Origin of the sequence: Mesorhizobium sp. M0074 (assembly GCF_040322975.1) — a bacterium.
Lineage (GTDB): Bacteria > Pseudomonadota > Alphaproteobacteria > Rhizobiales > Rhizobiaceae > Mesorhizobium.
The window spans coordinates 1-53024 of sequence record NZ_JAMYUM010000015.1 but is presented as its reverse complement, the minus strand read 5'-3'; the positions used below and the strand labels follow the sequence as shown (position 1 = coordinate 53024).

Genomic DNA, 53024 nt, shown 5'->3' with positions numbered 1-53024 from the left:
GCGTGATCGGTGGCAATCTGTACCTGCCTGGTCAGCGCAAACATGTCCGGCGCCAGCCTCGCCGTCAGATACACCTGCGGATCGATCTTGCGATCAGCCGCATTTTGCTCGGCAATGTTCAGCACATTGGCTAGTGCCTTCAGCCTCGCCGAAAATACCGGCACGGATGCTTCATACATTGATATGGTCACAAGAAATCTCCACGCGGCCCGACTGCCCACGGCGAGAGGTAGCGCTTTCGCAGGCGATTGTTCAAGCGTCACCACGCCGCCGCAATCGATATGATAGGATTTTTCATCGAGTGGAGGTTCCCGATGAGACGCGCCTTGTTCGCAGCGACCGCTTTTTTCTCCCTTGCCGCTACCAGCCAACCGGTGCTCGCCGCCGACGCGCCTTACATAGACGACAGGTCGAATGCCGAAGCGGTCATCCGGTCGCTTTATAGTGCCATCAGCCGGCACGAATTCGCGCGCGCCTGGGACTATTTCGGCGACACCAAGCCGGCCAAGGATTTCAATTCCTTCGTCAAAGGCTATGACGGCACGGACACGGTCGAAGTCAAAACCGGTGGCGTATCCGAAGACGGGGCTGCCGGCAGCATCTACTACAGCGTTCCGGTCGCCATCCGGGCGACGGCCAAGGACGGCAGCGAGAATGTCTTTGCCGGCTGCTATACGCTGCGCCAGATCAACGCCTCGATCCAGGAACCGCCATTTCGCGCAATCTTCATCGACAAGGGTGCGCTGAAACCCTCAAAGGCCGATTTCGAAGATGCCGTGCCGGCAAGCTGCGGCGAAGGACCGCCGCCGCCGAAGAAGGACGCAGCGCTTGAGCAGGCCAACAAGGCGTTTGCCGCGACTTATGGCGACCAGTGCGACAAGGACATGCCCGGCGGCGATCCGCGAGGAGAGCCGGACGCCTACTCGCTCCGCTACAAGGATGCGGGGGCGGCCGAAAACGAGCCCGAACGCGAGACACGGCTGTTTCGCTTTTTCTGCTCGATGGCCGCCTACAATGAGAGCGCAGTCTATTACATCTACGACGACGTATCGGGCGTCCGGCAATTACAATTCGCGTCACCGGAACTCGATATTCGCTATGAGAACAACAATAGCGAAGGCAAGGTCGAGGGCATCAACATCATCGGCTTCCAGACTGACGACCAGTTGGTCAACTCCGAATATGACGAGGCCACCAAAACGATTTCATCCTTGAACAAGTGGCGCGGCGTCGGCGACGCCTCGTCGGCCGGCACCTACCTGTTTCGCCACGGCAATTTCTCGCTGGTGCAGTATGAGGTCGATGCCTCTTATGACGGCGAGATCAACCCGCAGACCGTGCTCGACTACAACACCGCGCCCTAAGGGACCTTCGATAACATCCAGTTGAGTGTGCCCCGCCAGTCGGTCATGCGGATCGGCGTGCCATGTGTGCCGGTCTCGAAGCGGACAAAGCGGGTCGGGTAGGCTTTCGATTTGCCCAGAATCGATCGGAAGAAGGCTTCCTGTTTCTCGATTGGAAACACCGGGTCCTTGCTGCCCTGGCCGAAGAAGACCGGCACACGGCGCTTGAATGCGGAGCTTGAGAAGAAACTCTCGTCCCACAGCGAGCCGAGCAGCAGCAGCCCGTCGATGCGCCCGCCGGAGTCCTTGCGGCCTGCCAGCTTCCAGCACAACGCGCCGCCCATAGAGCCGCAGGCGACGAAGATTTTTGCGCGCGGCGACTGTTCGGCATAGTGGCCGATCAATGCGGCGATCTGGGCGGCACCGGTGTCGCCGAAATCGGAAAAATCCGGCGACAGATAGAGGCCGCCATTACCGGCCATCAGGTTCTTGATACGGTTGAAATTGCCGCCGAAAGTGAAATCGTCAGCACCCTGCTTACGGCTGCCGCCCTGCCCGTGCAGATAAAGCACGATGATGCTGGCGCCCCCGGTCTTGCCGACGGCAATGTGGCGGACATCGCCTGCATCGGTCGGCAGCAATAGATCCTGCTGCACCTTACGCACGCCGGTGTCGGTGTATTGCGCGTGCACACGACGCTCAGGCACTTCGTCACGAGCGTTGATGTCGCGCAGCTCACGATAATCGACGACCGTATAGGCGCCGTTGCTCTCGGACGAGAGTGTGACCGGATAGGCGAACAGATCGTCCTTGAAGGGTTTGAGTTCGAGAGCGTTGGCGTAGGCGACACAAAAGAGCTGCAAAAGAATCGCCATGAGCAGGGCCGGGAGGCCAGAGGGGGGCAAGCGGAACCGGAAGCAGGAACGAAAGACCATCCCTCAGCCATGCGTTTTTCGGCTTCGGTTTGTCAATCCTGCAGCACGCCGCCGGCGCCTTCCAGCGCCTCGCGCGTGTCGACGTCGACGGCTGCCCCTTCGCCGATCTCGACATCGATGACGTCGAGCCCTTCGGCCTCGACCAGATGGCGGGCGCCGGTATCGCCTTCGAGGTGAGCGATCGCGGCAAACAGCGAACGCGGCAGCAGCACCGGATTGCCGCGCCGCCCATCGTGCGAGGCCCGCACCACTGATCGGCCTTCGGACCTGCGGAACGCCTCGATCAGCCTGTCGAGGTCGGCCGAGGCGACGCCGGGCATATCGCCGAGGACAATCATGGCGCCGGCGGCGTCGCCGGAAATCTTGGCGATGCCGGCCTTCAGCGACGAAGACAGACCCTCGGCGAAATCCGGATTGTCGGCGAAGGTCACATCGAGGCCAGACAGTGCACTGCGCACGCGCTCGCTCTGGTGGCCGGTGACGACGATGGTGGCCGCGGCTTTCGAACCGACCGCGCGTTCGGCGGTGCGGCGGACCAGGGGCTTGCCATCGAACAGTGCCAAGAGCTTGTTCGGCCCGCCCATGCGGCTGGAGCGGCCGGCGGCCAGAAGCACGATCTCGATCTTTGGTTCGGCTTTGGCCGGCAACGGCTCGCGCGGTTGCGGCCGCGTCTGAATTTCCATCAACAGCCCGCCGACACCCATGCCGGCAATATCCCTGGCGGTCACGTCGAGACCGGCGATCAGCCGGTCGAGCACCCAGTCGAAGCCGTTCTCCTTGGGACTGCGGGCGCAGCCCGGCGCACCGATGATGCGCTTGCCGCCGAGTGTGCCGAGCACCAATAGATTGCCGGGATCGACCGGCATACCGGCGCGGATGACAGTGCCGCCCGCCCTTTCGATCGCAGCAGGAACGACGTCGCCGAAATCGGCCATCGCCGAGGCGCCGAAGATAACCACCATATCGTTGTCGCGGATCAGCGAGGCCACAGCGTCGGCGACGGGGATAATTTCATGCGGGGTTCGACGCTCCGCCGTCAGCCTGCCGCCCGAACGCGCCAGGCGCGCTTCGGTGACGCGCAGCGTCTTGTCGAGCACGCTGGGTTTGATGCCGGGCAGCACCGTCTGGATGACGCCGACGCGCACCGGCTGATAGGCGTTGACCGCAAATATCTCGCCGCCGGCGCAGATCCTTGCCAGGGCATCGACCAAAGCGGAGGCGACCGCAAATGGGATGATCTTCACCGTTGCTACCATCTGACCTTTTTCGACCGGCGCATGCTGCGCGAGCGTGGCGATGGTGATCGTCGGATCGACGGCGTTGATGGCGTTGATCATCGCCGCGTCGACGGTGAACATGCCGGCAGCCTGCGCGTGGAGGTTGACCCTACCTGTCGCGGCGGGCTTCGCCTCGATGTTGCGATGGATCATGGATGCGGCGATCTTTTCGGCAGCGACGTCCTCGCTGAGATCATCGGGCGCCAACACCGCCGCTACGACCTCGGAAATGCCGGCGGCCTTCAACAGGGACACATCCCCGGCGCTTAGCCTGTGCGCCTTGCGGAAGCGGCGCTCTCCGACCTTGGTGGCGTGCGCAAGCACTGCCCCTTCGGCCGTATCGATCGCAACGGGACCAAATTTCACGCGACCGCGCCTTTGGATTCGAGGCCGCGGGAGCGAAAGGCGTGGATCGCTTGCGCCAACACCGCGACGGCGATCTCGGCCGGGCTGGCAGCCCCAATGTCGAGGCCGATCGGGGCATGAATGCGGGCGATCTGGTCGGCGGTCGCTCCCGAAGCCAGCAGGCGTTCCACACGTTTGGCGTGGGTCTTGCGGCTGCCGAGCGCGCCGACATAAAAGCAGCCGGCGTCGAGCGCCGCCTTCAGCGCGAAATCGTCGATCTTCGGATCGTGGGTGAGAGCAGCCAGCGCCGTATAGCTATCGAGCGGCTGACGCTTCAGCACATCCTCTGGCCATTCGGCATGCAGCGCGATGTCGGGAAAGCGGTCGGACGTGGCAAAGGCCGTTCGCGGGTCGATGATCTCTACGGGATAGCCGGCGATCCGGGCCATCGGTGCCAGCGCTTGGCTGATGTGGACGGCGCCGATCACTACCAGGCGCGGCTGCGGCAGATGTGCGTTGAGGAAGAAGGTCCGTCCCTCAGCTTCGACCGAACCGGAATTGCCCGTGCGAAATGCCTTGGCGATGGCCGCCCCGAGTTCGCCGGCTACCCGGTCGCCCTCGCGCACGACACGGTCGCGGCCGTCGCCGAGATCGGTGACCAGGATTGCCGCGCGGCGGGCGCGGCGTTCGGCGTTGAGTGTCTTCAGCGCATAGGGATCCATTCGAGATCAACCCAATCTTTCTACATAGACCTTGATGCGGCCGCCGCATGACAGGCCGACTTGCCAGGCGGTCTCGTCTGCGACGCCGAATTCGAGCATTTTGGCCGTGCCGCTATCGATAACATCGACCGCCTCGGTGACCACGGCGCCTTCGACGCAGCCGCCCGAGACGGAGCCGTGGAAATTGCCTTCGGCGTCGATCACCAGGTGGCTGCCGACCGGGCGCGGCGCCGAGCCCCAGGTCTCGACCACGGTGGCAATGGCGACATCCTTGCCGTCCTTCATCCAGCCCTCCGCTATGATCAGCGGATCGCGGGCCTCATCGAGATAGATACTGTGTTCCATGATTTTCTCCCTGGCAGACATGTGGTTATGCGACGCGCTTCACGCGAGCCTCGATCCACCGGCGCGGGTCGACCGAACGCATGAAAAACAGCACGGTTGCCAGCGACCGGTCCGCCACATAGTCCGCACGGGTCAACAGATCGAGCGCCTCGTCGATCATCCGCGGCGCCGGACGCGGTTTTCAACTCGGTCATTCTGTCTTCGCGGGCGCGGCCATCTGAAAGCCTCTACAAAGCGTGGTAGCCGCGGTTGTGATAGATCAGCGGCCGCAAATTATCGCCGATGCGCAAACCTGTAACCTTGCCAAAAAGCACACGGTGGGTGGCCAGATCCTTGGAGTCGATCAGTTCGCAGTCGAAGACGGCGAGCGCGCCCTTCAGCGTCGGCGCACCGGTCGAGATCACATCCCATTCGGCCAACGCGAAACGCTCCTCGACCGGCAGGCCGGTAATGCCGGAAAAGGCGATCGACAGCGGCTCCTGATCCGAAGCCAGCGTGTTCAGGGCAAATTTGCCGTTTTCCACGAACGGCTCGTTCTTGGGATTTTCACGATTGAGGCAAACCAGGATGGTTGGCGGCGTGTCCGACACCGAGCAGGCCGCGATCACCGTCGCGCCGCGCCTGCCGGCAGGGCCATCGGTGGTGACTACATGCACATGGCCAGCAAAATGGGCCATCGCGTCGCGGTAGGCCTGCGGCCCGATGTCATTCTTCTTCAGCACCGATGATTTTCCACTAGTCAGAACCAACCGTTATATATGGGGGGATATTGCAGGCCACAAGCGAAGTGCTTGACCTATATCCCGAATTCGCGTGTTGCGCCAAAGCTGGCCAGCCTTTAGGTCTTGACGGCATTGGCGCCGGCAACCACGCGACCGGCGTGGAGGAATTCTTCGCTCGCATGCGACCTTGGACAACCACGATAGCGGTGCTGGCCTGGCTCTCGGTCGCCTGCAGTGCAAATGCCGAGACGCTGCTGGTCGGCGTCGCGGCACCTTTGTCGGGGCCGTCGGCGATCCTCGGCAAACAGATCGAGGCCGGCGCGACAATGGCGGCTGAAGCGAACGATGCCGAAATCAAGACGATCGATGACGCCTGCACGGCCGACGGTGGCGCCGCCGCCGCGCGGGAGTTCACCGCGGCCAAGGTCAACGTCGTCATCGGGTTTTTGTGCACCGACGCAATCGAGGCGGCTCTGCCGATCCTCAAGGATGCCGGCATACCGGTGATCACCGTCGGCGTTCGCACGGAAAGCCTGACCGACCGGCGCGCCAAGACCGGATGGCCGATCTATCGTCTCGGGCCGCGCGGCGACGACGAGCGCAATGCCGTCGCTGCCATCCTCACCCGCCTATGGCAGACCGAGCTGTTCGCCATAGTCGACGACGGCACGATCTATGGCCGCGAAATGGCCGAGACGTTTCGGGCAGCCGCCGAGCAAGCGGCTCTGAAGCCGGTGTTCGTCGACACGTTCCGGCCGCAGCTCGACAACCAGATCGGCCTGATCGGCCGGCTGAAGAAAGCCGGCGCAACGCATGTCTTTGCCGGCGGCGACGGCGATGATGTCGCCATTATGGGCCGGGATGCTGGCCAGCTAAATACCGGCATGGTGTTTGCCGGCGGCGAAGCGTTGCGCGCGCCGCTCGGCGACGTGCCTTATGCCGTCGGCACGCTGATGATCGCGCCGCCCGAATGGGCCGATGTCGCCGACCCCAAGGTGTTGCAGAGCTTTGCCGGACAAAACATCGTGCCGGAAGGTTACACGCTTCCCGCCTATGCCGCGGTCGAGATCGCCAAGGCGGCTTCAGCATTGCCGCAAAGCTCCGGCGAGAGGCTAGCCAACGTGCTGACCGCGCATGACTTCACCACGGCGATCGGACCGATCCGCTTTGACGAAAAAGGTGACCTGACGCAAAATCCTTATCGAGCCTACCGTTTCGACGGCGGCCGTTTCGTGCCGGCGGAGAGCCAATGATGTCCAGCACAGGGATGTTCCATACGGGTCCGCGCAATCTCATCACGGACGTCGCCGGCCTGCGTGTCGGCAATGCGGCGAATGCCAAGCTGAAATCCGGTGTGACCACCGTCATCTGCGACGAGCCGGCCGTGGCCGGCGTGCAAATCCTGGGCGGTGCGCCGGGCACCCGCGAAACCGACCTGCTCGAGCCGCACAATTCGATCCACGCCATCCATGCCGTGGTGCTTTCGGGCGGTTCGGCCTTTGGCCTCGACGCCGCGTCGGGGGTGCAGGCGGCGTTGCGCGAAAGAGGCATCGGCGTCGAGGTTGGCGGCTTTCGCGTGCCGATCGTGCCGGCGGCGATCCTGTTCGATCTGCGCAATGGCGGCGACAAGGATTGGGGCCGGTATCCGCCTTACCGCGACCTCGGCTACGAAGCCGCGCAAGCCGCCGCGATCGACTTTGCGCTCGGCACCGCCGGCGCGGGTGCCGGCGCGCTGAGCTCCGGCCTGAAGGGCGGGCTCGGCTCGGCCTCGACGGTGCTGGACAGCGGGGTCACCATCGGCGCGCTCGCCGCCGTCAACCCGACCGGCTCGGTGACGGTCGCCGGGACCCGCCATTTCTGGGCGGCGCCGTTCGAGATCGGCGACGAGTTCGGCGGGTTAGGCTATCCCTACCCGATGCCTGACGATGCCAGAAAGGTCCTGCTGAAGTTCCGTGACAAGCATGCGGCAGAGCAGGCGGAAACCGGCGCCAACACGACCATCGCCGTGATCGCGACCGATGCGGTACTCACGAAGGCCGCCGCCAAACGCCTGGCGATATCGGCGCATGACGGCTTTGTCCGTGCCATTTGGCCGACGCACACGCCCGCAGACGGCGATCTGGTCTTCGCGCTGGCAACGGGCAAGAGCGGCATCGAGCTCGCACCCAACGATGCCGTCGATCTCTACGCCGCGGCCGGCGCCACGATGGCGCGCGCCATCAGCCGCGCCGTCTTTGCCGCGACGCCGGCCGAGGGCGATCTGTTCCCGGTCTGGTCGTCGCGCTGAACGCGCAACGCTCATTCGGGTGAGCCGTAATCAGACTGGATTATGATCAGGTGGGTTCGGATTTTTCTTCCTCGAACGTGACCGCAACATCCGAGTTTGCCGACAGCCGCACCTTCTGGCCCTCGACCTCGGCGACAAGGCTGAGAGGAATGAAGTGGTGATGGCCCCTGTGAGCGCCCTCGCCGCTGTCGCGCTTGGTCAGCTTTATGCGATCTCCGTCAACCTTGTCGACGGTACCGACATGGACGCCGTCGGCGCCGATCACTTCCATACGTTCGCGAATCTTGGCTGCATCTGTCATGGGGGTCTCCCTTAGAGCGCCGCGCGTCCTTTTGAACGCGCAAAGGACACTCTAAACATTTTGAATCAATGCACCGTGCCTTCCGAAAATCGATCCTGATTTTCGGAAGGCACGATGCGGTGAAGCTGCCGACAATAACAAACGACGGCCGGATTGGATGCATCGACTTTGTGTTTCAGTCAGCACGATCTTTTGACGGCATCGTGATAGGAATTTAACGGCGTCGACCACCGGAATGGAAAGCCCCATGCGAAATCTTGCCCTGTTTGCAGTCTGCCTGCTTGCCCCGCTTGCAACTTTGGCCGCCGCCTACGCAGGCGATGTCGCCGAGCTTGAGATCCTCGGCTTCAGCAGTGATGGCGGGATCTTTGCCTTCGAGGAATACGGCGTCCAGGACGGATCGGGATTTCCCTATGCGGCCCGCTATTATATCGAGACGGCCGACGACAGTTTCCTGAAGGGCTCGCCGATACGTGTCCGGCTCGACGACGAGAATGCCACGGTGGCCGCAGCGCGGCTGCAGGCCCGGCAAAGGGGCGAAGCGATCGTCAGTCAGGCGGAACTCACGGCAAATCGCGGCATCACCGCCGGCTTCAACCCGGTGACCGAGCTTTCTGCCGATCCCTCCGCATGGTGGTCAATCCGCGCCCGATCTTCTCGCCGGTCGACGATCCGCTCGAGTTCCGGCTCGACCAGATCGGTATGAATGACACCGAACGCTGCCAGAGCCAGGGCGAGATCAATGGCTTTCGCCTGCTGCGCATCGAGGCGAAGGATGGCGGCCAGACGAGGATCATTCACGAGGACAAATCGATCCCGCAAAGCAGAGGCTGTCTGAATGGCTACCAGATCGGCGCGGTTCAGACATTTTCGCTGGATAGCCTCAGCGCCTATGCCGTGCTGATCGCGGTGCGCCAATACGGCTTCGAAGGGCCGGACTATCGCTGGATCGCGGTAACCGGTCGCCTGTGACGTTCCCCGCCATGCGCTATCGCGCCCGGCATCGTCTCCGCCGCTCCTTGCCGCCGCTGCGCACGGCATTTGCCGGTGCCTTGTTGTGGGCCATGGCGATGGGCGCCAGCGCGCTGCTCAATCTGCTGTTGTACGATTGGGAGACCCCGGTAAAGATCCGCTTCGTCTCGCTGCTTTATGCTGCCGGCGGCGCGCTGGCCTTCCCGGTTGGGCTGTTTATGGCGCGGCTCGTCTTGCTCGGACGCCACTGGGAAATCGCCGTCGCCGCCGCCTTCGTCTGCCTTCTCGCCGCGACAATTACCTTCACCGGCGGCCTCTTTGGGCTGCAATACCGCTCCTACTACGTCCAATGGCATGCACCCGCGCTCACCATCACCTGGGTTTTCCAGTTCGTGTTCACGATGTTGACGGCACTCTATCAGTTCGTCGTCCTCGGCATCCGGCTGTATTTTCCGCTCGGTTTCGTTGCGCTCGCTGTCGCCAGCGTCTGGTTTGCGCGCCAGCAACGTTGAGCATTTCGCCTGCCTCTGTTAGGACGCGGGCAAATGCTCTCGCAAGTCAGGACCGACTGATGATCCCTCGCTACTCCCGGCCGGAAATGGTGGCCATCTGGTCGCCCGAAACCCGGTTCCGCATCTGGTTCGAGATCGAGGCCTACGCCTGCGACGCATTGGCCGAGCTCGGCGTCATCCCGAAGGAGGCCGCCAAGACCATCTGGGAGAAAGGCGGGGCGGCAAAATTCGATGTCGAAGCCATCGACGAGATCGAGCGGGTCACCAAGCATGACGTCATCGCCTTTCTCACCCATCTCGCCGAATTCGTCGGGCCGGATGCCCGCTTCATCCACCAGGGCATGACATCCTCCGACGTTCTCGACACCTGTTTTGCCGTGCAGCTCACCCGCGCCAGCGACATCCTGCTGGCCGACATTGACGGGCTGCTTGCGGCGCTCAAGCGCCGCGCCTTCGAGCACAAGGACACCATCACCATCGGCCGCAGCCACGGCATCCATGCCGAGCCGACCACCTTCGGCGTCAAGCTGGCGCAGGCCTATGCCGAATTCTCGCGTTGCCGCGAGAGGCTGGTGCATGCACGCGAGGACATCGCCACCTGCGCCATCTCCGGTGCGGTCGGCACCTTCGCCAATATCGACCCTTATGTCGAAGAATACGTGGCCAAGAAACTCGGACTGAAGCCGGAGCCGGTGTCGTCGCAGGTGATCCCGCGCGACCGCCACGCGATGTTCTTCGCCACGCTCGGTGTGATCGCCTCGTCGATCGAGCGGCTGGCGATCGAGGTGCGCCATCTGCAGCGCACCGAGGTACTCGAAGCAGAAGAGTACTTTTCACCTGGCCAGAAGGGTTCGTCGGCGATGCCGCACAAGCGCAACCCGGTGCTGACCGAGAACCTCACCGGCCTTGCCCGCATGGTGCGCTCCTTCGCATTGCCGGCAATGGAGAATGTGGCGCTCTGGCACGAGCGCGACATCTCGCATTCCTCGGTCGAGCGCATGATCGGGCCCGACGCGACGGTGACGCTCGATTTCGCGCTCTCACGCCTGACCAGCGTCGTCGACAAACTGCTCGTCTACCCCGACAACATGCTGAAGAACATGAACAAATTCCGCGGCCTCGTGCATTCGCAGCGCGTGCTGCTGGCGCTGACGCAAGCCGGCGTTTCGCGCGAGGACGCCTACCGGCTGGTGCAGCGCAACGCCATGAAGGTGTGGGAGCAAGGCGCTGATTTTCTTGAGGAACTTCTGGCCGACAAGGACGTTGTCGCAGCCTTGCCCGAGGCCGAGATCCGCGAGAAATTCGACTTGGGCTATCATACCAAGCACGTCGATACGATCTTTAGCCGAGTGTTCGGAGAAGCCTGATGATTTCGTCGGCCGGAGATTTCGATTTCCTTGCCCTGCCCGGGCGCGGCAATTCCGGGCCGGATCATTGGATGTCGCATTGGTGCCGGGTGTTCCCCAATTCGACCCGCGTGCTGCAGGCCGAGTGGGACCGGCCTAAGCCTGAAGACTGGATCGGCCAGTTGGATGCCGCGGTGGCCGCCGCACCGCGGCGCGTCGTGCTGCTTGCGCATTCGCTGGCGGTGGCGACGGCGGTGAAGTGGGCTGCCGGCGCCAGTCAAGGCCAACTCGACAAGGTCGCGGCGGCATTCCTGGTTGCCGCGACCAATGTCGAGGATGCCGATCCCTCATTCGACGCGGTGCGCCCATTCGCGCCGATGCCGCTGAAGCGCCTGCCCTTCCCGACATTGGTGGTGGCGAGCCGCAGCGACCCACGCGTCACCTTCGACAAGGCGACCGCTTTTGCCGCCGCCTGGGGCGCGGATATCGCCGATGCCGGCGATCTTGGCCATATGGGGAACGAGGCCGGCCTCGGCGTATGGCCAGCGGGCCTGCTCATGCTTGGCCGCTTGTTCGAAAAAGCAAACCTCTAACCTACGCCTTACCGGGAACCGTCCTTATCACCGTGCCCCACGGATCCTCGCGGGTGGTCTCGCTTGCGGCATTGTCCGAGCGCATCTCGACCCAGGCCAAGCCGGAGCGGGCGGGATCGCGGCGACCGGCGCCCGCGCTCTGCCACGCATTTGCGCCAATGTGGTGATGATAGCCGCCGGACGACAGGAACACCGCCGCGCCACCGTACTTTGCCACTGTGTCGAAACCGAACTCCTGATGCCACCATGCTTCGGCTTCTTCCGGCCTGCCGACCCGCAAATGGACGTGGCCGATAATGCTGTTTTCCGGCGCGCCCTGCCAGCCGGTGTCGCCGGCCGGCACCTCGGCAACGACCGACGGAATGTTCAGCCGCTCCGTCGCCATCGCTATCTTGTCACCGTTCCATTTCCAGTCCTGCGGACGGCGGTCGGCATAGATCTCGATGCCGTTGCCTTCGGGATCGGTCAAATAGAGCGCCTCGCTGACCAGGTGGTCGGATGCGCCCTCGATGCCGATCTTGTTGGCGATGGCATGGTTGATCCAGCGGCCGAGATCGGCCCGGCTGGGTAGCAGGAAGGCGGTGTGGAAAAGACCGGCGCTGCGCGGGTCATCGGGTTTCGCGGCCGGATCCGCTTCGATGTCGAGCAAAGGGCGATTGACTGCGCCGAGCGTAATGGTGCCGCCGGCGCGGCTCAGTTCCTGCAAACCGACGACTTTGCGATAGTAGGCAGCGAGATTGTCTGCATCGCGCGCCCGCAAGCCGACGCGGGCAACGCTGACCGGGGTCGTCGCGGCAAAAGGCAGTTCGCTCATCAAAGTGCTCCGTTCAGGCGGCGCTCGACAAGCTTCCAACAGAACAATCCGGCGCCATCAATCATTCTACGCCATGTCCGTGCCAAAATCTCGGAACAGCCATTCTTTCCTGGCGACAGATCGTTGATCGCGATCGTTCACACAAGAGCGCAAGAAGCGAACAGGGTGTTCACAATAGCGAGCAGAACCGGGCTCGTGAGCGGCCGTTTGCGTGTCGCTGTTGAGTTCATACCCGGTTGCACCCGACAGCGCCTCTCGCTACATGCGCGCCATGAAAGTCAGGGAAGCAGATATTCTCATCGTGCCGGGCTACACCAATTCCGGCCCCGATCATTGGCAGAGCCGCTGGCAGTCGAAACTATCGACAGCGCGCCGCGTCGAACAGGCGGAATGGTCGAAGCCGGTGCGCGAGGATTGGACGGCCGGTGTCGCCAAGGCGGTTAACGAGGCCGAGCGGCCGGTCGTCATCGTCGCCCATTCGCTTGGCGTCGCGGCGGTCATTCAAGCGTTGCCTCGGTTCGAGAGGCCGGTCGCCGGCGCTTTCTTCGTGGCGCCGCCCGATGTCGCCAATCCAGAGATAAAGCCGAGGCACCTGATGACCTTCGGCCCCTATCCGCGCGACCCGCTGCCGTTTCCGTCGGTGGTGATCGCCAGCCGCAACGACCCGTTCTGCGCCTTCGGCGTCGCCGAGGACATTGCCGGGGCGTGGGGCTCGCTGTTCATCGACGCCGGGGATGCCGGTCATCTCAACGCGGATTCCGGCTTCGGCCCCTGGCCTGAAGGCTCGATGACGTTCGCGAAATTCCTGACGGATCTCTAGAGCGGTTCACCGTTTCACGGAAACGGCGAACCGCTCTATCTCTTTGTTTTGACGCAATTCCGGACGGAAAACCGTTTCACACTTTTCCTGGAATTGCTCTAGGAACCGATCGAATCCCTGACGCTGTTCAGCAGGGTCTTTGCCCCAAGCGAAATCAGCGAATGCTCGGAACCCATCGCCAGCAGCCGGTAACCCATCGACACCACGCGACCGGCGATGGCCGGTTCCATCACATAGATCGCCGCATGCTTGCCGGCTTTGCGGGTGCGCTCGGCGATCGAGGCGACGGTCCCCATCATGCTCTCCAGCGTCGAACTGACGGTGGTGCCCTTCGACCAGGCGATCGAGAAATCCGACGGGCCGAGGAAGATGCCGTCAATGCCCGGCGTATCGAGGATGCCGTCGAGTGCATCAAGCGCGGCGCGCGTTTCGACCATGGCGAACGCCATGGTGCGCTGGTTGCTGTCGCGCAGCCAGTCGGCATAGTCGCCCTTGCCGTGGCGCGGAAAGGCATAGGTCGGGCCCCAGGAGCGCTCGCCGAGCGGCGGGTATTTCATGGCGGCGGCAAACAACTTTGCGTCCGCCGCTGAATTCACCATCGGCGCAATCACCGCCTCGGCGCCGAAGTCGAGCGCGCGGCTGGCCATGTCGAAGCGGCCGACCGGAATGCGCACCAAAGCCGGCTTGTTGGCGGCCAGCACCGGCATAAGTCCGCGCAGCACGCTGTCCTCGTGGTGGCCTCCGTGCTGCATGTCGAGCGTAACCGCGTCGAACCCTTGCCTGGCCAGTATCTCGACCGTCAGGGCATCCGGCACGCCGGACCATGCGGTGAACAGCGTTTCGTCGGCCGCAAGGCGTGACTTCAGGGACATCGGCGGCTTCCTCTTTGGTTACAGCAATTCAGCCGGAAACGGCTGCAAAGGCAAAGAAAAACCGCCCGGCTAGGCCGGGCGGTCGATTGGTCCAGCATTCGATCGGTATCGGTGGAAGGATCAGGTGTTCTTGATCTGCTCGATCGCCTGCGCCATCAATTCATCCATGGTGCGGCGGATCTGATGGTCCGACTGGTCGATGCCGGCCGCATCGAAATCCTTGCGTATCTTGCGGAAAACGTCGTGATCGCCGGCTTCCTCGATGTCGCTGACGACCACTTCCCTGGCATAAGCGTCGGCATCGGCGCCGGACTTGCCGAGCTTTTCGGCAGCCCACAGGCCGAGCGCTCTGTTGCGGCGTGCCGCAGCCTTGAACCGAAGTTCCTCGTCGAATGCGAATTTGCGCTCAAAGCCCTCTTCGCGGTCTTTCATGCTGCTCATGGCATCCCTCCGTGAAATCCGATTCGTTGTGCCAATATGTGTTGCCGGAGCACAAACCAAAAGGGCGCCGGCCGGTCAATATGCTACATTGCTTGCTGCGCTGCGGCATTTCGGTGCCCGAAAGCGGTTGATTGAAAGGATTTGCCGATTGAGCAAACAGTGCGATTGGGATAGACACCGGCATTGAACCCCACCGTCGCCATCTTATTTTAGGCAGACGGACAGGAACTGGTCGCTTGCCGCCTGCCCGCAAATCCAGAGAAAAATCAGATGAAAAATCGCCGCCGCATTTATGAAGGCAAGGCCAAGATCCTTTATGAGGGACCGGAGCCTGGCACGCTGATCCAGTTCTTCAAGGACGACGCTACCGCTTTCAACAAGAAGAAGCATGAAATCGTCGATGGCAAAGGCGTGCTCAACAACCGCATTTCCGAGCACATCTTCAATCATCTCAACCGGATGGGCATTCCGACCCACTTCATCCGCCGGCTCAACATGCGCGAGCAGTTGATCAAGGAAGTCGAGATCATCCCGCTCGAAGTGGTGGTGCGCAACGTCGCCGCCGGCTCGCTGGCCAAGCGCCTGGGCATCGAGGAAGGCACCGTGCTGCCGCGCTCGATCATCGAATTCTATTACAAGGCGGATGCGCTCGACGATCCGATGGTATCGGAAGAGCACATCACCGCCTTCGGCTGGGCGAGCCCACAGGAGATCGACGATGTCATGGCGCTGGCCATTCGCGTCAACGACTTCCTTTCCGGCCTGTTCATGGGCGTCGGCATCCAGCTGGTCGATTTCAAAATCGAATGCGGCCGCCTGTTCGAAGGCGATATGATGCGCATCGTCGTTGCCGATGAGATCTCGCCGGATTCCTGCCGGCTGTGGGACGTGGCGACGCAGGACAAGCTCGACAAGGACCGCTTCCGCCGCGACATGGGCGGGCTGGTCGAGGCTTATCAGGAAGTTGCCCGCCGTCTCGGCATCATGAACGAGAACGAGCCACCGCGTCCGGCCGGGCCGGTGCTCGTCGCATCGACCGACGGTGTCAAAGGTAAGCCGCACTGACGGCTTGCCCGCTCAACAGGTGAACAGGAGCATGTCCAGCGTGATCAAGGCCCGCATTACCGTAACCCTCAAGAACGGCGTGCTAGACCCACAAGGCAAGGCAATCGAGCACGCGCTGTCCGGAATGGGTTTCGGCGGCGTCGGCCAGGTGCGGCAAGGCAAGGTTTTCGACGTCGAATTGGCCGAGAGCGACAGCGCCAAGGCCGAGGCCGATCTGAAAGCCATGTGCGACAAGCTTCTGGCGAATACAGTGATTGAGAATTACGCGGTGGAGATCGCCTGAGGTGAAATCAGCCGTCGTCCTGCTCCCAGGCCTCAATCGCGACCGCGACATGATCGCGGCGCTGACCAAGATTTCCGGCACGCCGCCGGTCACCGTCTGGCAGACCGACACCGAAATTCCCGATGTCGACCTGATCGCCATTCCCGGCGGCTTTTCGTTCGGCGATTATCTGCGCTGCGGCGCCATTGCCGCGCGCATGCCAGTAATGCGGGCTGTGGCCGAAAAGGCGGCCAAGGGCGTCACGGTCATCGGCGTCTGCAACGGCTTCCAAATCCTGGTCGAGGCCGGCTTGCTGCCGGGCGCATTGATGCGCAATACCTCGCTGAAATTCGTCTGCCGTCAGGTGAAGCTGCAGATCGCCAATGCCAACACGATGTTCACCCGCCGCTACCAGCCGGGCCAGATCATCCGGGCGCCGGTGGCGCACCATGACGGCAATTATTTTGCCGATGCCGAAACGCTGGCCCGCCTCGAAGGCGAAGGCCAGGTGGTGTTCCGCTATGCCGAAGGCACCAATCCCAACGGCTCGATCAACGACATTGCCGGCATCGTCAACGGCCGCGGCAACGTGCTCGGCCTGATGCCGCATCCCGAGAACCTGATCGAAGCGGCGCATGGCGGCAGCGACGGCCGGGCGCTGTTCGAAAGCGCGCTGGGCATCGCTGCTTGATGCCTTCAATTTTCCTCCTGGAGCCACGGTCATGAAACTCTATTCGCGGCCGTTGTCGCCCTATTCGTCGATCGTGCGGGCGTTGGCCTACATCAAGAACGTGCCGCTCAAGCTCATTGCACCGCCGCCGGGGTTTCCCATCCCGGAGGCGTTTCGTGCCATCTCGCCGTTGAACCGGATTCCGGTGCTGATCACCGGCTCCGGCGAAACGATCGTCGAATCGGTGGTCATCGCCGAATATCTGGAGGAGCGCTTTCCCGAGCCGGCGCTGCTGCCGAGGGACTCGAAGGACCGGGCGCTGGTGCGCATGTTCGCCCGCATCACCGACCTCGACGTGCTCGCCCCGACGATGAAGCTGTTCGAGCTCCATTTCGTGCCGCAGCGCAACGAGGCGGAGATCAAGGCACAGTTCGCCCGATTGCATCACGGGCTTGCGGCAATCGAGGCCCGCATGGCGCATGGCCCGTTCGCGCTCGGCGACGACATCTCCTTTGCCGATGCGTGGTTGACGCCGACCCGCTTCGTCTTCAACAATTTCAGGACAACGATGGGCCGCCCCGATTTGCTTGACGCCTATCCGAAATTCGATGCCTACGAGCAAATAGCCTTGCAGCATCCGGCGCTGTCGCGCGTCTGGGGTGAGATGACAGACGGTCTGAAGATCTTTCTGTCCGAACTCGAGATGGGCGCCGCTTGAACATGAGACCGACGACCACGCGCCTCGCCGTCGCTACTGCCGCCGGGCTTGTACTCGCCTCCTGCCAGTCAGGCCCGAAGAGCGCGCCGGCGCCGGCGGGCAAGAGTGCGTCACTGCTTGCCATGGAGCAGGTGGCAATAGCTGCCCACAAATGCTGGATCGCCAGCAAGGACCCTGCCTTCAAATCTTACCAGATGGCCAACGAGCTGAATTCGTTCAGCGGCACGCCGCGCTTCCTGCTGGTGCCGGCCAAACATTATGGTGGAAAGCCGTTGCTGGTCGTGCAGGCGCAAGGCAATTCGAGCCGCGTCGACGTGTTCGGCCCATTGATGGCGGAACCGCTCGGCGCCCGCATCGGCTCGGACATTGCCCGCTGGCAGGCGGGCAATCCGGCCTGCGGCGCTGCTGCCTAGCCCAATGGGTCGCGTGCTGCAGATCACCGGTCTGGTTGTCGGCCTGGCCGGGCTCGTCCTGCAGCTCTGCATCACCGTCCCGGCATCAATGGAAGCCGGCCGCGGCTTTGCCGGCTCGCTGGTCTTCTATTTCAGCTTCTTCACCATCCTGACCAACATCGGCGCGGTGCTCGTCCATGCCTCGTTGCTGTCGTCGACGGGTTATGCCTGGTTTCCGGCCTTTTCCGCGCCACGGATGCGGGCGGGCGTAGCCGTCGCCATAACGCTGGTCCTCATCGTTTATGCAACGGTCCTGGCGCAGCTTTGGCAGCCGCAAGGGCTGTTCCTGCTCTGCGATGTGCTCCTGCACTATGTGACGCCGGTGTTGTTCGTGCTGTGGTGGCTTGTGGCAGGCGCCGACGGCTCGACGCGGTGGCGCGACATCTCCTGGTGGATGATCTATCCGATCGCCTATCTGGCCTACGCGCTGCTGCGGGCGCCGATTGCCGGTGAAGTGCCCTACCCGTTCCTCGATCTCGCCAAGAACGGCGCGACCAGCGTCGCCGTCTCGGCTCTGGCCATCACCGGGCTCTTTCTGATGCTGTGCATCGTGGCGGTGCTTGTGGACCACGGTGTCACGCGGATCAGGGCGGCGGGCGTTCATCCGCGATGATGCTCTCCCGCCGCGGCAGCCTTTAGCGTCTTGGCACGGTTCGCGCGGCGCCTGCACGGATCGCCGCAGCAGCTTCGCCAGCGATCCGTGACATGAACTTGCGCGTGAATTGGCCGAGCGGCTTGGTATCTTCGAGCGCCCAGCTCGTCGCGAGATCATCGGTGTTGAATTCGTCGACGATAACCCAGGCTGGGGTAAAGAGGGTGGCGCGGCGGGCCTCGGTCTCAGGAATCTCAACATGGTGCGCGCCAGGTCGTGGCGGCTGGCTCGTGATTGGAAAGAGCAGGGCCTGCTTGCGGCCATTCTTGCCGGCAACGATCAGCATAACGCAAGTCGGCCGCGCCTTGCGTCCGCTTTCCTCGCCCCGGTCATATTCCCTTGCCCACAAATAGGAATAGAGAATGATCTGTCCGTGGCCGGGTTCAGTCATCCCGAACATCATCTCGCGCGACTGCGTCGAGGCCGGTTAGAAGCCTGTCGCGTTCCTCGGCCGACAGATCCTCGACGCGGTGTGCCCGTTGCGCGCTGCGACTGGTGATGCGGTCGAACTGCTCTGCCGTCAGGAGAACGAACTTGCGCTTGCCGCGCTTGGTGATGTCAACAGGGCCGCGGAACGCGGCCTCAACAACCTCGCCGGATTTGTTGCCGAGATCTGTGAGGGTGAAACTTGCCACGGTCATCTCCTTCGTTATCCCCAAAATAAGGGAATTAGCTGTTTTCAGCAATACCGCTATTCACTGGAGACGTCGCGAGCGAATGCTGTGAGGGCACGAAGGAGGATGGTATCTCAGTGATGAAGAAGATCTCGTTGGTTCCGATGTCGATATTGACGCTCTCGTCTAACCGCCGATATGCCACGCGACGTTCGAGACGGAGCATCCGGCTGCTCTCAGTCCCAAAACGCCCTCAGCCCCTCACGATGGGCATCGCAACGCGAGATACCGATGTCCTTGAGCTGGTCGTCAGTCATCTCGAGCAGGACCAGCCGGCTGCGCCGGCGATCCATTAACCCGTCGATCCACCTCGCGAAGGATCTGAGCGTACGCACCAGCCGACTGACATAGGTTGGCCTGCCCGGCGGGCGCGCCACCTGCACCTGCAATTCAACTGCCGCGTAGCGGATTGTCTCTATTGTACCCATTTTCTTTCTGCCAAGATTGCAATTGTGCCCTTTTGTACAGCCCGCTTCATATGTATTGACTCTCATTTCGGTGCAATGTAAAAAATTGTCACCATGACAACTTGGCTTCCAGACCTTACAGCCGGCACTGGCCCGCTCTATCAGCGGCTTGCCGATTCCATCGAGACGGACATCGACCGCGGCCTGATCGGTGCAGGGGCAAAGCTGCCGCCGCAGCGCGATCTGGCATACGACATCGGCACGACTGTCGGCACGGTCGGCAGGGCCTATCAATTGCTGCGCGAGCGGGGATTGGTCAGCGGCGAGGTCGGCCGCGGAACCTATGTTATCGCTCAACAGTCGGAGAGCGCAAAGCCGGATTTCCTGGGGCCGGTCGAACAAGGCACGCGCTATATGGATGCGCCCGGCGACAAACTGCGCTTCGATAGCACGGCCGCACCGGATGTCGGCCAGGGTGCCATCGTCGCTGACGTGTTGACACGCACGGCGCAAGACCATCCGCATGAGATTTCAAGCTATACTCGTGATTTCCCGGACCGCTGGTTCGAAGCGGGCAGGCGCTGGCTGTCGCGAAATTCCTATCGCCCGGCGGCGGATGCAATCGTTCCCACGCTCGGCACCCACGCCGCAGTGATGGCAACCATTGCGGGGCTCACCGCCCCCGGCGACTATGTCGTCTTCGAGCACCTCACCTATTCGCAGATCTCGCGCAGTGCCGGCCTGATCGGTCGCCGGACCGCACTGGTGGCGACTGACGACGAGGGCATCGATCCCCAGGATTTCGAGCGCGTCTGCGCACAAAAGCACCCGAAGATGATGTTTTTGATGCCGACGGCCAAGAACCCGACGCTGACAACGCTGTCGGCATCGCGCCGCGAGGCAATCGCGCATGTCGCCCGTCAATATAACGTCGTCCTGATCGAGGACGATCTCTATGGCGGACTGACCGATGACCCAACGCCTTTAATGGCCGAATATGCTCCCGAACGGACCATCGTTGCCGGCGGCCTGTCGAAATCGGTTGCGGCGGGTGTTCGCGGCGGCTGGCTCGCTTGCCCGCCGGCCTATCGTCACCGCATCCGGGTTGCCCACAAGATGATGACGGGCGGCCTGCCCTTTCTGCTGGCGGAGGTGGGCAGCCGGCTGGTGCTGTCCGGTCAGGCCGCTGAGATGCGCAAACGCAGCATTGCCGAGATCGGTGCACGCATCGCGATCGTACGCGAGACACTCGACGGCTTCGAGTTCAAGGCGCTGGATAATGTGCCGTTCGTCTGGCTCACCTTGCCCGACCCATGGCTTTCCGGCACTTTCAAGCAGGCTTGCCTCGAACATGGCGTGCTCATCGACGACGAGGACGAGTTCAAGGCGGGACGTTCCGAACAGGCTTTTCACGGCGTGCGGTTTGGCATCTCGCAGCCGCGACAGCGGGACGATATTGCGCACGGCGTCGCAGTGATCCGGCGGCTTCTGGACGAAGGCCGCGCCGGCTACGACAGCTTTTCCTGAACCGGCTTGAAACCGGCGGGTCGAGTGGCGATCTCTCGCTACTTGCGGCCAGTTGTTGCTTTCCGTCGTTTTAGTCATCCGACGGGGTGTATCGGCTGCAAAGCTTGCGATAAGACGGGACTCGATCCCAAGGACATAAATTGCCGATCATGACCATTTCCAATTCCGTGCCGATCACTCCGGAACTCATTGCCGCGCACGGGCTGAAGCCCGACGAGTACCAGCGCATCCTCGACCTCGTCGGGCGCGAACCGAGCTTTACCGAACTCGGTATTTTTTCGGCGATGTGGAACGAGCATTGTTCCTACAAATCCTCGAAGAAGTGGCTGCGCACGCTGCCGACCACCGGGCCGCAAGTCATCCAGGGCCCGGGCGAGAATGCCGGCGTGGTCGATATCGGCGACGGCGACTGCGTCGTCTTCAAGATGGAGAGCCACAACCACCCCTCCTACATCGAGCCCTATCAGGGTGCCGCGACCGGCGTCGGCGGCATCCTGCGCGATGTCTTCACCATGGGCGCGCGACCGATCGCGGCGATGAACGCGCTGCGCTTCGGCGCGCCGGACCACCCCAAAACCAGGCATCTGGTTGCCGGCGTCGTTTCCGGCGTCGGCGGCTACGGCAATTCCTTCGGCGTGCCGACGGTCGGCGGCGAGGTCAATTTCGACGCCCGCTACAACGGCAATATCCTGGTCAATGCGTTTGCCGCGGGCCTCGCGAAGACGGACGCAATCTTTCTGTCCGAGGCCAAGGGCGTCGGCCTGCCGGTCGTCTATCTCGGCGCCAAGACCGGGCGCGACGGCGTCGGCGGCGCCACCATGGCCTCGGCAGAGTTCGACGACAAGATCGACGAGAAGCGGCCCACGGTCCAGGTTGGCGATCCCTTCACCGAAAAATGCCTGCTCGAAGCCTGCCTCGAACTGATGGCGTCCGGCGCCGTTATCGCCATCCAGGACATGGGTGCCGCTGGCCTCACCTGCTCGGCGGTCGAGATGGGCGCCAAGGGCGACCTCGGCATCGAGCTCGACCTCGACAAGGTGCCGGTGCGCGAAGAGCGCATGAGCGCCTATGAGATGATGCTGTCGGAGAGCCAGGAGCGCATGCTGATGGTGCTGCGCCCCGAAAAGGAAAAACAGGCCGAGGCGATCTTCCACAAATGGGGCCTCGACTTTGCCATCGTCGGCAAGACCACCGACGATCTGCGCTTTCGCGTGCTGCATCAGGGCGACGAGGTTGCCAATCTGCCGATCAAGGATCTCGGCGACCAGGCGCCGGAATATGACCGTCCCTGGGTCGAGCCGAAGAAGCCGGCGCCGCTGGCCGGCGATGCACCGCGAACCGATGTGGCCGACGCACTGCTCAAGCTGCTGGGCGGACCGGACCTTTCCTCGCGCCGCTGGGTGTGGGAGCAGTACGACACGCTGATCCAGGGCAATTCCCTGCAGCTTCCCGGCGGCGACGCCGGTGTCGTGCGCGTCGACGGTCATTCGACCAAGGCGCTCGCCTTCTCCTCCGACGTGACGCCGCGCTATTGCGAGGCCGACCCTTACGAGGGCGGCAAGCAGGCGGTTGCCGAATGCTGGCGCAATCTTACCGCCACCGGCGCTCTGCCGCTCGCGGCCACCGACAATCTCAATTTCGGCAATCCGGAACGGCCCGAGATCATGGGCCAGCTGGTTGGTGCTGTGAAAGGCATCGGCGATGCCTGCCGGGCGCTTGGCTTTCCGATCGTCTCCGGCAACGTCTCCCTCTATAATGAGACCAACGGACAGGGCATCCTGCCGACACCAACCATCGGCGGCGTCGGTCTGATTGCCGACTGGTCGAAAATGGTGCGCATCGGCTTTGCCGCCGAAGACCAGATGATCGTGCTGGTCGGCGCGCCGACGATATGGGGCTCGCATCTTGGCCAGTCGGTCTATATGCGCGACATCTTTGGCCGCGCCGACGGCCCGCCGCCGCCGGTCGATCTCGGCCACGAGAAGCGGGTCGGCGACCATGTGCGGGCACTGATCGCCTCCGGTGTTGTTACCGCGGCGCATGACGTTTCCGATGGCGGCATCGCGGTGGCGCTGGCCGAGATGGCGATGGCCTCCGGCATCGGCGCGACCATTCCCGGCCTGATCGGTGCAGATCCGATCCCGATCTGGTTCGGCGAGGACCAGGGCCGTTATCTGCTGACGCTGTCGATCGACCCGCAGAGCGAGCAATGGGACGCCATTCGCGAACAGCAAAACAAGCTCGGCGTTTTTGCGCCGTGGATCGGCTCGACCGGCGGCAGCGAACTGAAGCTGGGCGAGGCGCGTGCGATACCGGTCAGCGAATTGACCGCCGCCCACGAATCCTGGTTCCCTCGCTTCATGGCAAATGAGGTCGTGGACCCGTGATGTGATCGAGTGGGCCCCTTTCCCTGTGGTTCATCCGCCATTTCGACCATATCTATGAGATCACGACCTGAACAAGGAATCCTCACATGGCAATGGACGCCCACGACATCGAACGGCTGATCAAGGAAGGCATTCCGGACGCCAAGGTGACGATTCGCGACCTGGCCGGCGACGGCGACCATTATGCGGCTGAGGTTGTGGCCGAAAGCTTTCGCGGCAAAAGCCGCGTCCAGCAGCACCAGATGGTCTATGACGCGCTGAAGGGCAACATGGGCGGCGTACTGCACGCGCTTGCCCTGCAGACCAGCGTGCCGGACTGAGCTCTCTTGCAGTTACCGGCTCGCAAGCTTCTTACCGGTCACGGCAATGATCGGCCCCGCCGGATACTTTCCACCCACAATCATCCGCTCGCCGTTCGACAGCGCCGAAACGACCCCGTCGAAGAAAAGCGCGTTGGGACAATCGAGCGCATCCCGGAATAGCCGTGCGAAGCTGCCGAGGCTGACTTCAGAGCGTGAGATCGCCAGCACGACCGTATTTTCGTCACGCACGCCGACGCCATTGCGGATATAGCGTGATGTGCCGTTCTGCTCGAAGCGGGGATGAAGCCGGCCGTCTATCACCAGCATCGGGCCGGATTGCGTGGCAAACATCACGTCCAGTCTGGTCGCAGCATAGGCGCTTGTCTCCATGACCGCCGCCTTGCCGTCCTTGCGGACCAGGAATACGCCATTCGGTTTCAGGAAGAAATTGCCTCCGCTGCCGGCGACGTTGATCGGCGCCTTCTACCGGCCGTCTTCGACGAGAAGGCCGACTGGGGTCAGGTCTTGGTGATACATGCCGGCGTTCATGGCGAGCAGCACCGTCCGGCCCTGATCCGCCATCGCCTTGTCGAATTTGTCCAGTGAACCGAAAGCCTTGCCGTCGGGGCCTGTGTGGAACACACCGACGTCATAGCGGCGCAGATCGATTTCGCAGACGACATAGGCGACCGCCTCGAAGCTCGTATCGCGGCACGGCGCCGGTAATTCACCGCCGACGACGAGAGATGGCTGTCTCGGCGACCTGGCCCACCAGATCAAGGACAGTGCGGCGAACAGAACGGCGAGGAGGAACCCGGCGAGATATCGTCTTTTCATCGCGCCTCGGGAAAGATGGTGGCCAACGCTCTTGGCCCAAGATCAGACGTTCCTTTGCGCCATTTGCGTGGCAAGGCGGCAAACATCTTGTTTCGCGCAACCCATGGGTTTATTTGAAGGGTAATGTTCGAGCCTGACTCCCACAGGCATGAAAGGGTATTCCATGAGCGGCATCAACGACTACATCGACAATGAAGTGAAGGGCAACGACGTCGTTCTCTTCATGAAGGGCACGCCCGGCTTCCCGCAATGCGGATTTTCCGGCCAGGTCGTGCAGATCCTCGACTATATCGGCGCCGACTATAAGGGCGTCGACGTGCTGACGTCGGCCGAACTGCGGCAAGGCATCAAGGATTATTCCAACTGGCCGACCATCCCGCAGCTCTACGTCAAGGGCGAGTTCGTCGGCGGCTGCGACATCATCCGCGAGATGTTCCAGGCGGGCGAATTGCAGACCTTCCTCGTCGAAAAGGGCGTCAGCGTCAAAGGCGCCGCCTGACTTCTGTTTCTGCGTATGACCTTCCGCCTGCGATTTTCGGGGGTCATGCGCTAAGCGCCGGGGCAGCCCCCACCTTGGCAAAAAAGTTCTGCCCGCTACCGGGCAATCAACGAATGGATGCGTCGGCCAGCCGGCGCATTTTCGTTTGAGGATCGGACTGGCCGTGGATCAGCAAGCACAAGCGCAGCAAAAGGCAAGCACCTTGCCTATTCCGCGCTGGGAATTCATTGCGCTGTGCGCGGCGCTGATGGCGCTCAATTCGCTGGCCATCGACATTATTTTGCCGGCGCTGCAGCAGATCGGCGCTTCGCTTGGCATCGAAAATGAAAACCACCGGCAATATGTGGTCACCGCCTATATCCTTGGCTTTGGCGGCGGACAGCTGTTCTTCGGGCCGATCTCGGACCGCTTCGGGCGCCGCGCGCCGCTTGTCGCAGGGCTGGTGATCTACGTCCTGGCGGCCGGCGCTGCGGCAATCGCCCCGTCATTCACCACGCTTCTGCTATGCCGGGCCGTGCAAGGCATCGGCGCGGCGGCGACGCGCGTCATTGCCGTCTCGATCGTGCGCGATACGTTCGACGGAAGGCGCATGGCCGAAGTCATGTCCTTGATCTTCATGGTGTTCATGGCCATTCCGGTGGTGGCGCCCGGTATCGGCCAGTTCATCATGCTGTTTGCGACCTGGCATGTGATCTTCGTCACCATGGCAGCCGGCGCGCTGATCGTGTCCGCCTGGTCGCTGCTGCGCCTGCCCGAGACACTACACCCCGAATATCGCCGGCCGCTGACGCTGTCCTCCATCATCGGTGGCTTCCGCATCGTTCTCACCAACCGCATCGCGCTCTGTTATGCCTTCGCCAGCACCTTCATCTTCGGCGCCATGTTCGGCTTCATCGCCTCGGCCCAGCAGATCTATGTCAGCGTGTTCAATGTCGGCGAGATGTTCCCGGTCATCTTCGCGGGGGTTGCCGGCGTGCTTGCTTTTTCGAACTACCTCAACTCGCGCCTCGTCGGCCGCATCGGCATGCGCCGTCTGTCGCAAAGCGCGCTGCTGCTGTTTCTGGCCATCAGCCTTGCCTGGCTGGTCGTTTCCATCGAAATGAAGATGCCGCTCTGGCTCTTCATTACCTTCTTTGCCTGCGCCATGGTCCCCTTCGGCGCGCTGGGCGCGAACTTCAACGCGCTCGCCATGGAGCCACTGGGGCACCTGGCCGGCACTGCGTCGTCGATCCTCGGGTTCATGCAGACATTTCTTGGTGGCATTCTCGGCACGCTGATCGGCCAAGCCTTCAACGGCACGGTGACGCCGCTGGCCGCCGGGTTCTGCAGCGTGTCGGTGGCGGCGCTGCTGATGATCCTGCTGGCCGAGCGCGGCAGACTGTTCCAGCCGCATAACCCGCCGGTTTAATGCCCATTGCGCGTGCGCCTAGGATGCACCCTCACTGACCGCGGTGAAGCGAGGGAACAGCGTACGTCCTGCGATTGCTCCACCCATACTGTCCGAAACGGGCAGTGGAAGAGCCTTGTCGAGCGCCTCGAGGACGGAAGCCACGAAGGCCCGGTTGAGCGGACCATCGTCCCCTAGATGTGAGTAGGTGACGCGCGGCTTGCCGATAAGCGTGCCGTTTCGGCGAATTGAGAACTGCAGCGTCAGGGTCATGCCCGCGCTTCCGCGCGGCGGCTTCCAACAGGCGAAGATCGCGGAGAACATCTCGTCTATGGTGTCGACGGAGTCGGGACTGCGACATGCGCGTTCCCCAGCTCTTGCTTCATTGACACCGGCAACCAAGGCAAGGGCAAAGGCCGTTGCAACAATTGCGGACCGAGGTTTCATTCGAGATCTCCGGTTTCGCACAAGATTGGACAACTTTGGCAGCGAAGAGTTATTCCGCCCAGAGCTCGCGGCGCAGCTCCCGCCAGCTCTCCCGGTCCGGCGCGACCAGCAGGCCACCTCCGACATGCGACGGCAGATAGGCGCTGCCGTCGAAGCGCGCGGCATGGCCGCCCGCCTCCGCATGGATCAGCACGCCGGCCAGGTGGTCCCAAGGCATCAGCTTGTTGTAGACGACGAAATGGCCGTGGCCGCTGGCCAGCAGGCGGTATTCGTGGGCGGCGCAGCGATAGTTGAACTGCGACAGCGACTTGGTCTGGTTGCGCGCCAAACGTGAGCGGTCCGGCTCGGGCACATAGTGCCATGAGACCGCACCGGTCATTTCCGACATCGGCGCCGGTTTGGCGACATGGACCTTTTCCAGATTGCTATGGGCATGGCGGATATGGCTGCCGGCGCCACTAACGCCGATCAGCCAATCCTTGCCGACGGGATCGTGAATGATGCCGGCGACCGTCTCGCCCTTGATCACGACGCCAAGCATGACGCCGAACAGCGGCACGCCGGAGGCGAAGTTGAAGGTGCCGTCGACCGGGTCGATGACGAAGGCGAGTTCGGCATCGCCGAGACCGTCGAGCAGCGTCGGGTCGTCGGAGCAGGCCTCCTCGCCGACGATCATTGCGTGGGGATAACGCTGGCGCAGCCTGGCGGTGATGAGCCGTTCGGCATTGACGTCGGCCTCGGTGACGAGATCGGCGGCCGAGGTCTTGCGACGGACGTCGCCCTCGCTCAACCGGCGAAAGCGTGGCATGATCTCGGCGACGGCGGCTTCCGACAGAAGGTCGGCAAGCCAGTCGATCGCGCTATCGTCAAATGTCATCGGGACGCCTGGTGGTGAGGGTTTCGTTGAGGGCGGCGAAATCGAACAGCTTCCTGTCGAGCAGATGCGAACGCCGCACATTGGTCATGGCGTGGATCATCGTGTCCTTGCGGCCGGGCATGCGCTTCTCGATGTCGTCGAGCATCGCCTTCATGGCGTTGCGCTGCAGGCCTTCCTGGCTACCGCACAGATCGCACGGAATGATCGGGAATTTCATGGCGCCGGCGAATTTCTCGAGATCGGCTTCCGCACAATAGGCGAGCGGCCGCAGCACCATGACATCGCCTTCGTCATTGAGCAGCTTCGGCGGCATGGCGGCCAGGCGCCCGCCATGGAACAGGTTCATGAAGAAGGTTTCCAGTATGTCCTCGCGGTGGTGGCCGAGCACCAGCGCCGAGCAGCCCTCCTCGCGGGCAATGCGATAGAGATGGCCGCGCCGTAGCCGCGAGCACAGCGAGCAATAGGTGCTGCCCTCGGCCAGCTTGTCGGTGACCACCGAATAGGTGTCCTGATATTCGATGCGATGCGGAATGGCATATCTATCGAGATAATCGGGCAATATGTGCTTGGGAAAGTTCGGCTGGCCCTGGTCGAGATTGCAGGCTAACAGCTCGACCGGCAGCAGCCCGCGCCATTTGAGATCGAGCAGAACGGCAAGCAGGCCGTAGGAATCCTTGCCGCCCGACAGAGCGACCAGCCAACGGTCGCCGGGCCTCACCATGGAGAAATCGTCGATCGCCTGGCGGGCAAGCCGCAACAGCCGTTTGCGCAGCTTGTTGAACTCGACGGAGGACGGCACATCGGCAAACAGAGGATGAAAGCCGCCTTCGGCGTCGGCGACCGGTTCGAGCGTTTCGGCGTCTGGCTGCATGTTCACGGCGCGTCGGCCCCAAGATCCTGTTGCCGCCCGCAGTAGCGCATCGGACCGAAAATCGAAATCGATTTCGGAATCACGCCGCGGAAAAGGAACGAAAAAAGAAAAGGCCGCCTCGACGGGCGGCCTTCGATTGTATCGCGACGAACGCGACGATCAGCGCGAATAGAATTCGACGACCAAGTTCGGTTCCATCTGCACGGCAAACGGAACGTCCGCCAGGCCGGGGATGCGCGTGAAGGCCGCGGTCATCTTGTTGTGATCGGCTTCAATATAATCGGGCACGTCGCGCTCGGCCAGGCCCACCGATTCCAGCACGATGACCAGCTGCTTCGACTTCTCGCGCACTTCGACGACGTCGCCCGGCTTGCAGCGGTACGAGCCGATGTTGACGCGCTTGCCGTTGACGTTGACGTGGCCGTGATTGACGAACTGGCGCGCCGCAAAGATGGTCGGCACGAACTTGGCGCGGTAGACGACCGCGTCGAGGCGCGATTCGAGCAGGCCGATCAGGTTCTCCGAGGTGTCGCCCTTGCGGCGGTCCGCCTCTTCATAGACCTTGCGGAACTGCTTTTCCGAAACGTCGCCATAGTGGCCCTTTAGCTTCTGCTTGGCGCGCAGCTGCAGGCCGAAATCGGAAAGCTTGCCCTTGCGGCGCTGGCCATGCTGGCCGGGGCCGTATTCACGCTTGTTGACCGGGGACTTCGGGCGGCCCCAGATGTTTTCGCCAAGACGGCGGTCGATCTTGTACTTCGCGGATTCGCGCTTGCTCATCGCATTCCCTTTCAAAACAACATACCCGGAACCTCATGGTCCGGGTGAAGGAAACGCGCCCTCCTCTGGCCTCCGTTTTCGAGACCTGACAGGGTTTTCCACGCAACGCGACGGAAAACCCACGGGACACGTCATTTCAAACAAGACATAGGGAAAGTAAAACCGGCTTCCCAAACGTCTTGCACACATAAAGAAAACCACCGGGCATTGCGGCCCGGTGTTGGTGGGCTGGTTAAACGGAGATTTAACCGCTGTCAAGCTTCTGGCTGGCGCGAATCGCCGAACCGGATAGTGTTACGGTTGTAGAACGTGCCGGATGTGGCGGGAGGTTGCGCCAGCGGCATCAGGAAGGGACTGAAGTCAGAGGAGCTGGAATTCGCATGAAGAAGTTCTTCCTTACGTTGGTAGGAGCCGCGGTGATGGCCGGCACGATGGCGGTCGCGCCCGAGCCGGCGCAGGCCCGGCATTGGCATGGGCACAGGCATCACCAGGTCTGCCGCATCGTGGTCAAGAAGAAGGTGGTGTGGCGCCACGGTCATCGCAAGGTCATCCGCTACAAAGTGCGGCGCTGCGGGTGGGGCTGGAACTGGTAATTTTCGTCCTCGCCCGTTGAGACTTCATGGCCCGCGGCTCAGCCGCGGGCCTTTTATTGACCGGCATCCGCCGTCAGAATGGCCAGTCGATCAGTGTTTCGACTTCTTTTCCGGCAGGCCCTTGCGCTTGGTCTCGGCGAATTCCTCGAGCTGTTTTTCGCTCATGGATTTATACATTCCCTTTGACGCGCCTTTGAGCGCGCCCTTCTTGGTCTCGCCGCGCTTGGCTGACAATGCCGCGCCGGCCGCTTTCTGCTGGGCTTTTGAGGTGGCTGGCATGATGGTTTCTCCCGTTTCCGATGAGAGGAAAACGCATTGTCTGGTGTGATGTTCCCAAAGCGAAAATTGCTTGCGGTCAGGATATCGTCAGGCCAAATCCCTGCATCAGCCGGCGCGTCGGAAAATCGGCGCTGTTCGAGGTGAAGAACGCAAGGTCGGCGCCTTCCGGCAGTGCCTCTCTGCGATAAGCGGCCTCGGTATCGGCAAGCAGCGACAGCGCCCGGCGTGCGATCGCCTCGGCCGGGTCGAGCCAGTCGACCGGCCACGGTGCTGTCTTGCGCATGCGGTTGGCCAAAAACGGATAATGGGTGCAGGCAAGCACGACGATGTCGGTGCGCAGCCCGTCATGCTCGACGAAGCACGGCGCGATCTCTGCGCGCACGGCGTCCTCGTCGACAAAACCGTCGCGCATATAGGCTTCGGCCAATCCCGCCAGCCTGTCGCTGCCGACCAGGCGGACATGGCATTTCTGCGCCCATTTGCTGATCAGATCGCGCGTGTACTGGCGCTTGACGGTGCCGGGCGTCGCCAGCACCGAAACCAGACCTGAGCGCGTGCGTTCCGCCGCCGGCTTGATGGCCGGCACGGTGCCGACGAAAGGATGGCCGGGAAACCTCTCGCGCAAAGCATCGATGACCAGTGTCGAGGCGGTGTTGCAGGCGATGACCGAAATGGCCGGCGAAAACCGGTCGAGCAGCCTGGCGAACAACTCCAGGATATGTGTTCTCAGCGCCGGTTCCTCCCAGGCGCCGAAGGGGAACGCCGCGTCGTCGGCGACATAGATGAAGCGGCGGTCAGGCATCAGCACGCGCGCCTCACGCAGCACGGTGAGGCCGCCAATGCCGGAATCGAACATCAGGATCGGACGGGCGCTTGATGGATCGGTCATCGTCATTGAATTCACTAAGGGCTGGGATCACGTGGGCTCGAAAGAGAGAAGGCGGGCCCATCCTTTGCGTCGGCGATGGCTTTATCTCTGACGCTTCTATCTGGAACCATCATGGCCTTGATGCGGCGAGACGATCACACAAGGCCCCGCTTGCCGAAGCCGCCGGGCCGCGGCCGGCCGTTCGCCGGAGATGCAGGTTGAGATGCAGGGTGGTTCGACGGCACCGGCGCGGCCCGCGTGGCGTAGGCTGGAGCCAGGGCCGTCGCGCCGGCGGCTGACGCTGAATGGAGCGCGGCGGCGCCGCGCAGCGGCCCGGGCGGGTCGAAATCGTCGAAACTCAGGGATGACGCCATATCCGCAGAGCCACCGCCCGCCGGCTTGCCCGCCAAGATGACGGCCCACAGCCCGACAAGAGCTAATCCCAGCAGGTTGAGGCCGGAATGCGAATCTTCGCCGTCGAATTTTACGACAAGAACAGTGCCGGCCTGCAGGATCGCGAACAGGGTCGAGAACACGATATACGACCAAAGGATCCAACTCGACCCTTGCGCGTCGCGGCTTCGACGCCAGGCGAAATTCGCGCGGAACAGAACGATCACCAGCGAGGTAACGAGAACAGCCGCGGCCAGCCCTTCCCTGGAAGGTCCGGGCTTTGAATTGGCCAAACCCTCGATGCCGATGGTCAGCACGACGCACAGCACAAAGGTCACGATTTCCGCAACCAGCAAGGCCGCGGAATAGAAAAAAAAGCGAAGACGCCCGATATTTGAATTGAACATCGAAAGGATCCATCGTTTTCCAGACAATGGATCACACCAAATAACATTCGGTTACTGGTGAGGTATGGGCAGTTCCGAGGCTAGTCTTTGTCTTTCGCCCTCGCAGCGCGTGCCGCGGCCGCCGGGAGCCGCCTTGGATCGTCGCCGGGCGATCCGTCGCCGCGCGGCATGGCCGGCGAGAACCTGTCCAGCGATGATATTATGCCGCGCAGCACCTTGAGCTCCGGCTCGGCAAAGCCGGGGCGGGTCAGCACAGCGCGCAAATTGTCGACCATCTTCGGCTTCTTCGCTGCCGGGCGGAAATAGCCGCGCGCCTCGAGTGCACCTTCCAGATACACAAACAGGCCGTGCAATTCGTCCTTGGTGGCCGGCGGCATTTCGGGGCCGGAGAAGTTGGTCCTGGTCTCGTCTTCCAGGCCGGACTTCATCCATTCATAGGACATCAGCAGGGCCGCCTGGGCGATGTTGAGCGAGGAGAAGGCTGGATCGACGGGGAAGGTGACGATCTCGTCGGCAAGGCCGACCTCGTCATTATAGAGGCCGAAGCGCTCGCGGCCGAACAGGATGCCGGTGCGCTGGCCGGCCCGCTGCCGCGCGCGCAGCGCCCTGCCCGCCTCGACCGGACCGCGCACCGGCTTGAAATTGTCGCGCGCGCGCGCCGTGGTGGCGAAGACGAAGTTCAAATCGGCAATCGCCGAGGCCAGGTCATCGAACACCTTGACGGCATCGATGACGTGGTCGGCGCGGCTTGCGGCGGCACGCGCCTTCTCGCTCGGCCAGCCGTCGCGCGGATTGACGAGCCGCAGCTCGGAAAGGCCGAAATTGGCCATGGCGCGCGCAACCATGCCGATATTCTCGCCGAGCTGCGGCTCGACCAGGATGATCGCCGGTCCGGACGCTGGAGTTCCGGAGGCAAGAGGGTTGTCGGGATCCTGGGTAGCGGCCATGGTTGTCAGTGAACTGCTGTTTGCGGCATTTCGCAGTCCCCTGCCACATTTGGCGGCGAAAATGAAGCTTTCGCAAGGAATGCCGGCACTACGGCGCGGTTCGCCGTTTGCGCGGCCAAAAAGCCTTTGATATACGGGCCGCATCCCAGGGCCGGCAGCCGTGCGGGCAAGGCCGTTCCGTTCCCCAAAAGCGAGGCATTCTTTCCATGGCGAAGATCAAGGTGGCGAACCCGGTCGTCGAACTCGACGGCGACGAGATGACCCGCATCATCTGGCAGTTCATCAAGGACAAGCTGATCCACCCTTATCTCGACCTCAAGCTCGAATATTACGACCTCGGCATCGAGCACCGCGACGCCACCAACGACCAGGTGACCATCGATTCGGCCAATGCCATCAAGAAATACGGCGTCGGCGTGAAATGCGCGACGATCACGCCCGACGAGCAGCGCGTCGAGGAATTCAAGCTGAAGAAGATGTGGAAGTCGCCGAACGGCACCATCCGCAACATCCTCGGCGGCACCATCTTTCGCGAGCCGATCATCATGAAGAACGTGCCGCGGCTGGTGCCCGGCTGGACCAAGCCGATCATCGTCGGCCGCCACGCCTTCGGCGACCAGTACCGCGCCACCGACTTCCGCTTCCCCGGCAAGGGCAAGCTGACGATCAAATTCGTCGGCGAGGACGGCCAGGTGATCGAGCACGACGTGTTCGACGCACCCGGCGCCGGCGTCGCCATGGCCATGTACAATCTCGACGAATCGATCCGCGAATTCGCCCGCGCCTCCCTGAACTACGGCCTGCTGCGCAATTACCCCGTCTACCTCTCGACCAAGAACACCATCCTCAAAGCCTATGACGGCCGCTTCAAGGACATCTTCCAGGAGGTCTACGAGGCGGAGTTCGAAACAGAATTCAAAGCTAAGAAGCTCTGGTACGAGCACCGGCTGATCGACGACATGGTGGCCTCGAGCCTGAAATGGTCGGGTGGCTATGTCTGGGCCTGCAAGAATTATGACGGCGACGTGCAGTCCGACACGGTGGCGCAAGGCTTCGGCTCGCTCGGCCTGATGACCTCGGTGCTGATGACGCCGGACGGCAAGACCGTCGAGGCGGAAGCCGCGCACGGCACCGTCACCCGCCACTATCGCCAGCACCAGAAGGGCGAGGAGACCTCGACCAATTCGATCGCCTCGATCTTTGCCTGGACGCGCGGCCTCGCTCATCGCGCCAAGCTCGACGACAATGCCGAACTGAAGCGCTTTGCCGAGACCCTGGAAAGGGTCTGCATCCAGACGGTCGAGTCCGGCTTCATGACCAAGGACCTGTCGCTGCTGATCGGCCCCGACCAGCCATGGCTTTCGACCACCGGCTTCCTCGACAAGATCGACGAGAATTTGCAGAAGGCGATGGCCTGAGCCCAACCGACATGGGCAAGCCCGTCGTCTACGGCGCGGATTACAGCGTCTATGTGCGCATCGTGCGGCTGGTGCTGGAGGAAAAGGGCGTCGGCTACGAGCTCGTGCCCGTCGACGTCTTTGCCGCGGACGGCATTCCCGGCTGGTATTTCGAGCACCAGCCGTTCGGCCGCATTCCGGCCTTCGAGCATGACGGCTTTCGCCTCTACGAGACCGGCGCGATTGCCCGTTATGTCGACGAAGCCTTTGGCGGCCCGGCGCTGCAACCGGTCGAAGCCCGGCCTCGAGCACGCCTGAACCAGATCACCGGCCTGCTCGACGCCTACGCCTACAGGACCATGGTCTGGGATGTCGCTGTCGAGCGGCTGGAAAAAACGCCGCCCGACGAAGCCGTGATCGCCAACGGGTTGCGGCAGGCGAGAACGGCATTGCAGGCGCTCTCTTCGCTGAAAGCCGAAGGGCCTTGGCTGTTGGGGACGGACCTGACGCTGGCCGACCTGCACGCCGCACCGATCATCGGCTATTTCGTCAAGGTCGCCGAGGGACAAGCCCTGCTGGCCGAGTTTGCCGAGATTCGGGATTGGTATGCGCGCATCACTCAACGCGCGAATTTTGCGAAAACCGAAAAGGCAGGGTGAAACCGCCGCGAGGCGCGGCAACTTCGCACGACCTGGGTTCCTCGCCCCGCTTGCGGGGAGAGGTGGCTCGGCGAAGCCGAGACGGAGAGGGGAAATCGGCGCATTCCTAAAGCGCCTTTTGATTGCGCAGCCCCCCTCTCCGGCGGCTTCGCGGCCACCTCTCCCCCACTTCGTGGGGGCGAGGAACCGGAGCCAAGCCGCTTAATCGGGAAGGTAGATCTCCGCCTTCATAAAGGTCTTCGCACGGCCTGTGATCAGCACGCGATCTCCGGCCAGTTTGCATAGCAAATGCCCGCCGCGCTGCGAGCATTGGAATGCCGACAGATGCGTCTTGCCGAGTTTTTCAGCCCAATAAGGTACCAGCGTCGCATGAATGGAGCCGGTAACCGGATCCTCGGGAATGCCCGCCCCGGGCACGAAGTAACGGGAGACGAAATCGTGGGCTCGCCCAGGCGCGGTAATAACCAGGCCGAGAGAATGAAAACGTCCGATCCTGAGCAGATCGGGAACGAAAGATCGCACGGTTGTCTCGTCGGCAAGCTCGACAAACAGGTTCTCGAAATTGCGGAAGCTCGCAACCGGCCGCTGAGGCAATATCGCTTGCAGCGCCGAGTTCAGCTCTTCCTCGATGGGCTGCGGCGGAAAACAAGGCAGATCGAGCTGATAGCCCCCTTCCCACCGGGAAACCCGCAGCTCGCCGACCCGGGTGGCGAAGGCCATTTCGCCCTGACCATTGTATTCCGTAGCCAGTACATGGGCGGCCGCAAGAGTGGCGTGGCCGCAGAAGTCGACTTCATGGACCGGCGTGAACCAGCGCAAATCCCAACCTTTGCCATTCGGCCGCACAAACGCGGTTTCAGCAAGATTGTTTTCGTTGGCGATGGCCTGCATTACCTGCTCCGACAGCCATTCCTCTAAAAGGAGAACGGCGGCAGGGTTACCCTGGAAGGCCCGTTCGGCAAAGGCATCGACCTGATACATCGTCAGCGTCGGCATATCGGCTCTCAAAGATATCCGCTGGGCGGCGCGCCATTTCGGCCGTGCCGCCCCCGGTGCAGGTTCACGCCGCTTCGAGAGCCGCTTTCACCGCAGCGATCGCGTCTTCGGCCTTCGAGGCGTCCGGGCCGCCGGCCTGAGCCATATCGGGTCGCCCGCCGCCGCCCTGCCCGCCCAATGCCGCGGACGCGACGCGCACCAGATCGATGGCGTTGAAGCGGCCGGCCAGATCATCGGTGACGGCGACGACGACGCTCGCCTTGTTGTCCTCGCCGGCGCCGACAAAGACGACGATGCCGGAGCCGAGCGACTTCTTGCCGGCATCGGCCAACGGCTTAAGATCCTTTGGCGAGACGCCCGATACCGCCTTGCCGAGAAAACCGACACCGGCAATGGTTTCGTTTTCCGCAGGCACACCGGCTGGCGAGCGATCGCCCAGCGCCAGCTTCTTGCGCGCCTCGATCAGCTCCTTTTCGAGCTTCTTGCGTTCGTCCAGCAGCGCCTCGACGCGGGCCGGCACATCGGCCGGCGAAATCTTCAACGCGGCGGCGGCCGCCTTCAACCGCTTGTCCTGTTCGTCGAGATGCTTTCTGGCCGCCTCGCCGGTCAACGCCTCGATGCGGCGCACGCCGGCAGCGACCGCGCTGTCGGACACGATGCGCACCAGGCCGATATCGCCGGTCGCCCTGACATGCGTGCCGCCGCATAGCTCGACCGAATAAGGCCGGTTGGCCTTGGCGCCATGCAAGCCCGTGCCCATCGAAACGACGCGCACTTCATCGCCATATTTCTCGCCAAACAGCGCCATGGCGCCTTCGGCAATGGCGTCGTCGACAGACATCAGCCGCGTGGTTACAGGGCCGTTCTGAACGACGATCTCGTTTGCCATGCGCTCGACCTCTTCGAGCTCGCCAGGCGAGATCGGCTTGTTGTGCGAAATGTCGAAGCGCAGACGCTCGGGCGCGACCAGCGAGCCCTTCTGCGCCACATGGGTACCCAGCACCTCGCGCAGCGCCTCATGGATCAGATGCGTGGCGGAATGGTTCGCGCGCAGCCTGGAGCGACGCGCGTGGTCCACCTTCAGCTCGACGGTCGCGCCCGTCTTGACCGTGCCGTTAGCCACCTTGCCGAGATGGACGAAAAGCCCATCGGCCTTCTTCTGGGTATCGGATATTTCGATCGAGAACCCGTCGCCCGAAATGACGCCGGTGTCGCCCATCTGGCCACCGGACTCGCCATAGAACGGCGTCTGGTTGACAACCACGGCAACGGCGTCACCTTTGCCGGCGCTGTCGACGGTCTTGCCGCCCCTGACCAGCGCTTGGATGAGGCCTTCCGCCTGCTCGGTCTCATAGCCGAGGAACTCGGTGGCGCCGGCGTTCTCGCGCACCGGAAACCATACCGTCTCGGTCGCCACGTCGCCGGAGCCGGCCCAGCTTTTGCGCGCCTCCGCTTTCTGCCGCTCCATCGCCTCGGTGAAGCCGGCAAGGTTGACCGAGATGTTGCGCTGGCGCAGCGCGTCCTGCGTCAGATCGAGCGGAAAGCCATAGGTGTCGTAGAGCTTGAACGCTGTCTCGCCATCCAGCATGTCGCCGGAGGCCAGCTTTTCCGTCGCCTCCGAAAGCAAGCCCAAGCCGCGCACCAGCGTCTTGCGGAAGCGCGTCTCTTCCAGCTTCAGCGTTTCGGTGATCATCTGTTCGCCGCGCACCAGTTCCGGGTAGGCTTGGCCCATCTCGCGGACCAGTGCCGGCACCAGGCGCCACATCAGCGGATCGCGGGCGCCGAGCAACTGCGCGTGGCGCATAGCGCGGCGCATGATGCGACGAAGCACGTAGCCGCGTCCTTCGTTGGACGGCAGCACGCCGTCGGCGACCAGGAAGCAGGACGAACGCAGGTGATCGGCGATGACGCGCAACGATGCGACGGCGTCCGCATCCGGACCTTTGCCAAGCGCCGACGACGCAGCGTCGATCAGGTGGCGGAACAGGTCGGTTTCGAAGACGCTTTCAACCCCTTGCAGGATGGATGCCATGCGCTCGAGGCCCATGCCTGTGTCGATCGACGGACGCGGCAGGTCGACGCGCTCCTCCTTCGTCACCTGTTCGTACTGCATGAACACCAGGTTCCAGAATTCAAGGAAACGGTCGCCATCCTCCTCGGGGCTGCCGGGAGGGCCGCCCCAGATATGCTCGCCACGGTCGATGAATATCTCCGAACACGGCCCGCAAGGTCCAGTGTCGCCCATTGCCCAGAAATTGTCCGAAGTCGCGATGCGGATGATGCGATCGTCCGAAAGGCCGGCGATCTTCTTCCAGTACGAGGCCGCCTCGTCGTCGGTGTGGTAGACGGTGACCAGCAGCTTGTCCTTCTTCAGCCCGAACTCCCTGGTGATCAGGTTCCAGGCAAGCTCTATGGCCCGCTCCTTGAAATAGTCGCCGAAGGAGAAATTGCCGAGCATCTCGAAGAAGGTCAGGTGGCGCGCGGTGTAGCCGACATTGTCGAGGTCGTTGTGCTTGCCGCCGGCGCGAACACTCTTCTGGGCAGTCGTGGCGCGCGAATACGGCCGCTTCTCCAGACCGGTGAAAACGTTCTTGAACTGCACCATGCCGGCATTGGTGAACATCAGCGTCGGGTCGTTGCGCGGCACCAGCGGGCTTGACGCGACGACCTCGTGACCTTCCTTGCGAAAATAGTCGAGAAATGCCGACCGGATCTCGTTGACGCCACTCATGAATACTGCCTTTTCGAGAGAACCGCCGGCTGCCGGCGGAAAATAGACATGGCCTTTTAGCGGTCGCACCGCAGCCTGTCCAGAAACACCAAATGGGCTCAAATCCCGGCTTTCACCAGCGCCTTGAAATGCGTCTGCCTCGCCGTCAAACGCGAACCGCCGGCCCTGGGCCGGCGGTTCGAAACGCATCGATTACGCAAACTCAAAATCAAAACATCAAATCGAAACCTGGCTGAGGCTCAGCGAGGCGTCGCCTGCCCTACATCACCCCGGCGTCGTCCTCGAAACCGTCGTCGCTGCTTTCGGAGCCGCCGTTCTCAAGGAATTTCTCAGCGATCAGCCCGGCATTCTGCCGTAGCGCCAGCTCGATCTCGCGCGCCGTGTCGGGATTGTCGCGCAGGAACAGTTTTGCGTTTTCGCGGCCCTGGCCAAGACGCTGCGAATTGTAGGAGAACCAGGCGCCCGACTTTTCGACCACGCCCGCCTTGACGCCGAGATCGACCAGCTCGCCGGTCTTGGAGACGCCCTCGCCATACATGATGTCGAACTCGACCACCTTGAAGGGCGGCGCCAGCTTGTTCTTGACGACCTTGACGCGGGTCTGGTTGCCGACGACCTCGTCGCGATCCTTGACCGAGCCGATGCGGCGGATGTCGAGGCGGACCGAGGCATAGAATTTCAACGCATTGCCGCCGGTCGTCGTCTCGGGCGAACCGAACATGACGCCGATCTTCATGCGGATCTGGTTGATGAAGATGACCATGGTGTTGGAGCGCGAGATCGAGGCGGTGAGCTTGCGCAGTGCCTGGCTCATCAGGCGGGCCTGCAGGCCGGGCAGCGAATCGCCCATCTCGCCTTCGATTTCCGCCCGCGGCGTCAACGCCGCCACCGAATCGACCACCAGCACGTCGATGGCGCCGGAGCGCACCAGCGTGTCGCAGATCTCCAGCGCCTGCTCGCCGGTATCGGGCTGCGAGATCAAAAGGTTTTCGAGATCGACGCCGAGCTTGCGGGCATAGACCGGGTCGAGCGCGTGCTCGGCATCGACGAAGGCGCAGATGCCGCCCTTCTTCTGGGCTTCGGCCACCGTGTGCAGCGCCAGCGTCGTCTTGCCCGAGCTTTCCGGCCCGTAGATCTCGACGATGCGGCCGCGCGGCAGACCGCCGACGCCAAGCGCGATGTCCAGCCCAAGCGAGCCGGTCGGCACCGTTTCGATCTCGACGACCTGCTCGTTCGCGCCGAGCCGCATGATCGAGCCCTTGCCGAAGGCACGCTCGATTTGCGACAGCGCCGCATCCAGAGCCTTTGATTTGTCCACCGCTTTGTCCTCTACAAGCCGCAAAGAATTCTGAGCCATGATACATCACCCCGTGGTCGTCAATGGAGGCCGGACAATCCCGCAATCCTTAAAAGAATGTACCTCATTTGTTCTCATTTGTCAATGAGCACCAAGGGTTTGAAAAATAACGCATATCCCTATTTGTTCTATTTTTGTTTCGCAATTATTGCTTCCGATGTGTCTCGCCTCGCATGCGGCGCCGTTGCCGTCACCAACCGAATCGGACCCGCGATTGCAGGGTTCCGCCCGGCGACCTAGTCTCCCCCGGGCAACAGCTAAAGGGCATTTTGACGGCATGATCAAATCCCCGACGATCCTGGCCGTGGGCGGCGCCTATATCGAGCGGCGCGGCCGGGTTGCCGGCGCCTTCGTGCCGGCCGCTTCCAACCCCGGCACGATGCGCGAGCATGTCGGCGGTGCCGTCTTCAACGCCTTGCGCTGTGCGGTGCGACGCGGCGCCTCGGCCTCGCTGCTTTCGGTGCGCGGCGGCGATGCCCTTGGCGACACGGTTTTACGCGCCGTCACCGAGGCCGGCATTGCCGACCTGTCGGCGGTGTTCCTCGACCGAGCAACGCCAAGCCATACGATGCTGATCGATAGCGACGGCGGGCTGATCGCCGGCCTTGCCGACATGGTGCTCTACGAGCTGGCGCTTCCCAAGCAGATCCGCCGCGCCAAGGTGCGGGAAGCGATCGGTTCGGCCGACGCGGTGCTGTGCGACGCCAACCTGCCGTCGACCGCGCTGGGGCGGCTGGCGGCACTCGCCGCCGACAAGCCGGTGTTTGCGCTTGCGGTCTCGCCCAATAAGGCGGCGCGGCTGATGCCGGTGCTCGACCGTCTGGCGCTGGCCTTCATGAACCGGCAGGAGGCCGGCGTGCTCGCCGACGTCGGCATCGATGCTGACGATCAAGGCATCGTCGACGGCCTAATACGCGCCGGGCTGAAAAGCGGCGTGATCACCGCCGGCGACGAACCAGTGCTCGGTTTCGACGAATTGAGCGCGTTCTTGATCTCGCCACCGCCGCTACAAAAGCGGACCGATACTGCCGGCGCCGGCGACGCATTGGCAGGCGCCACGATCGCTGCCCTGCTGCGCGGCCTGACGCTACGCGCGGCACTGCGCGAAGGCATTGCCGCAGCTATGCTCGTCGTCGAGAGTGCCGCCTTCACCAGCGCTGGCTTTGCCGAAGCGCTGGCGCTCGTGCCCGAGGCGCGGGACCTGGCATGAAGTGCGGCCCGGAATTGCCGAAGCATGACGCAGCCTATTTGCCGGCGCGCCGTCCTGCCTCGTAGGCGCGGCGTGCCCAGATCGCCATCTCGTCGGGATCGTCGAAGGCGCTGTCGGGAACGCTCCAATAGGGCATCGACACGAGCTTGCCGTGGCGCGAGCCGGTATAGGTCCATTGCCGGCAGCCGGCCGCTTCGAAATCCGGGGCGCTTTCGGCGTCGGCCTTCAGCATCAATTCGCCACGGATGACGATGGCGACGATGACGCCGTCGAAATAGATGCCCTTGCCGCCGAACAGCTTGCGGATGCTGACCGGGCCGAGGCCTTCGAAAAGCTCTTCTATGCGCTCGTTGTCCATGCGGCGATCATGTCACCCGGATTTCCCCTTGTCATCGACGCAACCGGCACCATCCTGACAAGTTCAGAATCAATTTCCTCGGAGTTTTTCATGCCGCTTCTGCTCAAAGGGTCCTGCCGGTGCAATGCCGTGCGTTTCGAGGTGGAAAGCCACACGCCGGTGCCGTTCATGCTGTGCTACTGCTCGATCTGCCGCAAGCAGCAGGGCGGCGGCGGTTTTGCCATCAATCTCGGCGCCGATTACGAAACGCTGAAAATCCAGGGCAAGCGCCATCTCGGCGTCTACCGCGCCGAGATCGAGGACGACGAGCACCCGCAACGCGAGACCTCGACGGGCGAGCGGAACTTCTGCACGAAATGCGGGACGGCACTCTGGCTCTACGATCCGACCTGGCCGGAGCTGGTGCATCCGTTTGCCTCGGCGATCGACACAGACCTGCCGAAACCGCCGGAGAAGGTGCATCTGATGCTGAAATACAAGGCGAACTGGGTCGAGCCCGACATCGGCAAGGGTGACAAGGTGTTCGACGTCTACCCGGAGGAGTCGATCGCAGACTGGCACAAGCGAACGGGGATGTGGGTGGATTAGCTTCGGCAGTCCCCCTCATCCGGCCCTTCGGGCCACCTTCTCCCCGCTGGGGAGAAGAGACTGGCTCAACCGTTCGCGACCTCTTCTCCCCTCGGGGAGAAGGTGGCCGCGAAGCGGCCGGATGAGGGGGTCTCGCGAAATCCTACTAAGGAAAAGAAAATTCTCAGGCCGAAGCGCGTGCTTCGGCCAGTGCCTTCAGATCAGCCGGCTTCAATTCGACCGATTCGCCGCAGCCGCAGGCCGAGCTCTGGTTCGGATTGCGGAAGGTGAAGCCGGTGCGCAGCGTCGTCTGCTCGAAATCCATCTCGGTGCCGAACAGGAAAAGGGCCGCCTCCGGCGCGACATAGACATGGGCGCCGTCACGCTCGATATGGTCGTCCTTGGTATTGGGTTCGGTCACCAGATCGACCGTATATTCCATGCCGGCGCAGCCGCCCTTCTTGATGCCAAGGCGAATGCCATGCGCATTCTCACGGGTCGCAACGATCTCGCGAACCCGGTCGGCGGCCTTTTCGGTCATCGTGATGACGGCGAAGCGTCCCATGTTTTCCTTCTCCATGCGCGCAGGTTCAAGGCCTGCCGAATGATTCCTCACCTAAAATGGTGAAGTTTTGTACCCGGCGCAAGTGCGCCAGCCTCTGGCTGGTCGGATGCTAGTACCACCCAACCGCCACCTGCGCCTCTTCCGACATGCGGTCGGGCGACCAGGGCGGGTCGAAGGTCATGTTGACCTCGACGCCGGAGACGCCTTCGACGGCGCCGACGGCGTTTTCGACCCAGCCCGGCATTTCGCCAGCCACCGGGCAGCCCGGCGCGGTCAGCGTCATGTCGATCTTGACCGAGCGGTCGTCCTCGATGTCGATCTTGTAGACCAGGCCGAGCTCATAGATGTCGGCCGGGATTTCCGGGTCATAGACCGTCTTCAGCGCCGAGACGATGTCGTCGGTCAGCCGCGCCAGTTCGTCGGCGGGAATCGTTGACCCGGAAACCGCCGCATTGGTGGTCATATCCAGTGCCGTGCTTTCGGCGGTGTGGCTGGCATCATCCATGATCGTCACCCGAAGAACTTTCGCGCCTTTTCCAGCGCATCGGCCAAAGCATCGACTTCAGCCCTGGTATTATACATGCCGAACGATGCCCTGCATGTGGATGTTACGCCGAAGCGTTTCAACAGCGGCTGGGCGCAATGGGTGCCGGCGCGCACCGCCACGCCCTGCCGGTCGATGACCATCGACACGTCGTGCGCGTGGATGCCCTGCAGCTCGAACGAGATGATTGCGCCCTTGCCGGGCGCATCGCCGAAGATGCGCAGCGAGTTGATGGCGCGCAGTTTTTGATGCGCATAATCCTTCAGATCGGCCTCGTGCGCGGCGATGCGCTCACGTCCGATCTTTTCCATGTATTCGAGCGCCGCACCAAGTCCGATCGCCTGCACGATCGGCGGCGTGCCGGCCTCGAAACGGTGCGGCGGGTCGTTGTAGGTGACGATGTCTTGCGTCACCTCCTCGATCATCTCGCCGCCGCCCATGAACGGGCGCATGCGCTCCAGAATATCCTTCTTGCCGTAGAGCACGCCGATGCCCGACGGGCCATAGACCTTATGGCCGGTGAAGACGAAGAAATCGCAGTCGAGGTCCTGCACGTCGATCGGCATATGCACGGCGCTCTGGCTGCCGTCGACCAGCACCGGAATGCCGCGGGCATGCGCGATGCGCACGATCTCCTTGATCGGCGTCACCGTGCCCAGCGCGTTCGACATATGGGTGATGGCAACCAGCCTGGTGCGGTCGGTCAGCCGCTTCTCGAATTCCTCGATATGGAAGACGCCGAGATCATCGACCGGCACCCAGACCAGCTTGGCGCCCTGCCGCTCGCGGATGAAATGCCACGGCACGATGTTGGAATGATGCTCCATGATCGAGAGCACGATCTCGTCGCCTTCGCCGATGTTCGGCATGCCGAAACCATAGGCGACCGTGTTGATCGCCGCCGTGGTGTTCGAGGTGAAGACGATATTGTCGGTGCTCGGCGCATTGAGGAAACGGCGCACCGTCTCGCGAGCCCTCTCATAGGCGTCGGTCGCGGCATTGGACAGGAAATGCAGGCCGCGATGGACGTTGGCGTATTCCTGGGAATAGGCGTGCTGGATGGCGTCGAGCACCGCCTGCGGCTTCTGCGCCGAGGCGCCATTGTCGAGATAGACCAGCGGTTTGCCGTAGACTTGCCGCGACAGGATCGGGAAGTCGCGGCGGATCGCCTCGACGTCATAGGGGATGTTTTCGACTTTCTGGTCCATCTCGAAGTCCTTGCCGCGCTGCCGCGTTCCTTCCAACACCCCTCATCCGTCTTGGCGCTTCGCGCCAATCCACCTTCTCCCACAAGGGGAGAAGGAGAGGCGCGTTTCCTTCTCCCCTTGTGGGAGAAGGTGGCCGAGCGAAGCTCGGTCGGATGAGGGGTGCTGGCCGAAGCGCCAGGCCCTCATCCACTTTATCCGTGCGCCACGAACCAGTTGTCGAGTCTCGCTTCCAGCGCCTCGACGATGGCCTCGTCGTCCAGTTCCTCGATTACCTCGGCGACGAAGGCCTTGACCAGCAGGCCGCGCGCGGTCTTCTCGTCGACGCCGCGCGCCATCAGGTAAAACAGATGGCTGTGGTCGATCTCGGTGACGGTCGCGCCATGGCCGCAGACGACGTCGTCGGCGAAGATTTCGAGCTCCGGCTTGGTCGAGAACTCCCCGTCGTCCGACAACAGCAGCGTGTTGCAGGCCATCTTGGCGTTGGTCTTCTGCGCATATTGGTGGACGTTGATGCGGCCTTGGAAGACGCCGCGCGCCTTGCCGGTCACCACGTTTCGGAAGACTTCGGTCGATGCGGTATGCGGCACGGCGTGGTCGAGCACCATGGTGACGTCGGTATGGGTGTCGCCGGCGAGCAGATTGATGCCGCGCAGCGTGAATTCGGCGCCCTCGCCGGTCGTCTTCACAACGACCTCCTGGCGCACAAGCTTGCCGCCGGCATTCATGACGAACAGCGTCAGCTTCGAATTCTTGCCGAGATGCGCCTTGAACTGGGCAAGGTGCGTCGCCGTATCCGGTTGCTCCTGCACGATGAGCCATGTCACTTCGGCGCCCTCGCCAAGCACAAGCTGGCTGACCGCGCTGACCAGCGCCGCCCCCTCGCCTGCCTGGCGCTCGACGATAACAGCCTTGGCGCCGGCGCCGGCGCGCGTCAGCAGCCGCACATGCGTCTGTCCCCCGCCCTGCAGATTCTGCAGCTCAAGCGGCTTTTCCAGTTGGGCGCCGTCGGCGATGTCGACGAAATAGCCGTCGGCGACAAAGGCGGTGTTGAGCGCGCCGATGGCGTCGTCGCTGCCATAAGAATCGAGCCCAGGTGCTGCGCTGCCGTCGGTCAGCTTCTCCGACAGGCGCTGCACGACAACGCCCTCGATGCTAGCGAGCTTGGCGCTCGAAACGCCGTTCAGCACCGGCAAAACCGAGGAGCCTTCGACGATCGGCGCAATGGCTTTCGCAACCGCTGCCGGATCGAAGTCCGGCACCGAGGTCAGCAGCCGGCGCAGGTCCGTATAGTGCCAGGATTCGATGCGCCGCGTCGGCAGGCCGCCCTTGATCGCCTCGATGGCGTCGTCGCGCTTCAGCATCACCGCGCCGTCGCCGGGCAGCAGCGACAGCCGCTCGCCAAAGGCGTCGATCAGCGCCGTTTCGGCCAATGTTCGCTGGGGTGTCGTGTGCATATTCATCAGTATCGCCTTATTTGGCTTGCCTTCCGGGCCTGCTGGCATCTCACGCGGCTTGCCCGATCACGCCGGCATAGCCATTGGCCTCGAGGTCGAGCGCCAGCGACTTGTCGCCCGACTTGATCACCTGACCCCTGTAGAGCACGTGCACCGTATCCGGCACGATGTATTGGAGCAGGCGCTGGTAATGGGTGATGACGACGATGGCCCGGTCCGGCGAGCGCAGCGTGTTGACGCCGTCCGCGACGATCTTCAGCGCGTCGATATCGAGACCGGAATCGGTCTCGTCGAGCACGCAGAGCTTTGGCTCGAGCAGCTTCATCTGCAGGATCTCGGCACGCTTCTTCTCGCCGCCGGAGAAGCCGACATTGAGCGGCCGCTTCAGCATCGCCATGTCCATGTTGAGCGAGGCCGCCGCTTCCTTCACGCGCTTGAGAAATTCCGGGATCTTCAGCGGTTCCTGGCCGCGCGCCTTGCGCTGCTCGTTCATCGCCACTTTCAGGAATTCCATCGTCGCCACGCCCGGTATCTCCATCGGATACTGGAAGGCGAGAAAGATGCCGGCGGTGGCGCGCTCGGCCGGATCCATTTCGAGGATCGACTGGCCGTTGTAGAGGATATCGCCCTCGGTGACCTCATAATCCTCGCGCCCGGCAAGGATATAGGACAGCGTCGATTTTCCCGAGCCGTTCGGCCCCATGATGGCGGCGACCTCACCGGCCTTCACCGAAAGATTCAGGCCGCGAATGATCTCGGTGCCGTCGTCGACGATACGGGCATGGAGGTTTCTGATTTCAAGCATTCTCTTGCTCTATCGTTCCGTTAACTACATATCGCCGAGCTAGGGCAACGGCGACGTCGCTTTCAAGTTCAGGTGCCAAGTCAAATCGCATACTTCCGTCCTCGACGGCGTCGGCGGGATTCGGCCACCTGGTGATTTCAAAAATCTCAGGGCCGTAGACGGTGATCATCAACTCCGTGCCGTCTTCGCGCCCAGCGCTAATTCGGTTGGCTTCGACTTCGATCCTGACGCCAACTTTCCTTTCGGCAGCAAAGCTTCGAAGGTAGTTCCCGAGCGACGTTGCCAATTCTCCGCAAATCTGCTCATCGAGGTCGGCCCGATAGTTGTCGGGTAGCTCACCAGAATGCCTGTCAAACTGGTGAACGCGTGCGACCAACGGCGGACCGTCCTCTGCCTCATCGTCACTCACCCAACGCTCCCCTCGAGGCTGATCCCGATCAGTTTCTGCGCCTCGACCGCGAACTCCATCGGCAGTTGCTGGATGACGTCCTTGACGAAGCCGTTGACGATCAGCGCGATCGCCTCTTCTTCCGGAATGCCGCGCTGCATGACATAGAACTTCTGGTCCTCGGAAATCTTCGAGGTGGTGGCCTCGTGCTCGAACTGCGCGGTCGAATTCTTGGCTTCCATGTAGGGCACGGTGTGTGCGCCGCACTGATCGCCGATCAGCAGGGAATCGCAATTGGTGAAGTTGCGGGCGTTGGTCGCCTTGCGGTGCGCCGAGACCTGGCCGCGATAGGTGTTCTGCGAGAAGCCGGCGGCAATGCCCTTGGAGATGATGCGGCTCGACGTGTTCCTGCCGAGATGGATCATCTTGGTGCCGCTGTCGACCTGCTGATAACCGTTCGACACGGCAATCGAATAGAACTCGCCGCTGGAATCGTCGCCGCGCAGGATGCAGCTCGGATATTTCCAGGTGATGGCCGAACCGGTCTCGACCTGCGTCCACGAAATCTTCGAGCGATGGCCGCGGCAGTCGCCGCGCTTGGTGACGAAATTGTAGATGCCGCCCTTGCCTTCGGCGTCGCCGGGATACCAGTTCTGCACCGTCGAATATTTGATCTCGGCATCGTCGAGCGCGATCAGCTCGACCACCGCGGCATGAAGCTGATTCTCGTCGCGCTGCGGCGCCGTGCAGCCTTCGAGATAGGAGACGTAAGCCCCCTCCTCGGCGATGATCAGCGTGCGCTCGAACTGGCCGGTGTTCTTCTCGTTCATGCGGAAATAGGTCGACAGTTCCATCGGGCAGCGCACGCCCTTGGGCACGAAGACGAACGAACCGTCGGTGAACACGGCCGAATTCAGCGTTGCGTAGAAATTGTCGGAGGTCGGCACGACAGAACCGAGATATTTCTTCACCAGTTCCGGATGCTCGCGGATGGCTTCCGAGATCGAGCAGAAGATGACGCCGGCCTGCGCCAGTTCCTTCTTGAAAGTGGTGACGACAGAGACGGAATCGAACACCGCATCGACGGCGACGCGGCCCGACTTGTAGACGTTGTCGCTGGCTTCCTCGAGCTCCGACGCATCGGTCTTCTGCACGCCGGCGAGGATTTCCTGTTCCCTGAGCGGAATGCCGAGCTTCTCATAGACCTTCAGCAGTTCGGGATCGACCTCGCTGAGCGAAGTCGGCCCGGGCGTGCTCTTGGGCGCGGCGTAATAGTGGAGGTCCTGGAAATCGATTTTGGGATAGTGGACGCGCGCCCATTTCGGCTCGTCCAGCGTCAGCCAGCGGCGATAGGCTTCCAGGCGCCATTCCAGCATCCAGGACGGCTCGTCCTTCTTCGCCGAAATGAAGCGGATAATGTCTTCGCTCAGGCCCTTGGGGGCCTTGTCCATCGCGATTTCGGTCTGGAATCCGTATTTATACTGGTCGACATCGATCTTTCGAACTCGATCGATCGTCTCCTGCACAGCAGGCATCAGCGTTCTCCATCCACGCCGGGGTCAAGGCCCGGCAGTTTTCAAACTATGGCACCGCAAACGAGCGCCCATCAGGCACCGGAGGCGGCGTAAGTTTCATATAGTGCGTTCATGCCGGAAATTCACCCGGCCAAATGCGAACGCACGGCTCTACCAGGCCGCAAGGCCCTACATTTCGTCTGCCGCGCTCAGGCGGCTCGTTCCCTGCTTGCCTTTTCCTTACCGGCTTGGCGCGCGACGATCGTCGCCAGCGCCGAACGGAACAGCTCGATATCTTCAGCGCTGGTCGCGTGGCCGACGGACACGCGCAACGCGCCGAGGCCGTCACCATAACCCATGGCTTTCAGCACGTGACTCGGCCCTACTTTGCCCGACGAACAGGCCGATCCAGCCGACAGCGCCACACCGGCCAGGTCGAAGGCAATCTGCGCCGTCTCGGCCTTGATGCCGGCAATAGCGAAGAATGTCGTATTGGCAAGCCTTGGCGCGCCGATCCCGAAGATTTCGGCGTCCGGAACAAGCGTTTTCACGATCGCCTCGATTTCGTCGCGACGCTGCCGCACCGTTTCGATCGTTTGCAAGCCGGCAGACGCCTCGCGCGCCGCCGCGCCAAACCCGGCAATCGCCGCCAGGTTTTCGGTGCCGCCGCGATGGCCTTTTTCCTGGCCACCGCCGCTGACCAGCGGCTTCGGCATCATCAGGTCCGACGCCGCGACAATGGCGCCGACGCCCTTTGAGCCGCCGATCTTGTGCGACGAGAGAATCAGATAATCTGCGTAACCCGCTGACATATCGAGCGGAATGCGGCCGGCCGCCTGCACGGCATCGACAACCAGGATGCCACCCGCCGCCTTGACGATTTCGGCAATGCGGCCGACCGGCTGGATCACGCCGGTTTCATTGTTGGCAGCGTGGATGGCCACCAGCGGCAAGCCTTCGACCTTGTCATGCTGGACGAGAGCCTCGGCCAAAACGTCGAGCCTGACGACGCCGTCGGCGTCGACGCCGATCCGTGTCACCTGCGCCGCTGGGAAGCGCCCGCCGTTCAGCAGGCACGGATGATCGGCCTCGGACACATAGAGCCGGCTCATACGGACAGCACCGCGCCCCATCTGCCAGTCCGGCGTCAGCAGCGTCGAGGCCGCTTCCGTCGCGCCGGAGGTGAATACGACATGCTCGGCTTTGGCGCTGACCAGTCGCGCCACGTCGCGCCTGGCATCCTCGATCAGCCGCCGTGCAGCGCGGCCCTCGGCATGGACCGAGGACGGGTTGGCGGCGACGTCGAGCGCAGCGACCACGGCCGCGCGCGCCGAGGCAAGCAGCGGCACGCTGGCGTTGTAGTCGAGATAGGCGCGTGCTCCGGCCATTTCCGTCCAACTGGTCCCTTCAAAAGCCGTTCCGCGAAGATAGCGCGTTATTTCCTTGAAATTGCAAGGCAAGACGTCCTATTTACGCGGCTTGCGGCGCGGGTGCCCGAGCCACAATTTTTGGCCGCCCAGTTTTGAACAATTCTAAACTAGCTTCTAGAAAGACGCTCGCCCTGCGTCAAGGCCTAGGGAAGACTGGGGCCTAGGGAAGACTGGGGCCAGAGGAAGACTGGGGCCAGAGGAAGAGTTGTTCCGGGCGCCGCGCAAATTTATACCAAGTGGAGTATTTCATGCCTGAGGTCATTTTCACCGGTCCGGCCGGCCGTCTGGAGGGTCGCTATCAGCCCTCGAAGGAAAAGAGCGCGCCGATTGCCATCGTCCTGCACCCGCACCCCCAGTTCGGCGGGACGATGAACAACAAGATCGTCTACGACCTCTTCTACATGTTCCAGAAGCGCAATTTCACCACGCTGCGCTTCAATTTCCGCGGCATCGGCCGCAGCCAGGGCGAGTTCGACCACGGCACCGGCGAATTGTCCGACGCCGCCGCGGCGCTCGACTGGGTGCAGTCGCTGCATCCGGATTCCAAGAGCTGCTGGGTTGCCGGCTATTCGTTCGGCTCGTGGATCGGCATGCAGCTTCTGATGCGCCGGCCGGAGATCGAGGGCTTCATCTCGGTCGCGCCGCAGCCCAATACCTATGATTTCTCGTTCCTGGCGCCATGCCCGTCGTCCGGCCTGATCATCCACGGCGACGCCGACAAGGTCGCGCCGCCCAAGGACGTGCAGGGGCTGGTCGACAAGCTGCACACGCAAAAGGGCATTACCATCACCCAGAAGACCTTGCCCGGCGCCAACCATTTCTTTGCCAACCATGCGGAGCTTCTGATCGAGGAATGCGCCGACTACCTCGATCGCCGGCTGGCCGGGGAATTGTCCGACCCACGGCCGAAGCGGCTGAGATAATCGGCGATGTACCAACCGCCTCACTTCCAGGAAACACGGCAGGACGTCCTGCACGGGCTGATCCGGGCGCATCCGCTTGGCCTGCTGGTGTCGAACGGCGTCGAGGGGCCGGTCGCCAACGCGATTCCCTTTCTTCTAGACGCGGATGTGCCACCGAACGGCAGGCTCCGCGCCCATTTGGCCAAGGCCAATCCGCAATGGCGGCTTTTGGCCGACAATCCCCTGGCGCGGGTGCTGGTCGTCTTCCAGGGCGCCGATGCCTATGTGACGCCGTCCTGGTACGAGACCAAGCGTGAAACCGGCAAGGTGGTACCGACCTGGAACTACGCCATCGTCCAGGTGCGCGGCATCGTCACGGTGATCGAAGACCAGGATTGGCTGGCCGAGCAGATTTCCGATCTGACGATGTCGCAGGAGGGCAGCCGCTCGGCGCCGTGGGCGGTGACCGACGCGCCGGCACCCTTCATCCAGTCGCAGATCAAAGGCATCGTCGGCCTAGAGATCGAAATCACCGAAATCAGCGGCAAATGGAAAGTCAGCCAGAACCGCCCGGCCGCCGACCGCGTCGGTGTCGCCGAGGGGCTCGAGAGCGAGACTGCCGATTCGGCCGATATGGTCCGGCTGGTAAGGTCCTATGGCGGGCTGGACGGCCAGTAATCTGGATTGCTTGCTCGACCGGTTTCAGGCCGGTCGAGGGCTCAATCGACCTTCGTCATCGCCGCCTTGCGCTCGTTGGCGATCAGCCAGAGATTGCGGATATAGATCAACAGGCCCATGGCCTGGCCGGCGATGAACACCGGATCCTGACGCTGGATGGCGTAGATCAGCAGCAGGCCGCCGCCGAACAGCGAAAAGAACCAGAAGGCGATCGGCACGACGCTGCGCTTGGCCTTTTCCGACGCCACCCACTGCACCAGAAAGCGCATGGTGAAGAAGAACTGGGCGACGAAGCCGAGCAGAACCCAGGCATCGAATTGCTTGACGAAAACATCGTGAAGCCAGGTCGCCAATTCCTGAAGCACGTTACCCATGCCTGATTTCCTCTACTTTGGGCATTCTGCGGCGCCTGCGGCGCAGCCACCAGACGCCGGCAAGATCAAGCACGCCCTGCAGGCCGCGATCGAAGATGCCGTAATTCGATTTGCCGTGACGGCGGGAGCGATCGACGACGTCGCAATGGACGACGCGGTAGCCCTCCTGGATGACCAGCGCCGGAACAAAGCGGTGGGTGCCGTCGAAGAACGGCAATTTCCTCAAAATGTCGGTATGGATCGCCTTGAGGCCGCAGCCGGTATCCCGCGTCTCGTCGTGCAGGATGGCCTTTCTCAGCCCGTTGGCGAAACGCGACGCCAGCTGCTTGATCTTGCTGTCGCGGCGCTTCAGACGCTGTCCCTGCGCGGCCCCGACATCGGGACCAGCCTGCCGCAGCGCGTCTATCAACACTGGGATATAACCGGGGTCGTTCTGGCCGTCGCCGTCGATGGTGGCGACGATATCGCCGCGCGCCGCCCAGGCGCCCGAACGCACCGAGAGCGACTGGCCAGCGGATTTCTGATGCCTGAGATGGCGCAGCGGAAACCGGCGAAGCGCTGCTTGTGCGGCAAGCACCGAAGGCGTGTCGTCGGTCGAGCCATCGTCGACGACGATGACCTCGAAGTCGCGCCCGGCCATCGCGGCGCCGATCTCGTCGAGCAGAAGCGGCAGGTTCGCCGCCTCGTTCCGGCAAGGAATGACGATGGATATCTCCGGCATCTCGACTCTGTCATAGGATATGGCATTCGATCGATGCCGTGCGGTCCAGCGGATGAGACCCGTTGGCGGCGCCTCATTACGCCAGCCGAAACGATGACGCAAGCAGGCCGCACGCTTGGGGTTCTCCCTTCTCCCCTTGTGAGACCTTTGCACAGAAGCCGATTGGTGATTCTGTGATGATGGTCGAAGCAGGGAGATTCGGGATGGCGGATCGTGTTCTG

At 62.6% G+C, this 53024-nt stretch carries 62 protein-coding genes and 2 pseudogenes (1 of these 64 running past the window's edge); 26 read left to right on the top strand and 38 right to left on the bottom strand.

What is annotated here, in order from left to right; translation table 11 throughout:
* Positions 1–191, bottom strand: the 5' portion of a protein-coding gene (locus tag NKJ73_RS20385) for a DUF1993 domain-containing protein (protein WP_023674743.1). 316 nt of this gene lie to the left of the window's left edge; the window shows 191 of its 507 coding nt (coding positions 1–191); the start codon lies at positions 189–191; the stop codon falls past the left edge of the window.
* Positions 192–314: 123 nt separating this feature from the next.
* On the opposite strand from NKJ73_RS20385, the gene NKJ73_RS20380 reads away from it, so the two are divergent.
* A complete protein-coding gene (locus tag NKJ73_RS20380; RefSeq protein WP_352570859.1) occupies positions 315–1364 on the top strand; it encodes a DUF1176 domain-containing protein in 1050 nt (349 codons plus the stop codon).
* Here the strand turns inward: NKJ73_RS20380 and NKJ73_RS20375 are convergent.
* From NKJ73_RS20375 to NKJ73_RS20350, 6 genes and pseudogenes are all read right to left on the bottom strand, one after another.
* On the bottom strand, positions 1361–2218 hold the full coding sequence (locus NKJ73_RS20375) for an alpha/beta hydrolase (RefSeq protein ID WP_023674741.1): 858 nt from the start codon (positions 2216–2218) through the stop codon (positions 1361–1363). The genes NKJ73_RS20380 and NKJ73_RS20375 overlap by 4 nt on opposite strands.
* A gap of 92 nt (positions 2219–2310) precedes the next feature.
* A complete protein-coding gene (locus NKJ73_RS20370) occupies positions 2311–3921 on the bottom strand; it encodes an NTP transferase domain-containing protein (protein ID WP_352570858.1) in 1611 nt (536 codons plus the stop codon).
* A complete protein-coding gene (locus tag NKJ73_RS20365; RefSeq protein ID WP_352570857.1) occupies positions 3918–4622 on the bottom strand; it encodes an XdhC family protein in 705 nt (234 codons plus the stop codon). The genes NKJ73_RS20370 and NKJ73_RS20365 overlap by 4 nt, the downstream gene beginning before the upstream one ends.
* Before the next feature lie 6 nt (positions 4623–4628).
* Positions 4629–4967, bottom strand: coding sequence for an XdhC family protein (locus tag NKJ73_RS20360; RefSeq protein ID WP_352570856.1), 339 nt, complete (start codon positions 4965–4967; stop codon positions 4629–4631).
* Positions 4968–5052: 85 nt separating this feature from the next.
* A pseudogene (locus tag NKJ73_RS34300) lies at positions 5053–5161 on the bottom strand (AAA family ATPase); the annotation flags it as partial.
* A gap of 33 nt (positions 5162–5194) precedes the next feature.
* Positions 5195–5689 (bottom strand): flavin reductase, encoded by a 495-nt coding sequence (locus NKJ73_RS20350; RefSeq protein ID WP_023674737.1) that lies wholly within the window; start codon positions 5687–5689, stop codon positions 5195–5197.
* A 179-nt stretch (positions 5690–5868) separates the two neighbouring features.
* Here NKJ73_RS20350 and NKJ73_RS20345 point away from each other — a divergent pair, with 179 nt between their 5' ends.
* On the top strand, positions 5869–6942 hold the full coding sequence (locus NKJ73_RS20345; RefSeq protein ID WP_352570855.1) for a branched-chain amino acid ABC transporter substrate-binding protein: 1074 nt from the start codon (positions 5869–5871) through the stop codon (positions 6940–6942).
* A gap of 14 nt (positions 6943–6956) precedes the next feature.
* Positions 6957–7976 carry a P1 family peptidase gene (locus NKJ73_RS20340; RefSeq protein ID WP_352570936.1) on the top strand — a complete coding sequence of 340 codons (1020 nt, stop codon included), beginning with the start codon at positions 6957–6959 and terminating at the stop codon, positions 7974–7976.
* 46 nt (positions 7977–8022) lie between these two features.
* On the opposite strand, the gene NKJ73_RS20335 is transcribed toward NKJ73_RS20340, so the two are convergent.
* Positions 8023–8277: a DUF2171 domain-containing protein gene (locus tag NKJ73_RS20335; protein WP_023674734.1), complete on the bottom strand. Its 255-nt coding sequence runs from the start codon at positions 8275–8277 to the stop codon at positions 8023–8025.
* Between the two features lie 247 nt (positions 8278–8524).
* On the opposite strand from NKJ73_RS20335, the pseudogene NKJ73_RS20330 reads away from it, so the two are divergent.
* From NKJ73_RS20330 to NKJ73_RS20315, 4 genes and pseudogenes are all read left to right on the top strand, one after another.
* Positions 8525–9249 (top strand): annotated as a pseudogene (locus NKJ73_RS20330) (DUF2259 domain-containing protein).
* An 11-nt stretch (positions 9250–9260) separates the two neighbouring features.
* The gene (locus NKJ73_RS20325; protein WP_352570854.1) at positions 9261–9761 is read left to right on the top strand and encodes a hypothetical protein; all 501 of its coding nucleotides are present in this window, start codon (positions 9261–9263) and stop codon (positions 9759–9761) included.
* Positions 9762–9820: 59 nt separating this feature from the next.
* The gene (gene purB, locus NKJ73_RS20320; protein WP_352570853.1) at positions 9821–11128 is read left to right on the top strand and encodes an adenylosuccinate lyase; all 1308 of its coding nucleotides are present in this window, start codon (positions 9821–9823) and stop codon (positions 11126–11128) included.
* A complete protein-coding gene (locus NKJ73_RS20315; protein ID WP_023674730.1) occupies positions 11128–11700 on the top strand; it encodes an RBBP9/YdeN family alpha/beta hydrolase in 573 nt (190 codons plus the stop codon). The genes purB and NKJ73_RS20315 overlap by 1 nt, the downstream gene beginning before the upstream one ends.
* 1 nt (position 11701) lies before the next feature.
* Here the strand turns inward: NKJ73_RS20315 and NKJ73_RS20310 are convergent, their stop codons facing one another.
* On the bottom strand, positions 11702–12514 hold the full coding sequence (locus tag NKJ73_RS20310; RefSeq protein ID WP_023674729.1) for a VOC family protein: 813 nt from the start codon (positions 12512–12514) through the stop codon (positions 11702–11704).
* Between the two features lie 271 nt (positions 12515–12785).
* Here NKJ73_RS20310 and NKJ73_RS20305 point away from each other — a divergent pair, with 271 nt between their 5' ends.
* Positions 12786–13334, top strand: coding sequence for an RBBP9/YdeN family alpha/beta hydrolase (locus NKJ73_RS20305; RefSeq protein ID WP_023674728.1), 549 nt, complete (start codon positions 12786–12788; stop codon positions 13332–13334).
* 98 nt (positions 13335–13432) lie between these two features.
* Here NKJ73_RS20305 and NKJ73_RS20300 read toward each other — a convergent pair whose 3' ends face one another.
* Both NKJ73_RS20300 and NKJ73_RS20295 read right to left on the bottom strand, forming a co-directional pair.
* Positions 13433–14206 carry an HpcH/HpaI aldolase family protein gene (locus NKJ73_RS20300; RefSeq protein WP_352570852.1) on the bottom strand — a complete coding sequence of 258 codons (774 nt, stop codon included), beginning with the start codon at positions 14204–14206 and terminating at the stop codon, positions 13433–13435.
* 120 nt (positions 14207–14326) lie between these two features.
* A complete protein-coding gene (locus NKJ73_RS20295) occupies positions 14327–14647 on the bottom strand; it encodes a DUF1476 domain-containing protein (RefSeq protein WP_023674726.1) in 321 nt (106 codons plus the stop codon).
* A 270-nt stretch (positions 14648–14917) separates the two neighbouring features.
* On the opposite strand from NKJ73_RS20295, the gene purC reads away from it, so the two are divergent.
* The 6 genes from purC to NKJ73_RS20265 are packed head-to-tail and all read left to right on the top strand — an operon-like array spanning position 14918 to position 18427.
* On the top strand, positions 14918–15712 hold the full coding sequence (gene purC, locus NKJ73_RS20290; RefSeq protein ID WP_023674725.1) for a phosphoribosylaminoimidazolesuccinocarboxamide synthase: 795 nt from the start codon (positions 14918–14920) through the stop codon (positions 15710–15712).
* 40 nt (positions 15713–15752) lie between these two features.
* On the top strand, positions 15753–15995 hold the full coding sequence (purS, locus tag NKJ73_RS20285; protein WP_023674724.1) for a phosphoribosylformylglycinamidine synthase subunit PurS: 243 nt from the start codon (positions 15753–15755) through the stop codon (positions 15993–15995).
* A 1-nt stretch (position 15996) separates the two neighbouring features.
* Positions 15997–16665, top strand: a complete 669-nt coding sequence (purQ, locus tag NKJ73_RS20280; protein ID WP_023674723.1) for a phosphoribosylformylglycinamidine synthase subunit PurQ — start codon at positions 15997–15999, stop codon at positions 16663–16665.
* Between the two features lie 31 nt (positions 16666–16696).
* Positions 16697–17362 carry a glutathione S-transferase family protein gene (locus tag NKJ73_RS20275; protein WP_352457780.1) on the top strand — a complete coding sequence of 222 codons (666 nt, stop codon included), beginning with the start codon at positions 16697–16699 and terminating at the stop codon, positions 17360–17362.
* Between the two features lie 2 nt (positions 17363–17364).
* The gene (locus NKJ73_RS20270) at positions 17365–17775 is read left to right on the top strand and encodes a hypothetical protein (RefSeq protein WP_352457781.1); all 411 of its coding nucleotides are present in this window, start codon (positions 17365–17367) and stop codon (positions 17773–17775) included.
* Between the two features lie 4 nt (positions 17776–17779).
* Positions 17780–18427, top strand: coding sequence for a Pr6Pr family membrane protein (locus NKJ73_RS20265; protein ID WP_352457782.1), 648 nt, complete (start codon positions 17780–17782; stop codon positions 18425–18427).
* A 22-nt stretch (positions 18428–18449) separates the two neighbouring features.
* Here NKJ73_RS20265 and NKJ73_RS20260 read toward each other — a convergent pair whose 3' ends face one another.
* The 3 genes from NKJ73_RS20260 to NKJ73_RS20250 all read right to left on the bottom strand — a co-directional run bounded on the left by NKJ73_RS20260 (position 18450) and on the right by NKJ73_RS20250 (position 19568).
* A complete protein-coding gene (locus NKJ73_RS20260; RefSeq protein ID WP_352457783.1) occupies positions 18450–18752 on the bottom strand; it encodes a hypothetical protein in 303 nt (100 codons plus the stop codon).
* Positions 18753–18849: 97 nt separating this feature from the next.
* Complete coding sequence (locus tag NKJ73_RS20255) at positions 18850–19152, bottom strand: type II toxin-antitoxin system prevent-host-death family antitoxin (protein WP_352570851.1); 303 nt, start codon at positions 19150–19152, stop codon at positions 18850–18852.
* Between the two features lie 164 nt (positions 19153–19316).
* Positions 19317–19568, bottom strand: a complete 252-nt coding sequence (locus NKJ73_RS20250) for a DUF1127 domain-containing protein (RefSeq protein WP_023674717.1) — start codon at positions 19566–19568, stop codon at positions 19317–19319.
* Between the two features lie 93 nt (positions 19569–19661).
* On the opposite strand from NKJ73_RS20250, the gene NKJ73_RS20245 reads away from it, so the two are divergent.
* The 3 genes from NKJ73_RS20245 (at position 19662) to NKJ73_RS20235 (ending at position 23781) form a co-directional block, all read left to right on the top strand.
* Positions 19662–21074 carry an aminotransferase-like domain-containing protein gene (locus NKJ73_RS20245; RefSeq protein WP_352457784.1) on the top strand — a complete coding sequence of 471 codons (1413 nt, stop codon included), beginning with the start codon at positions 19662–19664 and terminating at the stop codon, positions 21072–21074.
* 149 nt (positions 21075–21223) lie between these two features.
* Positions 21224–23461 carry a phosphoribosylformylglycinamidine synthase subunit PurL gene (purL, locus tag NKJ73_RS20240; RefSeq protein ID WP_352570935.1) on the top strand — a complete coding sequence of 746 codons (2238 nt, stop codon included), beginning with the start codon at positions 21224–21226 and terminating at the stop codon, positions 23459–23461.
* Between the two features lie 86 nt (positions 23462–23547).
* Complete coding sequence (locus tag NKJ73_RS20235; protein WP_023674714.1) at positions 23548–23781, top strand: BolA/IbaG family iron-sulfur metabolism protein; 234 nt, start codon at positions 23548–23550, stop codon at positions 23779–23781.
* Between the two features lie 12 nt (positions 23782–23793).
* Here NKJ73_RS20235 and NKJ73_RS20230 read toward each other — a convergent pair whose 3' ends face one another.
* On the bottom strand, positions 23794–24153 hold the full coding sequence (locus NKJ73_RS20230) for a phosphodiester glycosidase family protein (protein ID WP_502896715.1): 360 nt from the start codon (positions 24151–24153) through the stop codon (positions 23794–23796).
* 93 nt (positions 24154–24246) lie between these two features.
* The gene (locus tag NKJ73_RS20225; RefSeq protein WP_352457785.1) at positions 24247–24600 is read right to left on the bottom strand and encodes a hypothetical protein; all 354 of its coding nucleotides are present in this window, start codon (positions 24598–24600) and stop codon (positions 24247–24249) included.
* A gap of 163 nt (positions 24601–24763) precedes the next feature.
* On the opposite strand from NKJ73_RS20225, the gene grxD reads away from it, so the two are divergent.
* Entirely contained in the window at positions 24764–25099 is a 336-nt protein-coding gene (gene grxD, locus NKJ73_RS20220) for a Grx4 family monothiol glutaredoxin (protein WP_023674712.1), read from the top strand.
* A 208-nt stretch (positions 25100–25307) separates the two neighbouring features.
* Complete coding sequence (locus NKJ73_RS20215) at positions 25308–26507, top strand: multidrug effflux MFS transporter (protein WP_502896716.1); 1200 nt, start codon at positions 25308–25310, stop codon at positions 26505–26507.
* Positions 26508–26525: 18 nt separating this feature from the next.
* Here the strand turns inward: NKJ73_RS20215 and NKJ73_RS20210 are convergent, their stop codons facing one another.
* From NKJ73_RS20210 to rpsD, 4 genes are all read right to left on the bottom strand, one after another.
* Positions 26526–26933 (bottom strand): UCP034077 family protein, encoded by a 408-nt coding sequence (locus NKJ73_RS20210; RefSeq protein ID WP_352457787.1) that lies wholly within the window; start codon positions 26931–26933, stop codon positions 26526–26528.
* 49 nt (positions 26934–26982) lie between these two features.
* Positions 26983–27810, bottom strand: coding sequence for an inositol monophosphatase family protein (locus NKJ73_RS20205; protein ID WP_352457788.1), 828 nt, complete (start codon positions 27808–27810; stop codon positions 26983–26985).
* A complete protein-coding gene (ttcA, locus tag NKJ73_RS20200) occupies positions 27800–28681 on the bottom strand; it encodes a tRNA 2-thiocytidine(32) synthetase TtcA (RefSeq protein ID WP_352457797.1) in 882 nt (293 codons plus the stop codon). The genes NKJ73_RS20205 and ttcA overlap by 11 nt, the downstream gene beginning before the upstream one ends.
* A gap of 159 nt (positions 28682–28840) precedes the next feature.
* Positions 28841–29458 carry a 30S ribosomal protein S4 gene (rpsD, locus tag NKJ73_RS20195; protein ID WP_352457789.1) on the bottom strand — a complete coding sequence of 206 codons (618 nt, stop codon included), beginning with the start codon at positions 29456–29458 and terminating at the stop codon, positions 28841–28843.
* Between the two features lie 380 nt (positions 29459–29838).
* Here rpsD and NKJ73_RS20190 point away from each other — a divergent pair, with 380 nt between their 5' ends.
* The gene (locus tag NKJ73_RS20190; protein WP_023674706.1) at positions 29839–30051 is read left to right on the top strand and encodes a hypothetical protein; all 213 of its coding nucleotides are present in this window, start codon (positions 29839–29841) and stop codon (positions 30049–30051) included.
* 90 nt (positions 30052–30141) lie between these two features.
* Here the strand turns inward: NKJ73_RS20190 and NKJ73_RS20185 are convergent, their stop codons facing one another.
* The 4 genes from NKJ73_RS20185 to NKJ73_RS20170 form a co-directional block, all read right to left on the bottom strand.
* Positions 30142–30330: a DUF3008 family protein gene (locus NKJ73_RS20185; RefSeq protein WP_023674705.1), complete on the bottom strand. Its 189-nt coding sequence runs from the start codon at positions 30328–30330 to the stop codon at positions 30142–30144.
* Positions 30331–30406: 76 nt separating this feature from the next.
* Complete coding sequence (gene murI, locus NKJ73_RS20180) at positions 30407–31219, bottom strand: glutamate racemase (RefSeq protein WP_352457798.1); 813 nt, start codon at positions 31217–31219, stop codon at positions 30407–30409.
* 134 nt (positions 31220–31353) lie between these two features.
* Entirely contained in the window at positions 31354–31998 is a 645-nt protein-coding gene (locus tag NKJ73_RS20175) for a hypothetical protein (RefSeq protein WP_352570850.1), read from the bottom strand.
* A gap of 80 nt (positions 31999–32078) precedes the next feature.
* Positions 32079–32945 carry an RNA methyltransferase gene (locus NKJ73_RS20170; protein WP_352570849.1) on the bottom strand — a complete coding sequence of 289 codons (867 nt, stop codon included), beginning with the start codon at positions 32943–32945 and terminating at the stop codon, positions 32079–32081.
* 206 nt (positions 32946–33151) lie between these two features.
* Between NKJ73_RS20170 and NKJ73_RS20165 the strand changes: the two genes are divergently transcribed.
* Together NKJ73_RS20165 and NKJ73_RS20160 are read left to right on the top strand one after the other, a co-directional pair.
* Positions 33152–34363: an NADP-dependent isocitrate dehydrogenase gene (locus NKJ73_RS20165; RefSeq protein ID WP_352457792.1), complete on the top strand. Its 1212-nt coding sequence runs from the start codon at positions 33152–33154 to the stop codon at positions 34361–34363.
* A gap of 11 nt (positions 34364–34374) precedes the next feature.
* Positions 34375–35001, top strand: a complete 627-nt coding sequence (locus tag NKJ73_RS20160; protein WP_352457793.1) for a glutathione S-transferase family protein — start codon at positions 34375–34377, stop codon at positions 34999–35001.
* A 201-nt stretch (positions 35002–35202) separates the two neighbouring features.
* On the opposite strand, the gene NKJ73_RS20155 is transcribed toward NKJ73_RS20160, so the two are convergent.
* The 3 genes from NKJ73_RS20155 to recA form a co-directional block, all read right to left on the bottom strand.
* Positions 35203–35997, bottom strand: a complete 795-nt coding sequence (locus tag NKJ73_RS20155; protein WP_352458421.1) for a PhzF family phenazine biosynthesis protein — start codon at positions 35995–35997, stop codon at positions 35203–35205.
* 64 nt (positions 35998–36061) lie between these two features.
* Positions 36062–38728: an alanine--tRNA ligase gene (gene alaS / locus NKJ73_RS20150; protein ID WP_352458438.1), complete on the bottom strand. Its 2667-nt coding sequence runs from the start codon at positions 38726–38728 to the stop codon at positions 36062–36064.
* 259 nt (positions 38729–38987) lie between these two features.
* The gene (recA, locus tag NKJ73_RS20145; protein WP_023674696.1) at positions 38988–40085 is read right to left on the bottom strand and encodes a recombinase RecA; all 1098 of its coding nucleotides are present in this window, start codon (positions 40083–40085) and stop codon (positions 38988–38990) included.
* 277 nt (positions 40086–40362) lie between these two features.
* Here recA and NKJ73_RS20140 point away from each other — a divergent pair, with 277 nt between their 5' ends.
* Complete coding sequence (locus tag NKJ73_RS20140; protein WP_352570848.1) at positions 40363–41295, top strand: PfkB family carbohydrate kinase; 933 nt, start codon at positions 40363–40365, stop codon at positions 41293–41295.
* 34 nt (positions 41296–41329) lie between these two features.
* On the opposite strand, the gene NKJ73_RS20135 is transcribed toward NKJ73_RS20140, so the two are convergent.
* Positions 41330–41653 carry a TfoX/Sxy family protein gene (locus NKJ73_RS20135; RefSeq protein ID WP_023717364.1) on the bottom strand — a complete coding sequence of 108 codons (324 nt, stop codon included), beginning with the start codon at positions 41651–41653 and terminating at the stop codon, positions 41330–41332.
* A 90-nt stretch (positions 41654–41743) separates the two neighbouring features.
* On the opposite strand from NKJ73_RS20135, the gene NKJ73_RS20130 reads away from it, so the two are divergent.
* Positions 41744–42241, top strand: a complete 498-nt coding sequence (locus tag NKJ73_RS20130) for a GFA family protein (RefSeq protein ID WP_352458423.1) — start codon at positions 41744–41746, stop codon at positions 42239–42241.
* A gap of 163 nt (positions 42242–42404) precedes the next feature.
* On the opposite strand, the gene sufA is transcribed toward NKJ73_RS20130, so the two are convergent.
* The 8 genes from sufA to NKJ73_RS20090 all read right to left on the bottom strand — a co-directional run bounded on the left by sufA (position 42405) and on the right by NKJ73_RS20090 (position 50086).
* Entirely contained in the window at positions 42405–42785 is a 381-nt protein-coding gene (sufA, locus tag NKJ73_RS20125) for a Fe-S cluster assembly scaffold SufA (protein ID WP_006206001.1), read from the bottom strand.
* A 109-nt stretch (positions 42786–42894) separates the two neighbouring features.
* Positions 42895–43290: an SUF system Fe-S cluster assembly protein gene (locus NKJ73_RS20120; protein WP_352458424.1), complete on the bottom strand. Its 396-nt coding sequence runs from the start codon at positions 43288–43290 to the stop codon at positions 42895–42897.
* A 5-nt stretch (positions 43291–43295) separates the two neighbouring features.
* Positions 43296–44537, bottom strand: a complete 1242-nt coding sequence (locus NKJ73_RS20115) for a cysteine desulfurase (protein ID WP_352458425.1) — start codon at positions 44535–44537, stop codon at positions 43296–43298.
* A 191-nt stretch (positions 44538–44728) separates the two neighbouring features.
* Positions 44729–45997: a Fe-S cluster assembly protein SufD gene (sufD, locus tag NKJ73_RS20110; RefSeq protein WP_352458426.1), complete on the bottom strand. Its 1269-nt coding sequence runs from the start codon at positions 45995–45997 to the stop codon at positions 44729–44731.
* Between the two features lie 43 nt (positions 45998–46040).
* On the bottom strand, positions 46041–46796 hold the full coding sequence (sufC, locus tag NKJ73_RS20105) for a Fe-S cluster assembly ATPase SufC (RefSeq protein ID WP_352458427.1): 756 nt from the start codon (positions 46794–46796) through the stop codon (positions 46041–46043).
* Entirely contained in the window at positions 46789–47205 is a 417-nt protein-coding gene (locus tag NKJ73_RS20100) for a hypothetical protein (RefSeq protein WP_352570847.1), read from the bottom strand. The genes sufC and NKJ73_RS20100 overlap by 8 nt, the downstream gene beginning before the upstream one ends.
* Positions 47202–48719 (bottom strand): Fe-S cluster assembly protein SufB, encoded by a 1518-nt coding sequence (sufB, locus tag NKJ73_RS20095; protein WP_352458429.1) that lies wholly within the window; start codon positions 48717–48719, stop codon positions 47202–47204. Before sufB ends, NKJ73_RS20100 begins: the two co-directional genes overlap by 4 nt.
* A gap of 188 nt (positions 48720–48907) precedes the next feature.
* Entirely contained in the window at positions 48908–50086 is a 1179-nt protein-coding gene (locus NKJ73_RS20090) for a cysteine desulfurase family protein (protein WP_352458430.1), read from the bottom strand.
* 290 nt (positions 50087–50376) lie between these two features.
* On the opposite strand from NKJ73_RS20090, the gene NKJ73_RS20085 reads away from it, so the two are divergent.
* A complete protein-coding gene (locus NKJ73_RS20085) occupies positions 50377–51051 on the top strand; it encodes an alpha/beta hydrolase (RefSeq protein WP_023674683.1) in 675 nt (224 codons plus the stop codon).
* Positions 51052–51057: 6 nt separating this feature from the next.
* On the top strand, positions 51058–51708 hold the full coding sequence (locus NKJ73_RS20080) for an FMN-binding negative transcriptional regulator (protein WP_023674682.1): 651 nt from the start codon (positions 51058–51060) through the stop codon (positions 51706–51708).
* A 41-nt stretch (positions 51709–51749) separates the two neighbouring features.
* On the opposite strand, the gene NKJ73_RS20075 is transcribed toward NKJ73_RS20080, so the two are convergent.
* Positions 51750–52082 (bottom strand): lipid-A-disaccharide synthase N-terminal domain-containing protein, encoded by a 333-nt coding sequence (locus tag NKJ73_RS20075; protein WP_023674681.1) that lies wholly within the window; start codon positions 52080–52082, stop codon positions 51750–51752.
* Positions 52075–52803, bottom strand: coding sequence for a glycosyltransferase family 2 protein (locus tag NKJ73_RS20070; protein WP_031211231.1), 729 nt, complete (start codon positions 52801–52803; stop codon positions 52075–52077). Before NKJ73_RS20070 ends, NKJ73_RS20075 begins: the two co-directional genes overlap by 8 nt.
* Between the last annotated feature and the right edge of the window lie 221 nt (positions 52804–53024).

Excerpts from the sequence above, each read along its gene's own strand:
- purC (WP_023674725.1), top strand. The coding sequence starts at position 14,918 with ATGAAAAATCGCCGCCGCATTTATGAAGGCAAGGCCAAGATCCTTTAT.
- ttcA (WP_352457797.1), bottom strand. The coding sequence starts at position 28,681 with ATGCAGCCAGACGCCGAAACGCTCGAACCGGTCGCCGACGCCGAAGGC.
- NKJ73_RS20305 (WP_023674728.1), top strand. The coding sequence starts at position 12,786 with ATGAAAGTCAGGGAAGCAGATATTCTCATCGTGCCGGGCTACACCAAT.
- NKJ73_RS20340 (WP_352570936.1), top strand. The coding sequence starts at position 6,957 with ATGTTCCATACGGGTCCGCGCAATCTCATCACGGACGTCGCCGGCCTG.
- rpsD (WP_352457789.1), bottom strand. The coding sequence starts at position 29,458 with ATGAGCAAGCGCGAATCCGCGAAGTACAAGATCGACCGCCGTCTTGGC.
- NKJ73_RS20380 (WP_352570859.1), top strand. The coding sequence starts at position 315 with ATGAGACGCGCCTTGTTCGCAGCGACCGCTTTTTTCTCCCTTGCCGCT.
- NKJ73_RS20155 (WP_352458421.1), bottom strand. The coding sequence starts at position 35,997 with ATGCCGACGCTGACGATGTATCAGGTCGATGCCTTTGCCGAACGGGCC.
- alaS (WP_352458438.1), bottom strand. The coding sequence starts at position 38,728 with ATGAGTGGCGTCAACGAGATCCGGTCGGCATTTCTCGACTATTTTCGC.
- NKJ73_RS20210 (WP_352457787.1), bottom strand. The coding sequence starts at position 26,933 with ATGAAACCTCGGTCCGCAATTGTTGCAACGGCCTTTGCCCTTGCCTTG.
- NKJ73_RS20335 (WP_023674734.1), bottom strand. The coding sequence starts at position 8,277 with ATGACAGATGCAGCCAAGATTCGCGAACGTATGGAAGTGATCGGCGCC.
- NKJ73_RS20375 (WP_023674741.1), bottom strand. The coding sequence starts at position 2,218 with ATGGCGATTCTTTTGCAGCTCTTTTGTGTCGCCTACGCCAACGCTCTC.
- NKJ73_RS20250 (WP_023674717.1), bottom strand. The coding sequence starts at position 19,568 with ATGGGTACAATAGAGACAATCCGCTACGCGGCAGTTGAATTGCAGGTG.
- NKJ73_RS20310 (WP_023674729.1), bottom strand. The coding sequence starts at position 12,514 with ATGAGCGAACTGCCTTTTGCCGCGACGACCCCGGTCAGCGTTGCCCGC.
- NKJ73_RS20120 (WP_352458424.1), bottom strand. The coding sequence starts at position 43,290 with ATGGATGATGCCAGCCACACCGCCGAAAGCACGGCACTGGATATGACC.
- NKJ73_RS20085 (WP_023674683.1), top strand. The coding sequence starts at position 50,377 with ATGCCTGAGGTCATTTTCACCGGTCCGGCCGGCCGTCTGGAGGGTCGC.
- NKJ73_RS20300 (WP_352570852.1), bottom strand. The coding sequence starts at position 14,206 with ATGTCCCTGAAGTCACGCCTTGCGGCCGACGAAACGCTGTTCACCGCA.
- NKJ73_RS20080 (WP_023674682.1), top strand. The coding sequence starts at position 51,058 with ATGTACCAACCGCCTCACTTCCAGGAAACACGGCAGGACGTCCTGCAC.
- NKJ73_RS20190 (WP_023674706.1), top strand. The coding sequence starts at position 29,839 with ATGAAGAAGTTCTTCCTTACGTTGGTAGGAGCCGCGGTGATGGCCGGC.
- NKJ73_RS20070 (WP_031211231.1), bottom strand. The coding sequence starts at position 52,803 with ATGCCGGAGATATCCATCGTCATTCCTTGCCGGAACGAGGCGGCGAAC.
- NKJ73_RS20315 (WP_023674730.1), top strand. The coding sequence starts at position 11,128 with ATGATTTCGTCGGCCGGAGATTTCGATTTCCTTGCCCTGCCCGGGCGC.
- NKJ73_RS20140 (WP_352570848.1), top strand. The coding sequence starts at position 40,363 with ATGATCAAATCCCCGACGATCCTGGCCGTGGGCGGCGCCTATATCGAG.
- NKJ73_RS20205 (WP_352457788.1), bottom strand. The coding sequence starts at position 27,810 with ATGACATTTGACGATAGCGCGATCGACTGGCTTGCCGACCTTCTGTCG.
- NKJ73_RS20295 (WP_023674726.1), bottom strand. The coding sequence starts at position 14,647 with ATGAGCAGCATGAAAGACCGCGAAGAGGGCTTTGAGCGCAAATTCGCA.
- NKJ73_RS20365 (WP_352570857.1), bottom strand. The coding sequence starts at position 4,622 with ATGGATCCCTATGCGCTGAAGACACTCAACGCCGAACGCCGCGCCCGC.
- NKJ73_RS20135 (WP_023717364.1), bottom strand. The coding sequence starts at position 41,653 with ATGGACAACGAGCGCATAGAAGAGCTTTTCGAAGGCCTCGGCCCGGTC.
- NKJ73_RS20245 (WP_352457784.1), top strand. The coding sequence starts at position 19,662 with ATGACAACTTGGCTTCCAGACCTTACAGCCGGCACTGGCCCGCTCTAT.
- NKJ73_RS20230 (WP_502896715.1), bottom strand. The coding sequence starts at position 24,153 with ATGGAGACAAGCGCCTATGCTGCGACCAGACTGGACGTGATGTTTGCC.
- NKJ73_RS20325 (WP_352570854.1), top strand. The coding sequence starts at position 9,261 with ATGCGCTATCGCGCCCGGCATCGTCTCCGCCGCTCCTTGCCGCCGCTG.
- murI (WP_352457798.1), bottom strand. The coding sequence starts at position 31,219 with ATGACCGATCCATCAAGCGCCCGTCCGATCCTGATGTTCGATTCCGGC.
- NKJ73_RS20170 (WP_352570849.1), bottom strand. The coding sequence starts at position 32,945 with ATGGCCGCTACCCAGGATCCCGACAACCCTCTTGCCTCCGGAACTCCA.
- NKJ73_RS20115 (WP_352458425.1), bottom strand. The coding sequence starts at position 44,537 with ATGGACCAGAAAGTCGAAAACATCCCCTATGACGTCGAGGCGATCCGC.
- NKJ73_RS20175 (WP_352570850.1), bottom strand. The coding sequence starts at position 31,998 with ATGTTCAATTCAAATATCGGGCGTCTTCGCTTTTTTTTCTATTCCGCG.
- sufA (WP_006206001.1), bottom strand. The coding sequence starts at position 42,785 with ATGGGACGCTTCGCCGTCATCACGATGACCGAAAAGGCCGCCGACCGG.
- recA (WP_023674696.1), bottom strand. The coding sequence starts at position 40,085 with ATGGCTCAGAATTCTTTGCGGCTTGTAGAGGACAAAGCGGTGGACAAA.
- purL (WP_352570935.1), top strand. The coding sequence starts at position 21,224 with ATGACCATTTCCAATTCCGTGCCGATCACTCCGGAACTCATTGCCGCG.
- purB (WP_352570853.1), top strand. The coding sequence starts at position 9,821 with ATGATCCCTCGCTACTCCCGGCCGGAAATGGTGGCCATCTGGTCGCCC.
- NKJ73_RS20275 (WP_352457780.1), top strand. The coding sequence starts at position 16,697 with ATGAAACTCTATTCGCGGCCGTTGTCGCCCTATTCGTCGATCGTGCGG.
- sufD (WP_352458426.1), bottom strand. The coding sequence starts at position 45,997 with ATGAATATGCACACGACACCCCAGCGAACATTGGCCGAAACGGCGCTG.
- NKJ73_RS20225 (WP_352457785.1), bottom strand. The coding sequence starts at position 24,600 with ATGAAAAGACGATATCTCGCCGGGTTCCTCCTCGCCGTTCTGTTCGCC.
- NKJ73_RS20360 (WP_352570856.1), bottom strand. The coding sequence starts at position 4,967 with ATGGAACACAGTATCTATCTCGATGAGGCCCGCGATCCGCTGATCATA.
- NKJ73_RS20235 (WP_023674714.1), top strand. The coding sequence starts at position 23,548 with ATGGCAATGGACGCCCACGACATCGAACGGCTGATCAAGGAAGGCATT.
- NKJ73_RS20075 (WP_023674681.1), bottom strand. The coding sequence starts at position 52,082 with ATGGGTAACGTGCTTCAGGAATTGGCGACCTGGCTTCACGATGTTTTC.
- grxD (WP_023674712.1), top strand. The coding sequence starts at position 24,764 with ATGAGCGGCATCAACGACTACATCGACAATGAAGTGAAGGGCAACGAC.
- NKJ73_RS20345 (WP_352570855.1), top strand. The coding sequence starts at position 5,869 with ATGCGACCTTGGACAACCACGATAGCGGTGCTGGCCTGGCTCTCGGTC.
- NKJ73_RS20185 (WP_023674705.1), bottom strand. The coding sequence starts at position 30,330 with ATGCCAGCCACCTCAAAAGCCCAGCAGAAAGCGGCCGGCGCGGCATTG.
- NKJ73_RS20270 (WP_352457781.1), top strand. The coding sequence starts at position 17,365 with ATGAGACCGACGACCACGCGCCTCGCCGTCGCTACTGCCGCCGGGCTT.
- NKJ73_RS20130 (WP_352458423.1), top strand. The coding sequence starts at position 41,744 with ATGCCGCTTCTGCTCAAAGGGTCCTGCCGGTGCAATGCCGTGCGTTTC.
- sufC (WP_352458427.1), bottom strand. The coding sequence starts at position 46,796 with ATGCTTGAAATCAGAAACCTCCATGCCCGTATCGTCGACGACGGCACC.
- NKJ73_RS20090 (WP_352458430.1), bottom strand. The coding sequence starts at position 50,086 with ATGGCCGGAGCACGCGCCTATCTCGACTACAACGCCAGCGTGCCGCTG.
- NKJ73_RS20165 (WP_352457792.1), top strand. The coding sequence starts at position 33,152 with ATGGCGAAGATCAAGGTGGCGAACCCGGTCGTCGAACTCGACGGCGAC.
- NKJ73_RS20160 (WP_352457793.1), top strand. The coding sequence starts at position 34,375 with ATGGGCAAGCCCGTCGTCTACGGCGCGGATTACAGCGTCTATGTGCGC.
- NKJ73_RS20265 (WP_352457782.1), top strand. The coding sequence starts at position 17,780 with ATGGGTCGCGTGCTGCAGATCACCGGTCTGGTTGTCGGCCTGGCCGGG.
- NKJ73_RS20260 (WP_352457783.1), bottom strand. The coding sequence starts at position 18,752 with ATGCTGATCGTTGCCGGCAAGAATGGCCGCAAGCAGGCCCTGCTCTTT.
- sufB (WP_352458429.1), bottom strand. The coding sequence starts at position 48,719 with ATGCCTGCTGTGCAGGAGACGATCGATCGAGTTCGAAAGATCGATGTC.